At 69.7% G+C, this 53,355-nt stretch carries 56 protein-coding genes, 2 tRNA genes and 4 pseudogenes (1 of these 62 running past the window's edge); 41 read left to right on the forward strand and 21 right to left on the reverse strand.

From position 1 onward, the window contains the following. Window positions 1-259 precede the first annotated feature (259 nt). Entirely contained in the window at window positions 260-874 is a 615-nt protein-coding gene (locus RUTHE_RS02585) for a 50S ribosomal protein L25/general stress protein Ctc (protein WP_021096695.1), read from the reverse strand. A gap of 205 nt (window positions 875-1,079) precedes the next feature. Here RUTHE_RS02585 and RUTHE_RS02590 point away from each other — a divergent pair, with 205 nt between their 5' ends. Continuing rightward, a complete protein-coding gene (locus RUTHE_RS02590) occupies window positions 1,080-2,375 on the forward strand; it encodes an MFS transporter (protein WP_021096696.1) in 1,296 nt (431 codons plus the stop codon). A gap of 107 nt (window positions 2,376-2,482) precedes the next feature. Here RUTHE_RS02590 and uvrB read toward each other — a convergent pair whose 3' ends face one another. Beyond that, window positions 2,483-4,678, reverse strand: a complete 2,196-nt coding sequence (uvrB, locus tag RUTHE_RS02595; protein WP_021096697.1) for an excinuclease ABC subunit UvrB — start codon at window positions 4,676-4,678, stop codon at window positions 2,483-2,485. Between the two features lie 112 nt (window positions 4,679-4,790). Between uvrB and RUTHE_RS02600 the strand changes: the two genes are divergently transcribed. From RUTHE_RS02600 to der, 6 genes and pseudogenes are all read left to right on the forward strand, one after another. Further along, a complete protein-coding gene (locus RUTHE_RS02600) occupies window positions 4,791-5,102 on the forward strand; it encodes an ETC complex I subunit (RefSeq protein WP_021096698.1) in 312 nt (103 codons plus the stop codon). A gap of 101 nt (window positions 5,103-5,203) precedes the next feature. After that, window positions 5,204-5,280, forward strand: a tRNA-Arg gene (locus RUTHE_RS02605). 217 nt (window positions 5,281-5,497) lie between these two features. Then, window positions 5,498-6,709 (forward strand): multidrug effflux MFS transporter, encoded by a 1,212-nt coding sequence (locus tag RUTHE_RS02610; RefSeq protein ID WP_021096699.1) that lies wholly within the window; start codon window positions 5,498-5,500, stop codon window positions 6,707-6,709. A gap of 157 nt (window positions 6,710-6,866) precedes the next feature. Next, the gene (locus tag RUTHE_RS02615; RefSeq protein WP_021096700.1) at window positions 6,867-7,598 is read left to right on the forward strand and encodes a hypothetical protein; all 732 of its coding nucleotides are present in this window, start codon (window positions 6,867-6,869) and stop codon (window positions 7,596-7,598) included. Continuing rightward, complete coding sequence (locus RUTHE_RS02620) at window positions 7,595-8,890, forward strand: PQQ-binding-like beta-propeller repeat protein (protein ID WP_021096701.1); 1,296 nt, start codon at window positions 7,595-7,597, stop codon at window positions 8,888-8,890. Before RUTHE_RS02615 ends, RUTHE_RS02620 begins: the two co-directional genes overlap by 4 nt. Window positions 8,891-8,900: 10 nt before the next feature. Then, a pseudogene (gene der / locus RUTHE_RS02625) lies at window positions 8,901-10,396 on the forward strand (ribosome biogenesis GTPase Der). Here der and RUTHE_RS02630 read toward each other — a convergent pair. From RUTHE_RS02630 to serS, 3 genes are all read right to left on the reverse strand, one after another. Further along, window positions 10,368-10,913: a hypothetical protein gene (locus RUTHE_RS02630; protein WP_245542181.1), complete on the reverse strand. Its 546-nt coding sequence runs from the start codon at window positions 10,911-10,913 to the stop codon at window positions 10,368-10,370. The pseudogene der and the gene RUTHE_RS02630 overlap by 29 nt on opposite strands. Next, window positions 10,885-11,100, reverse strand: a complete 216-nt coding sequence (locus tag RUTHE_RS17320) for a hypothetical protein (RefSeq protein ID WP_245542182.1) — start codon at window positions 11,098-11,100, stop codon at window positions 10,885-10,887. The genes RUTHE_RS02630 and RUTHE_RS17320 overlap by 29 nt, the downstream gene beginning before the upstream one ends. Before the next feature lie 96 nt (window positions 11,101-11,196). Continuing rightward, complete coding sequence (serS, locus tag RUTHE_RS02635; protein WP_040645175.1) at window positions 11,197-12,492, reverse strand: serine--tRNA ligase; 1,296 nt, start codon at window positions 12,490-12,492, stop codon at window positions 11,197-11,199. Between the two features lie 218 nt (window positions 12,493-12,710). On the opposite strand from serS, the gene yajC reads away from it, so the two are divergent. The 10 genes and pseudogenes from yajC (at window position 12,711) to RUTHE_RS02680 (ending at window position 19,695) form a co-directional block, all read left to right on the forward strand. Continuing rightward, complete coding sequence (gene yajC, locus RUTHE_RS02640; protein ID WP_021096706.1) at window positions 12,711-12,995, forward strand: preprotein translocase subunit YajC; 285 nt, start codon at window positions 12,711-12,713, stop codon at window positions 12,993-12,995. A gap of 6 nt (window positions 12,996-13,001) precedes the next feature. After that, the gene (secD, locus tag RUTHE_RS02645) at window positions 13,002-14,663 is read left to right on the forward strand and encodes a protein translocase subunit SecD (protein ID WP_021096707.1); all 1,662 of its coding nucleotides are present in this window, start codon (window positions 13,002-13,004) and stop codon (window positions 14,661-14,663) included. A gap of 7 nt (window positions 14,664-14,670) precedes the next feature. Continuing rightward, entirely contained in the window at window positions 14,671-15,645 is a 975-nt protein-coding gene (secF, locus tag RUTHE_RS02650; protein WP_021096708.1) for a protein translocase subunit SecF, read from the forward strand. 26 nt (window positions 15,646-15,671) lie between these two features. Further along, window positions 15,672-16,025 carry an Mth938-like domain-containing protein gene (locus RUTHE_RS16920; RefSeq protein WP_021096709.1) on the forward strand — a complete coding sequence of 118 codons (354 nt, stop codon included), beginning with the start codon at window positions 15,672-15,674 and terminating at the stop codon, window positions 16,023-16,025. Then, window positions 16,022-16,642: a heme ABC exporter ATP-binding protein CcmA gene (gene ccmA / locus RUTHE_RS16925; protein WP_021096710.1), complete on the forward strand. Its 621-nt coding sequence runs from the start codon at window positions 16,022-16,024 to the stop codon at window positions 16,640-16,642. Before RUTHE_RS16920 ends, ccmA begins: the two co-directional genes overlap by 4 nt. Window positions 16,643-16,661: 19 nt before the next feature. Then, window positions 16,662-17,316 (forward strand): annotated as a pseudogene (gene ccmB / locus RUTHE_RS02665) (heme exporter protein CcmB). A gap of 42 nt (window positions 17,317-17,358) precedes the next feature. Beyond that, window positions 17,359-18,093 carry a heme ABC transporter permease gene (locus RUTHE_RS02670; RefSeq protein WP_021096713.1) on the forward strand — a complete coding sequence of 245 codons (735 nt, stop codon included), beginning with the start codon at window positions 17,359-17,361 and terminating at the stop codon, window positions 18,091-18,093. Window positions 18,094-18,099: 6 nt separating this feature from the next. After that, the gene (gene ccmD / locus RUTHE_RS15850) at window positions 18,100-18,255 is read left to right on the forward strand and encodes a heme exporter protein CcmD (protein ID WP_084464982.1); all 156 of its coding nucleotides are present in this window, start codon (window positions 18,100-18,102) and stop codon (window positions 18,253-18,255) included. Next, a complete protein-coding gene (locus RUTHE_RS02675; protein WP_021096714.1) occupies window positions 18,242-18,784 on the forward strand; it encodes a DsbE family thiol:disulfide interchange protein in 543 nt (180 codons plus the stop codon). The genes ccmD and RUTHE_RS02675 overlap by 14 nt, the downstream gene beginning before the upstream one ends. Before the next feature lie 74 nt (window positions 18,785-18,858). Continuing rightward, entirely contained in the window at window positions 18,859-19,695 is an 837-nt protein-coding gene (locus RUTHE_RS02680; RefSeq protein WP_021096715.1) for a c-type cytochrome, read from the forward strand. An 80-nt stretch (window positions 19,696-19,775) separates the two neighbouring features. Here the strand turns inward: RUTHE_RS02680 and acnA are convergent. Further along, window positions 19,776-22,466, reverse strand: a pseudogene (gene acnA, locus RUTHE_RS02685) (aconitate hydratase AcnA). 202 nt (window positions 22,467-22,668) lie between these two features. On the opposite strand from acnA, the gene RUTHE_RS02690 reads away from it, so the two are divergent. Then, window positions 22,669-23,385: a DUF1223 domain-containing protein gene (locus RUTHE_RS02690; RefSeq protein ID WP_021096718.1), complete on the forward strand. Its 717-nt coding sequence runs from the start codon at window positions 22,669-22,671 to the stop codon at window positions 23,383-23,385. Here RUTHE_RS02690 and RUTHE_RS02695 read toward each other — a convergent pair. The 5 genes from RUTHE_RS02695 to RUTHE_RS02705 form a co-directional block, all read right to left on the reverse strand. After that, window positions 23,345-24,088, reverse strand: a complete 744-nt coding sequence (locus RUTHE_RS02695; RefSeq protein WP_021096719.1) for a lysophospholipid acyltransferase family protein — start codon at window positions 24,086-24,088, stop codon at window positions 23,345-23,347. The genes RUTHE_RS02690 and RUTHE_RS02695 overlap by 41 nt on opposite strands. Further along, window positions 24,075-24,296 carry a hypothetical protein gene (locus RUTHE_RS17325; RefSeq protein WP_021096720.1) on the reverse strand — a complete coding sequence of 74 codons (222 nt, stop codon included), beginning with the start codon at window positions 24,294-24,296 and terminating at the stop codon, window positions 24,075-24,077. The genes RUTHE_RS02695 and RUTHE_RS17325 overlap by 14 nt, the downstream gene beginning before the upstream one ends. Before the next feature lie 123 nt (window positions 24,297-24,419). After that, window positions 24,420-25,442, reverse strand: a complete 1,023-nt coding sequence (locus RUTHE_RS02700; protein WP_021096721.1) for a FliG C-terminal domain-containing protein — start codon at window positions 25,440-25,442, stop codon at window positions 24,420-24,422. 88 nt (window positions 25,443-25,530) lie between these two features. After that, window positions 25,531-25,683 carry a chitin-binding domain-containing protein gene (locus tag RUTHE_RS16355; RefSeq protein WP_021096722.1) on the reverse strand — a complete coding sequence of 51 codons (153 nt, stop codon included), beginning with the start codon at window positions 25,681-25,683 and terminating at the stop codon, window positions 25,531-25,533. Window positions 25,684-25,744: 61 nt separating this feature from the next. Then, window positions 25,745-26,230, reverse strand: coding sequence for an autoinducer binding domain-containing protein (locus tag RUTHE_RS02705; protein WP_021096723.1), 486 nt, complete (start codon window positions 26,228-26,230; stop codon window positions 25,745-25,747). A gap of 80 nt (window positions 26,231-26,310) precedes the next feature. On the opposite strand from RUTHE_RS02705, the gene RUTHE_RS02710 reads away from it, so the two are divergent. Both RUTHE_RS02710 and RUTHE_RS02715 read left to right on the forward strand, forming a co-directional pair. Continuing rightward, window positions 26,311-26,952, forward strand: coding sequence for a helix-turn-helix transcriptional regulator (locus RUTHE_RS02710; protein WP_021096724.1), 642 nt, complete (start codon window positions 26,311-26,313; stop codon window positions 26,950-26,952). 99 nt (window positions 26,953-27,051) lie between these two features. Then, the gene (locus RUTHE_RS02715) at window positions 27,052-27,729 is read left to right on the forward strand and encodes an acyl-homoserine-lactone synthase (RefSeq protein WP_021096725.1); all 678 of its coding nucleotides are present in this window, start codon (window positions 27,052-27,054) and stop codon (window positions 27,727-27,729) included. Here the strand turns inward: RUTHE_RS02715 and purB are convergent. Further along, window positions 27,717-29,030, reverse strand: coding sequence for an adenylosuccinate lyase (gene purB / locus RUTHE_RS02720; protein WP_021096726.1), 1,314 nt, complete (start codon window positions 29,028-29,030; stop codon window positions 27,717-27,719). The two genes, RUTHE_RS02715 and purB, sit on opposite strands and share 13 nt — an antisense overlap. 99 nt (window positions 29,031-29,129) lie before the next feature. On the opposite strand from purB, the gene RUTHE_RS02725 reads away from it, so the two are divergent. Beyond that, window positions 29,130-29,543: a DUF6314 family protein gene (locus RUTHE_RS02725; protein ID WP_021096727.1), complete on the forward strand. Its 414-nt coding sequence runs from the start codon at window positions 29,130-29,132 to the stop codon at window positions 29,541-29,543. A gap of 75 nt (window positions 29,544-29,618) precedes the next feature. Next, complete coding sequence (locus tag RUTHE_RS02730; protein WP_040645182.1) at window positions 29,619-30,209, forward strand: biotin transporter BioY; 591 nt, start codon at window positions 29,619-29,621, stop codon at window positions 30,207-30,209. Window positions 30,210-30,278: 69 nt separating this feature from the next. Here RUTHE_RS02730 and dddP read toward each other — a convergent pair whose 3' ends face one another. From dddP to RUTHE_RS02750, 4 genes are all read right to left on the reverse strand, one after another. Further along, the gene (dddP, locus tag RUTHE_RS02735; RefSeq protein ID WP_021096729.1) at window positions 30,279-31,616 is read right to left on the reverse strand and encodes a dimethylsulfonioproprionate lyase DddP; all 1,338 of its coding nucleotides are present in this window, start codon (window positions 31,614-31,616) and stop codon (window positions 30,279-30,281) included. Between the two features lie 119 nt (window positions 31,617-31,735). Then, window positions 31,736-32,671, reverse strand: a complete 936-nt coding sequence (locus RUTHE_RS02740; RefSeq protein WP_021096730.1) for a hypothetical protein — start codon at window positions 32,669-32,671, stop codon at window positions 31,736-31,738. A gap of 248 nt (window positions 32,672-32,919) precedes the next feature. Further along, window positions 32,920-34,323, reverse strand: coding sequence for a type I glutamate--ammonia ligase (gene glnA / locus RUTHE_RS02745; protein ID WP_021096731.1), 1,404 nt, complete (start codon window positions 34,321-34,323; stop codon window positions 32,920-32,922). Window positions 34,324-34,376: 53 nt separating this feature from the next. Further along, window positions 34,377-34,715, reverse strand: coding sequence for a P-II family nitrogen regulator (locus RUTHE_RS02750; protein WP_021096732.1), 339 nt, complete (start codon window positions 34,713-34,715; stop codon window positions 34,377-34,379). Between the two features lie 167 nt (window positions 34,716-34,882). Here RUTHE_RS02750 and RUTHE_RS18145 point away from each other — a divergent pair, with 167 nt between their 5' ends. Then, window positions 34,883-35,368: an NAD(P)H-hydrate epimerase gene (locus tag RUTHE_RS18145; RefSeq protein ID WP_021096733.1), complete on the forward strand. Its 486-nt coding sequence runs from the start codon at window positions 34,883-34,885 to the stop codon at window positions 35,366-35,368. Next, the gene (locus RUTHE_RS02755; RefSeq protein WP_342662215.1) at window positions 35,338-36,492 is read left to right on the forward strand and encodes an NAD(P)H-hydrate dehydratase; all 1,155 of its coding nucleotides are present in this window, start codon (window positions 35,338-35,340) and stop codon (window positions 36,490-36,492) included. Before RUTHE_RS18145 ends, RUTHE_RS02755 begins: the two co-directional genes overlap by 31 nt. Window positions 36,493-36,534: 42 nt before the next feature. On the opposite strand, the gene RUTHE_RS02760 is transcribed toward RUTHE_RS02755, so the two are convergent. Continuing rightward, window positions 36,535-36,984: a Hint domain-containing protein gene (locus RUTHE_RS02760; RefSeq protein WP_021096735.1), complete on the reverse strand. Its 450-nt coding sequence runs from the start codon at window positions 36,982-36,984 to the stop codon at window positions 36,535-36,537. Between the two features lie 175 nt (window positions 36,985-37,159). Between RUTHE_RS02760 and RUTHE_RS02765 the strand changes: the two genes are divergently transcribed. After that, a tRNA-Leu gene (locus RUTHE_RS02765) sits at window positions 37,160-37,244 on the forward strand. 115 nt (window positions 37,245-37,359) lie between these two features. After that, window positions 37,360-38,691, forward strand: coding sequence for a trigger factor (gene tig / locus RUTHE_RS02770; protein ID WP_021096736.1), 1,332 nt, complete (start codon window positions 37,360-37,362; stop codon window positions 38,689-38,691). Window positions 38,692-39,002: 311 nt separating this feature from the next. On the opposite strand, the gene rplI is transcribed toward tig, so the two are convergent. The 3 genes from rplI to rpsF are packed head-to-tail and all read right to left on the reverse strand — an operon-like array spanning window position 39,003 to window position 40,214. Next, the gene (gene rplI / locus RUTHE_RS02775) at window positions 39,003-39,572 is read right to left on the reverse strand and encodes a 50S ribosomal protein L9 (RefSeq protein WP_021096737.1); all 570 of its coding nucleotides are present in this window, start codon (window positions 39,570-39,572) and stop codon (window positions 39,003-39,005) included. 10 nt (window positions 39,573-39,582) lie between these two features. Further along, window positions 39,583-39,810 carry a 30S ribosomal protein S18 gene (gene rpsR / locus RUTHE_RS02780; RefSeq protein ID WP_021096738.1) on the reverse strand — a complete coding sequence of 76 codons (228 nt, stop codon included), beginning with the start codon at window positions 39,808-39,810 and terminating at the stop codon, window positions 39,583-39,585. Between the two features lie 20 nt (window positions 39,811-39,830). Continuing rightward, window positions 39,831-40,214, reverse strand: coding sequence for a 30S ribosomal protein S6 (rpsF, locus tag RUTHE_RS02785; RefSeq protein ID WP_021096739.1), 384 nt, complete (start codon window positions 40,212-40,214; stop codon window positions 39,831-39,833). Between the two features lie 311 nt (window positions 40,215-40,525). Here rpsF and RUTHE_RS15265 point away from each other — a divergent pair, with 311 nt between their 5' ends. The 3 genes from RUTHE_RS15265 to fabG all read left to right on the forward strand — a co-directional run bounded on the left by RUTHE_RS15265 (window position 40,526) and on the right by fabG (window position 42,888). Then, on the forward strand, window positions 40,526-41,107 hold the full coding sequence (locus RUTHE_RS15265) for a hypothetical protein (protein ID WP_051150363.1): 582 nt from the start codon (window positions 40,526-40,528) through the stop codon (window positions 41,105-41,107). 90 nt (window positions 41,108-41,197) lie between these two features. Beyond that, on the forward strand, window positions 41,198-42,139 hold the full coding sequence (gene fabD / locus RUTHE_RS02795; RefSeq protein WP_021096741.1) for an ACP S-malonyltransferase: 942 nt from the start codon (window positions 41,198-41,200) through the stop codon (window positions 42,137-42,139). 11 nt (window positions 42,140-42,150) lie between these two features. Continuing rightward, window positions 42,151-42,888 (forward strand): 3-oxoacyl-[acyl-carrier-protein] reductase, encoded by a 738-nt coding sequence (gene fabG / locus RUTHE_RS02800; protein ID WP_021096742.1) that lies wholly within the window; start codon window positions 42,151-42,153, stop codon window positions 42,886-42,888. A 288-nt stretch (window positions 42,889-43,176) separates the two neighbouring features. On the opposite strand, the gene RUTHE_RS02805 is transcribed toward fabG, so the two are convergent. Then, on the reverse strand, window positions 43,177-43,359 hold the full coding sequence (locus tag RUTHE_RS02805) for a hypothetical protein (RefSeq protein ID WP_040644958.1): 183 nt from the start codon (window positions 43,357-43,359) through the stop codon (window positions 43,177-43,179). A 315-nt stretch (window positions 43,360-43,674) separates the two neighbouring features. On the opposite strand from RUTHE_RS02805, the gene RUTHE_RS02810 reads away from it, so the two are divergent. From RUTHE_RS02810 to RUTHE_RS02860, 12 genes and pseudogenes are all read left to right on the forward strand, one after another. Beyond that, entirely contained in the window at window positions 43,675-43,908 is a 234-nt protein-coding gene (locus RUTHE_RS02810; protein WP_021096744.1) for an acyl carrier protein, read from the forward strand. 132 nt (window positions 43,909-44,040) lie between these two features. Then, the gene (locus RUTHE_RS02815; RefSeq protein WP_051150364.1) at window positions 44,041-44,838 is read left to right on the forward strand and encodes an EamA family transporter; all 798 of its coding nucleotides are present in this window, start codon (window positions 44,041-44,043) and stop codon (window positions 44,836-44,838) included. After that, window positions 44,748-45,020, forward strand: coding sequence for a hypothetical protein (locus tag RUTHE_RS17330; RefSeq protein WP_483826385.1), 273 nt, complete (start codon window positions 44,748-44,750; stop codon window positions 45,018-45,020). The genes RUTHE_RS02815 and RUTHE_RS17330 overlap by 91 nt, the downstream gene beginning before the upstream one ends. Continuing rightward, on the forward strand, window positions 45,017-45,919 hold the full coding sequence (locus RUTHE_RS02820) for an arginase family protein (RefSeq protein WP_021096746.1): 903 nt from the start codon (window positions 45,017-45,019) through the stop codon (window positions 45,917-45,919). Before RUTHE_RS17330 ends, RUTHE_RS02820 begins: the two co-directional genes overlap by 4 nt. A 138-nt stretch (window positions 45,920-46,057) precedes the next feature. Continuing rightward, entirely contained in the window at window positions 46,058-47,317 is a 1,260-nt protein-coding gene (gene fabF / locus RUTHE_RS02825; RefSeq protein WP_021096747.1) for a beta-ketoacyl-ACP synthase II, read from the forward strand. Then, on the forward strand, window positions 47,317-48,543 hold the full coding sequence (gene mltG / locus RUTHE_RS02830) for an endolytic transglycosylase MltG (RefSeq protein WP_021096748.1): 1,227 nt from the start codon (window positions 47,317-47,319) through the stop codon (window positions 48,541-48,543). Before fabF ends, mltG begins: the two co-directional genes overlap by 1 nt. Window positions 48,544-48,885: 342 nt before the next feature. Beyond that, window positions 48,886-49,221: a hypothetical protein gene (locus RUTHE_RS02835; RefSeq protein WP_021096749.1), complete on the forward strand. Its 336-nt coding sequence runs from the start codon at window positions 48,886-48,888 to the stop codon at window positions 49,219-49,221. Between the two features lie 3 nt (window positions 49,222-49,224). Next, complete coding sequence (locus tag RUTHE_RS02840; RefSeq protein WP_021096750.1) at window positions 49,225-50,559, forward strand: DNA-packaging protein; 1,335 nt, start codon at window positions 49,225-49,227, stop codon at window positions 50,557-50,559. Between the two features lie 150 nt (window positions 50,560-50,709). After that, window positions 50,710-51,932 (forward strand): annotated as a pseudogene (locus tag RUTHE_RS02845) (phage portal protein). Next, entirely contained in the window at window positions 51,922-52,140 is a 219-nt protein-coding gene (locus RUTHE_RS02850; protein WP_021096752.1) for a GTA head formation protein, RCAP_rcc01685 family, read from the forward strand. The pseudogene RUTHE_RS02845 and the gene RUTHE_RS02850 overlap by 11 nt, the downstream one beginning before the upstream one ends. A 58-nt stretch (window positions 52,141-52,198) precedes the next feature. Continuing rightward, window positions 52,199-52,672, forward strand: a complete 474-nt coding sequence (locus tag RUTHE_RS02855; RefSeq protein WP_051150366.1) for an HK97 family phage prohead protease — start codon at window positions 52,199-52,201, stop codon at window positions 52,670-52,672. Between the two features lie 60 nt (window positions 52,673-52,732). Continuing rightward, window positions 52,733-53,355, forward strand: partial view of a phage major capsid protein gene (locus tag RUTHE_RS02860; protein ID WP_021096754.1) — the 5' portion only. The gene runs 559 nt beyond the window's last position; 623 of the gene's 1,182 nt are visible here — the first part of the coding sequence; its start codon is at window positions 52,733-52,735; its stop codon lies beyond the right edge, outside the window.

Consider the following 53,355-nt stretch of genomic DNA (forward strand, 5'->3'; position numbering starts at 1 on the left):
CGCGGCCCAGCGCCCCCAGGCCAGCGCCAGCAGCCCCGCCCCTGCAAGGCCCGCCGCGATCCCCCATCGCCCCGGCGCCGCCTGCGCGGCCAGAAGCCCCGCGCCCGCCAGAGCGGCGAGTTCGGCCAGAAAGGCGAGGGCCTGTCCAAGAAAGGCCGCCATGATTTCTCCCGATGCGGAACGGGGCCCCGAAGGGCCCCGCAAGGATCGTCGCCGGATCGCCGGATCGCCGGATCGTCGTCGCGGTGCCGGGCGGCGCTCAGCTCGCGGCGGGTTCGTCGTCGATGGCATCGGCCGCCCGCAGACCCGAGGGCGCCGAGATGTTGGCGATGACGAAGTTGCGCTCGATGGTCGGCCTGGCGCCGGCCGGCAGGGGGATGTCCTGGATGTGGATGACGTCGCCGATCTCGCGGCCCGTCAGGTCCACCTCGATGTGATCGGGGATGTCCCCGGCCGTCACCTCCAGCTCGACCTGCGGACGCACGACGACCAGCGTGCCGCCGCGCTTCAGCCCGGGGCTGGCGGCGTGGTTGGTGAACTCCACATCGATCCGCAGGTTGATGCGCGTGTTGGGCGAGATGCGCAGGAAGTCCACATGGGTGGGCAGGTCCTTGACCACATGGCGCTGGACGCCGCGGCAGACCACGCGCTGATCGGGCATGCCCTCGATCTTGAGGTTCCACATCGTGGACAGGAAATGCCCTGCCCGCAGCCGGGTCAGAAGCTGGTCGAAATTGATGCTGATGGGCAGCGGGGCTTCGCCGCCCCCGTAGACGATGCCAGGCACGTCGCCATTGCGGCGGGTCTGACGGGCGGCCCCCTTGCCTGTCCCCGTCCGCACCTTGGCGACGAGATCGTGGATCTCACCGGCCATGTGGAATCTCCCTTGCGCGAGGGACCGCCCTCCAAGGGTGTGCGGTCCCGGTTGAGGCGGCCCCCTTAGCGGAAGCCGGCGCGAAAGAAAAGCCGTGCGAGATCTGTTTCTGCCTGAAACAGGATGGGCGCGGTCTTTCTTGCCCCTGCGTCGCAATGCTGCGATGGAAAGGCTTCATGCCGCCTCCTGTCGCAGGTCCTTCACCATGTCCGTGCTGTCTGCTCTTCGCCTTTCGGCCCGTCCCTCGGCAGCCTTCGCGGCCCTTGGGGGATTCTGGGGCTGCTTTGCGGCCTATGTGCCGGTGATCAAGGACGGGTTGAACGTCTCGGACGGCACCTTCGGTCTGCTGCTTCTGGGCTCGGCCACGGGGCTTGTCTCGGCGATGTGGATCGCGCCGGCGGTGGACCGCAGGCTCGGGGGGCGGGCGATGCAGGTGCTGGCCTGCGCCTTTGCGGCGGTCTGGCTGCTGCCCGGCCTGATGGGCGCCCCGCTGCTGTTCTTCGCCGCGCTTTATGCGGTGGGGCTTTGCTCGGGCCTGCTGGATGTGACGATGAATGCCCGCGTCTCCGAGCTCGAGGCCGTGCATCGTCGCTCGCTGATGAATGCGGCGCACGGGATGTTCTCGGTCGGCTACACGCTGGGGGCTGTCTGGGCAGGTCTCGCGCGCGAGGCCGGACTGTCCCCGACCATGGCGCTGGCCTGTGTCGGCGCGCTGGTGGTCCTGCTGCTTGTGCCGCGCATGTATCAGGAGCCGGTCCGCGCCGAGGTGCCCCCGGCGGGTCGCGGCGCCTGGCCTCTGGTGCCCGTCCTGCTCTGCGGCGGCGTGGTCCTCTCGGCCTTCATGACCGAGGCTGCGACCGAATCCTGGTCCGCCCTGCATATCGAACGCACCCTGGGCGGGCGTGCCGCCGAAGGAGCGCTGGGGCCGGCGATGCTGGGCATCACGATGGCGCTGGGCCGCTTCGGCGGGCAGGCGGTGGCCGAAAGGCTGCGCGAGGTGCAGGTGATCGTGGCGGCGGCGGTGCTGGCCGGCGCGGGGCTGCTGGTGGCGGCCCTTGCGGTCGCCCCCTGGATGGCGCAGGCCGGATTCGGGCTGTTCGGCCTCGGCGTGTCGGTGATCGGGCCGATGGGACTGGCGCTTGTGGGGCAGATGGTCGCCCCCCACTGGCGGACCGAGGCGATCAGCCGCGCCGCCGTGATGGGCTTTTCGGGCTTCTTCTTCGCCCCCGTCCTGATGGGCCTGATCAGCGAGGCCGCAGGCCTGCGCGCAGCCTTTGCCGCGATGGCGCTGCTGGTGGCGATGGCGGCACCGCTGGCCCTTGTCCTCGCGCGGCGCCCCATGCCGGGCGGTCTAGGATGCGGACTCGGGATGCCGCCTCTCCCGAGGCGTGACGAGGCGATCAGGTCGCGCAGGGCAGATGCGTCCGAGCCGCCCGGTTGCAGACGGTCGTGCAGGGGCCATGATGCCCGGTCCGGTCGCGTCAGGGCAAGCCGGTCCTGAGCCCCCGGAAGATCCCGTCGAGCCCCCGCCATCATCCACCCGCGCCAGCGGACGGGAATCACACCGCCACGCCAACCGGAATCCCGGTCATCGGTTCAGACCTGGGTTCAGACCTGGCGCCGCCCCTTGCGCCGGGTGCCGCCGCGCATCCCCGCCCGCCCCGCCGTGCTGCGCCCCCTGGCGGCCTCGGCCTCCTCGACGGCCTTTTCCACGGCCTGCTGGCGGGCGAGGGGGTCGTCATGGAGCACAAGATCGACCGTCTCCAGCCGCCTGATCTCGTCGCGCAGGCGCGCGGCCTCCTCGAATTCGAGGTTCTCGGCCGCCCGGCGCATGTCGGCGCGCAGACCCTCCAGCACCGCGGCGAGATTGGCGCCCGCGGTCACGCGGTCGATCCGGGCCGTCACGCGCGCCATGTCGGTGTCGCCCTTGTAGAGGCCGGCGAGCACATCCTCGACATTCTTCTTCACCGTCTGCGGGGTGATGCCATGCGCCTCGTTGTAGGCGATCTGCTTCTGCCGCCGCCTTTCGGTCTCGCGCAAGGCGCGTTCCATGCTGCCGGTCACATGGTCGGCATACATGATGACGCGGCCTTCGGCATTGCGGGCGGCCCGGCCGATGGTCTGGATGAGGGAGGTTTCCGAGCGCAGGAACCCCTCCTTGTCGGCGTCGAGGATGGCGACCAGCCCGCATTCGGGGATGTCGAGCCCCTCGCGCAACAGGTTGATCCCCACCAGCACGTCGAAGGCCCCGAGGCGCAGGTCGCGCAGGATCTCGATCCGTTCGATCGTGTCGATGTCGGAGTGCATGTAGCGCACGCGGATGCCCTGTTCGTGCAGATAGTCGGTCAGATCCTCGGCCATGCGCTTGGTCAGGGTCGTCACCAGCGTCCGGTAGCCCCTGGCCGAGACCTTGCGGATCTCGTCCATCAGGTCGTCCACCTGCATGGCGACGGGGCGCACCTCCACTTCGGGGTCGAGAAGGCCGGTAGGGCGGATGACCTGTTCGACGAAGACGCCGCCGGTCTGTTCCAGCTCCCACGGGCCGGGCGTGGCGGAGACGAAGATCGACTGCGGGCGCATCGCGTCCCATTCCTCGAACTTCAGGGGCCGGTTGTCCATGCAGGAGGGCAGGCGGAAGCCGTGTTCGGCCAGGGTGAACTTGCGCCGGTAGTCGCCCCGATACATGGCCCCGATCTGGGGCACGGTGACATGGCTTTCGTCGGCAAAGACGATGGCGTGATCGGGGATGAACTCGAAGAGGGTGGGGGGCGGCTCGCCGGGGGCGCGGCCTGTCAGGTAGCGGGAGTAGTTCTCGATCCCGTTGCAGCTGCCGGTCGCCTCGAGCATCTCGAGGTCAAAGCTGGTGCGCTGCTCGAGGCGCTGGGCCTCCAGCAGCCGGCCTTCGTTGACAAGCTGGTCGAGCCGCTGGCGCAGCTCGCGCCGGATGCCCTCGATCGCCTGCTTCAGGGTCGGGCGGGGGGTCACGTAATGGGAATTGGCATAGACGCGGATGCGCTCGAAGCTGTCGGTCCTTTGGCCGGTCAGGGGGTCGAATTCGGTGATCGCCTCAAGCTCCTCGCCGAAGAAGGACAGCCGCCAGGCGCGATCCTCCAGATGCGCGGGCCAGATCTCGAGATTGTCGCCGCGCAGGCGAAAGCTGCCGCGCTGGAAGGCCTGGTCGTTGCGCCGATACTGCTGGGCCACGAGATCGGCCAGGATCTGGCGCAGATCGTAGCTCTGCCCGCGGAAGAAATCCTGCGTCATGGCGGAATAGGTCTCGACCGAGCCGATGCCGTAGATGCAGGAGACGGAGGCCACGATGATCACGTCGTCGCGTTCCAGAAGCGCCCTGGTGGCCGAATGGCGCATCCGGTCGATCTGTTCGTTGATCTGGGATTCCTTCTCGATATAGGTGTCGGTCCGGGGGACATAGGCCTCCGGCTGGTAGTAGTCGTAGTAGCTGACGAAGTATTCCACCGCATTGTCGGGGAAGAAGGCCTTGAACTCGCCATAGAGCTGGGCGGCGAGGGTCTTGTTGTGGGCCAGGATGATCGCCGGGCGCTGGGTCGCCTCGATCACCTTGGCCATCGTGAAGGTCTTGCCCGTGCCGGTGGCCCCCAGCAGGACCTGATTGCGTTCGCCCTTCACGATCCCCTCGGCCAGTTGTTCGATGGCCTGCGGCTGATCGCCGGCGGGTTCGAAATCGGTCTTCATGACAAAGCGCCGCCCGCCCTCGAGCTTCTCGCGCAGGGGTTTGCGGGGGCCGAACAGCATCGGCATCTGATCGGGCGCGTTGTTGTGCATGGGCGTGCTCCGCGGGGTGAGGCATATTTGTGCCTCTTTCGTTCCGGTGCAAGGCGGCTTGCGAGAGGCGCCCCTCTGGGGCAGAAGGCAGCACAGGCGAGGAGGGTTGCCCATGCGTGCACGCATCATGCGGATGCCCCGCAACAACACCCAGATCGGATCGGCCACCACGGCCGACTGGGTGCTGGATTTCGAGCCGTCGCAGGCGCGCGTGCTCGATCCGCTGATGGGCTGGACCGGCAGCAGCGATACCCAGACCCAGGTGCGCATGACCTTTCCCACGCGCGAGGAGGCGCTGGCCTATGCGATGCGCCATGGCATCGAGGCCGTGGTCGTGCCCGACAATCCGCGCCGGCCGAACATCCGCCCCGCCGGCTATGGCGAGAATTTCGCGACCAGCCGGCGCGAGCCCTGGTCGCACTGACGGCGCCCCGGCGCGGCAGCGGGACCTTCCGGATGACGCGAGTGGCGCGGTGGTTCCAGTGCTTCCCCTTTGCCGCGGTCCGGGCTAGGGAAAGGGCGCGCGGCCCCGTAGCTCAACCGGATAGAGCAGGGACCTTCTAAGTCCAAGGCTGGGGGTTCGAGTCCTCCCGGGGTCGCCAGAAGGGCCATCATGGGCTGGCCGGACCCTGCCGATGGGGCCCCCTCTGCGGGGGGCAGGGCGGTCGGCGCCCGCGCAGCATGCGGAGATCGGATTGCCCGTCGTCTGCCATGGGCGCAGGGCTGCCATGCCATCGTCGGGCTTGAAGCGGCCGGCAGGGGGGGCTACGAATCACGGGCTGACCGTCTTCCTCCCCCCCCTTCCGGGTCATTCGTTCCATGAATCGTTCCATCTTCCGCACGGCGCTCGTGCTCGGGCTGCTGTCGGCGATCGGTCCCTTCTCGATCGACATGTATCTGCCTGCCCTGCCGGAGATCGCGCGCGATCTCGGGGCGGCGGAAACGACCGTCCAACAGACGATCACCTTCTATTTCCTGGCCTTCGGCCTCTCGCAGTTCCTGTGGGGGCCGATGGCCGATGCCTGGGGGCGCAAGCCGCCGCTCATCCTGGGCATCCTGCTGTTTGCCCTGGGCAGCATCGGCTGTGCCTTCGCGCCGTCGGCCGGATGGCTGATGGCGGCGCGATTCGTGCAGGGCATCGGCGGGGCGGCGGTGGGCGTGGTTCCCCGCGCCGTGGTGCGCGACCGCTTTCGCGGTGTCGATGCAACGCGGCTGATGGCGATGGTGATGCTCGTCATCTCGGTCTCGCCGATGCTGGCGCCGCTGGCCGGATCGGCGGTGCTGGCCTTCGGGGGCTGGCGCCTGATCTTCGGTGCCCTGGTCATCGTGGCTGCGATGAGCCTGGCCGTCACGCTGTTCGCCCTGCCCGAGACGCTGGCCAGGGGGCAGCGGGTTCCGGTCAATCTCCGCTCCATGGGGCGGGGATGCCGGATGCTGCTGTCCGATCCGCTGTTCATGGGGCTGACCCTGGTGGCGGCCTTCGGCTTCGGCAGCTTCTTCGTGTTCATCGCCTCGGCTTCCTTCGTCTATACCGAGAGCTATGGCCTGTCGCCGACCGGTTTTTCGATCGCCTTTGCAGTCAATGCGCTGGGCTTTTTCGCCGCGTCGCAGGCGGCGGCGCCGCTGGGCGCCCGGTTCGGTCTGACGCGGGTGATGCGCCTGGGCCTGGTGGGCTTTGGGGGGACGGCGGGAACGCTTGTGCTGCTCGTGCTCGCGGGGGCGGACAGGCTGCCGGTGGTCGCCGGCTTCCTGTTCGCAGGCAATGCCTTCATGGGCCTCGTGATGCCCGCGACCTTCGTCCTCGCTCTCGAGGAGCACGGAGATATCGCCGGGCTGGCCTCCTCGCTGGGGGGCACGTTACAGATGCTCACGGGGGCGGTGCTGGTGACGGCCCTGGCGCCGTTCTTCGACGGCACGGTCCTGCCGATGGTCGCGGCGATCGCCCTCTGCGCCGGGATGGCGCTGGCCATCGGCCTGTGGGTTCTGGCGCGCCTGCCGCAGGGATACGGCGCCTCGGCTCCGGCCGGCTGACCTCGCGCTGTCCCCGGCGACAGGCGGCAGACGCCGATCCCGCGCCGGGGCGGGTCTTGCCCGCCTGTCGCGGCGTGGTCTATGACGGGCGGGACCTCGGCTCCGCCCCGCGCGGCCGACAGGGGCAAGCGGCCGACAGGGGCAAGGGGGCAGGGAGATGGCCAGCAGCAACGACAGCTTCATCGACGAGGTGTCCGAGGCTCTTCGGCGCGACCGGATGGCCCGGTGGCTCCGCCGCTGGGGCTGGCTTGTGGCGCTGCTGATCCTGGCCATCGTCGGCGGCGCCGGCTGGTGGGAATGGCACAAGGCGCGCCAGCAGGCGCTGGCAGAACTGCGCGGCGACACGCTGCTGGCCGCGCTCGGGATGTCGGACGGGGCCGGGCGCCTGGCCGCGCTGGAGGCGATCGCGGATCAAGGCGTGGTGGCGGCGCTGCTGCTGGCCGCCGAACGCCAGCAGCAGGGGGATGCGGCCGGCGCCGCGGCCGCCTATCGCAGCCTGGCCGAGGCGGCGGAGACCCCGCCCCTCTACCGTGACATGGCCGCTCTCAAGGCCCTGATGATCGAGGGAACCGCCGCCGATCGCTCTGCCCTGGAGGCGCTGGCCGCGCCGGGGGCGCCGTTCCGCCTTCTTGCGCTCGAACAGCTCGCCCTGGTCGAGATCGCCACGGGCGAGACCGAGGCCGGAACGGCACGGCTGGAGGCGATCCTTTCGGATGCCGAGGCCCCGGCGACGCAGCAGCAGCGCGTGGATGCGCTGCTGACGGCCCTGCGGCCGGCAGCGCCTTCCCCGGATGCGACGCAGGCGGAGGCGGACAGCGCAGGGGAAGACGCCGTCGGCGAGGCCGCAGGACCGGCAGCGGAGCCCGGAACCGGAGGAGAGGGCGAATGACAGGCAGGAGGCTGGGTATCGCCGTGCTGGGGCTGGCTGCGCTGGCCGCCTGTGGACAGCAGGAGGTCATCCTGCCGGGAGAGCGGCTGCCCCTGCGCGAGGGGACCTTTGCCAACACGACCCCGCTGGCCCAGCCCCGCGGCATCGCCCTGCCTGCGCAGACAGCCAATGCCGACTGGACCCATCGCAATGGCGGCCCGTCCCATGCGGCCGGCCATCCGGCCCTGCCGGGGAATCTGGCGCTGGCCTTCTCGGTGCCCATCGGCGAGGGGAATTCGCGCCGCGCGCGGATCACCGCAGAACCGGTGATCGCCGGCGGGCGGGTGTTCACGCTCGATGCGCGGGCGACGGTTTCGGCCTTCTCCACGGGCGGGGGGCTTCTGTGGTCGCGCGAGGTGGTCCCGGCCGGGGTCGCGCGTGCCGATGCCTCGGGCGGGGGACTGGCGACGGACGGGGATGTCCTCATCGTCACCACGGGCCATGGGCAGGTGACGGCGCTGGACGCCGCCACGGGCGAGACGCGCTGGACCCAGGATCTCGATGCGCCGGGCACCGCGGCGCCGACCATCCTCGGCGATCTGGTGATCGTCATGGCCCGGGACGGGCAGGCCTGGGCGCTGGAGCGCGGCAACGGGCGCGTGCGATGGACGCAGCGGGCGATCCCCTCGGAGGCGGGCTATGCCGGTGGGGCGGGGGCCGCGGCGCGACCGGGGCTCGTCATCCTGCCCTATGCCTCGGGCGAGGTCGCGGCCGTGTTCCCCGAAGGCGGCCTGCGGCGCTGGAGCACGGTCATCGCCGGGCGCCGGCTGGGCGCGGCGGCGGCCCATGCCGCAACGGATATCGGAGCCGATCCCGTGATCGACGGGGGACGGGTCTATGTCGGCAATGTCTCGGGCACGGTCGCCGCGCTCGATATCGAAACCGGCCGGACGCTGTGGACCCTGCGCGAGGGGGCTGTATCCCCCGTCTGGCCGGCGGGGGATTCCATCTTCCTCGTCAATGACCTGAACGAACTTCTGCGGATCGAGGCGGCAACCGGTGCCGTGATCTGGCGCCAGCCCCTGCCGCGCGCCGAACGTCGCCGCGGGGTCAGCACCCATCTTGGCCCCGTGCTGGCGGGGGGGCGGCTCATCCTCGCCGCCACGGACGGGGCGCTGCGGCAATACGACCCGGCAAGCGGCACCCCCCTGGGCGATATCCCCCTTCCGGCCGAAGCGGTCTCGGCCCCCGTGGTGGCAGGGCAGACGCTCTATGTCGTCACCGGGGACGGGCGTCTGAACGCCTTCCGCTGAGGAGGGGGCGATGTCCTTCACCCTGGCCATCGTCGGGCGGCCGAATGTCGGCAAGTCCACGCTGTTCAACCGCCTTGTCGGCAAGCGGCTGGCCCTGGTCGATGATCAGCCCGGGGTCACCCGCGACCTGCGCGAGGGGCAGGGGCGCCTCGGCCCGCTGCGTTTCACGGTGCTCGACAGCGCCGGGCTCGAGGAGGCGACGGATGATTCGCTTCAGGGCCGGATGCGACGCCTGACCGAGCGGGCCATCGAGGCGGCCGATGTCTGCCTGTTCCTTGTCGATGCCCGCACCGGCCTGACGCCCACCGACCATGCGCTGGCCGATCTGCTGCGCCGCCGGGCAAAGGCCGTGATCCTGGCCGCCAACAAGGCCGAAGGCCGGGCGGGCGAGGCCGGCTGGCTCGAGGCCTTCGGGCTCGGCCTCGGCGAACCCCTGCGTCTGTCCGGCGAGCATGGCGAGGGGATGGAGGATCTTCTGGCCGCGCTGACGCCCCTGGCCCGGCTCGCCGAGGCCTCTGCGGAGATGCAGGAGGCGCAGGAGGCGCCCGCGGTGGATGTGGATCTCGGCTGGACCGGCGAGGAGACCGAGGAGGAGGAGACCGGAGAGGATACCGGCGGACCAGCAGAGGACTGGCGCCCGTCCGCACAGCGGCCCTTGCAGATCGCCGTGGTCGGGCGGCCGAATGCCGGCAAGAGCACCCTCGTCAACCGCATCCTGGGGGAGGAGCGTCTTCTGACCGGACCCGAGGCCGGCATCACGCGCGATGCCATCTCGGTCCGGACCGACTGGGACGGCACGCCGGTGCGGCTCTTCGATACGGCGGGGATGCGCAAGCGCGCGCGGGTGCAGGACAAGCTCGAGAAGCTGTCGGTCGGCGATGCCTTGCGCGCGGTGCGCTTTGCCGAAGTGGTCGTGGTGCTGCTCGATGCCGAGATTCCCTTAGAGACGCAGGATCTGCGCATCGCCAGCCTGGCCGAGCGCGAGGGGCGTGCCGTCGTCGTCGCCGTCAACAAATGGGACGTGGTGGAGGACCGCGAGGCCCGGCTTGCAGCCCTGAAGACGGCCTTCGAACGGCTCCTGCCGCAGCTTCGCGGGGCGCCGCTGGTGACGCTCAGCGCGCGGACGGGACGGGGGGCTGGATCGGCTCCACGCCGCGATCCTGGCGCGCGCATGAGGGCTGGAACCGCCGCGTGCCGACGGCACGCCTCAACCGCTGGCTCCAGGGCATGACCGAGGCGCATCCGCCGCCTGCGCCGCAGGGCCGGCGCATCCGCATGCGCTACATGACGCAGGTCAAGGCCCGCCCTCCGGCCTTTGTCGTCATGACATCGCATCCGGAGGATGTGCCGGACAGCTATGTGCGCTATCTGATCGGCGGCCTGCGCGAGGCCTTCGATCTGCCGGGGACGCCGATCCGCCTGATCCTGCGCGATTCGGGGCAGAAGAACCCCTATGCCGGACGCAAACCCCCGAAGGTCACCGCCCTGACCAAGCATCTGAAGTGACCCGAGGACCCCGGCGCCAGCCGATCCAGGCCACGATGCCGACTGCCGCCGCCCCGGCCGCGGCCAGCAGCGCCAGGCCGGTCTGCTCGCCGGCATTCTTCGCGGCGATGGCCGAGAGTGCCCAGCCCGCCGCCATCGCATAGGCCGGCGCCCGTCCGGCCGCTGCCTGCACCAGAAGTGCCGTCCCCGCGGCAAGCGCGATGCAGAGCCAGGCCGCCGCAACCGGCCCCATGATCCCGAAGCCGGCGAGTGTGGCCCCAAGGGAGACGAAGCTTGCCGCTGTCAGCCAGCCGGCCAGCAGCGAGACGGGCGCCCGCAGGATCCAGCGATCCCGCTCCCGCGCGCGGAGCATCGCGGCAATGGCCAGGGCAGCCATGACGAAGATGACCGCGGTCGCCCCGATCGCCGAGCGCTGTGCAATGGCCAGCCAGGGCGTGCCGATGGCCAGCGACAGCAGCAGGGGCAGGCGCACGCGATCCCAGAGCGGGTCATCGGCGCGCCTCCACAGGCCGATCACGGCCGACAGCAGCAGGCCGAGATAGATCAGCGTCCAGATGGAGAAGGCCCATCCGGGGGGGCTGGACCGGCGGATCGGGCTGGGGGATCGGCACCTGCCCGCCGTCATAGCCCCGGAAGGGAAAGAGGAAGGCCGATCCGATGAAGGTCAGCGTGGCCAGAAGCGTCAGAAGGGGCAGCGGTCTCATGCCGTCATTACGCGCCGAAAACCGGGCGGGTTCAACCTGTCCGGGCGTATGCGTCATGACCGGGTCGGGCGGCGCTGTCCGCCCGTCCGGGGCGGCTCAGGCCGTCAGCCGCCCTTCGGCCGTGACGCGGCGCGCCCCGCCCAGATAGGGGGCCAGGACCTCGGGCAGGGTGACCGAGCCGTCTTCCTCCTGCCCGTTCTCCAGCACGGCGATGAGCGTTCGGCCCACGGCCAGGCCGGAACCGTTCAGGGTATGGAGGAATTCGGGCTTGCCGCCTGTGGCGCGGCGCAGGCGGGCATTCATACGCCGCGCCTGATAGTCCCCGCAGGTGGAGACGCTGCTGATCTCCCGGTATCGGCCTTGTCCGGGCAGCCACACCTCCAGATCATGGGTGCGCCGCGCTCCGGCCCCCATGTCGCCGGCACAGAGAATCACGGTCCGGTAGGGCAGGCCGAGCCGTTCGAGCACGACCTCTGCACAGCGGGTCATGCGGGCATGTTCGGCATCCGAATCCTCGGGGCGGGTGATGCTGACCATCTCCACCTTCTCGAACTGATGCTGGCGCAGCATTCCGGCCGTGTCCCGCCCGGCGCTGCCCGCCTCGGAGCGGAAGCACTGGATATGGGCGACATAACGGCGGGGCAGGCTGGCTTCCTCGACGATCAGGCCGGCGACGAGATTGGTCAGCGTCACCTCGGCCGTGGGCACGAGCCAGCGGCCATCGGTGGTCTGGAAACTGTCCTCGGCGAATTTGGGGAGTTGGCCGGTGCCGACCATCGTCTCGGCCTTCACAAGGACAGGAGTCCATGTCTCTTCAAGGCCATGCTCGGCGATGTGAAGATCGAGCATGAACTGTGCGAGGGCCCGCTGAAGCCGGGCCATGGCCCCCGAGAGGACCACGAAGCGGCTTCCCGAGAGGCGGGCGGCGGCTTCGAAATCCATCCCGGCGCGGGCGGCGGGGATCTCGAAATGCTCGCGCGGGGGGAAGGCGAAGTCGCGCGGGCGGCCCCAGCGGCGCAGCTCGACATTGCCGCTCTCGTCGGCGCCGTCGGGCACGTCCGGGGCAGGCAGGTTGGGGATGCGCAGCAGCAGATCCTCGAGCGCGCGGTCCTTCTGGCGGGCTTCCTCGGTCAGGCGGGCGATCTCGGCCTTCTTCTCGGCGACGAGGCTGCGCAGACGCTCGAACTCGGCTTCGTCGCCGCGGGCCTTGGCGGCGCCGGCCTCGCGGCTTGCGCGGTTCTGATCGGCCGTGGCCTGTTCGGCTGCGGTGATGCAGGCGCGCCGTTCGGCATCGAGGGCAAGGATCGCGGGGCTCTGGGGGGGCAGACCGCGACGGGCGAGGGCGGCATCGAAGGCGGCCGGATTGTCGCGGATGGCGCGGATGTCGTGCATGGATGGGCTCCGGTCGGTCGCGGCCTGACGGGTCGAGGCCTCATAGGACGAAAGCGCGGCCGGGGGAAAGATGGAGCGGCGCCCCAGCCGTTCCGGGCGCGGCATCGCGGCGCGAAGATCACGCGGCCGGGGGCCTGCGATGGACAAGCCGGGGGGGTGCTCCTATGTTGCCCCGACCTTTTCAGGGGCCAAGCCCCGTCACGCGCCGAAGGACCGCCATGGAAGGCATCGCCTCTCTCGTCCCGCTCATCCTCGTCTTCCTGATCATGTATTTCCTGCTGATCCGCCCGCAGCAGCGCAAGCTGAAGGAGCATCAGGCGATGGTCGCGGCCTTGCGACGCGGGGATCAGATCGTCACCTCCGGCGGGATCGTCGGCAAGGTGACCAAGGTGAAGGAGGGGGAGAACGAGATCGAGGTCGAGATTGCCCCCGGCGTCCATGTCCGCGTGGTGCGCAACACCGTGTCCTCGGTCATCTCCAAGACCGAGCCTGCGAAGGCCTGATCCACCGTGCTGTTCATTCCCCTCTGGCAGCGCATCCTTGTCGTCCTGGCGATCGTGCTGGGCGTGCTCTTCGCGCTGCCCAACCTGTTCTATGAGCGCGTCGAGCGAGCCAATGACGCCCGCGCGCAGATCGCCGAGGGAATCACCTCGCCGGAGATCGAGGCGGAGGCCGCGCTCTGGCCGTCCTGGCTGCCCTCGGGCCTCGTCCCGCTGGGGCTGGACCTGCGGGGCGGGGCGCATCTTCTGGCCGAAGTGCAGGTCGCCGATGTCTATGCCAAGCGGCTCGATGCCCTCTGGCCGGATCTGCGTGACGCCCTGGCGGCCGAACGGGCGACGCTGGGCTTTGTCCAGCGCGAGGAGGGCCCGTCTGATCGCCTCCTGATCCGCATCGGCGAGCCGGCCGGCGTGCAGCGCGCGGTGGAGATCGTGCGCGGCCTGGCCCGACCCGTGGCGAGCCTGACAGGCTCCGGCGCTTCGGACATCGAGGTGCGGGCGGACGGCACCCTGTTGACCGTCACCCTGTCCGAGGCCGAGCGCGCGGCCACCGACGACCGCACGATGCAGGCGGCGCTCGAGGTCGTGCGCAACCGCATCGACGAGGCCGGCACGCGCGAGCCGACGATCATCCGGCAGGGCAGCGACCGCATCCTGGTGCAGGTGCCTGGCGTCGGCTCGGCGCAGGAGGTGAAGGACCTGATCGGCGCGACGGCCCAGCTCACCTTCCATCAGGTCCTGCGCACGACGACGGACGCCACGGCCGATCCGGGGGCGGGGCATATCCTGCTGCCCGATGCGGAACAGCCGGGGCTTTACTACGTGCTCGACCGTGTGCCGGTGGTGACGGGCGAACAGCTTGTGGATGCCCAGCCGTCCTTCGACCAGAACGGCCGGCCCGCCGTCACCTTCCGCTTCGATCCCCAGGGGGCGCGGGCCTTCGGCGACTACACGGCGGCCCATATCGGCGAACCCTTTGCCATCGTGCTCGACAACGAGGTTCTCTCGGCGCCGGTGATCCAGTCCGCCATTCCCGGCGGATCGGGCATCATCACCGGCAGCTTCACGATCGAGCAGGCAACCGCGCTGGCCATCCAGCTCCGGGCAGGGGCCCTGCCGGCGGATCTGGTCTTCCTCGAGGAGCGGACCATCGGCCCGGAACTGGGACGCGATTCGATCGAGGCCGGCCAGAACGCGGCGCTGGTCGCCGGGCTCCTGGTGATCCTGTTCATGATCGCCTCCTACGGCAGTTTCGGCGTGGTGGCGGTCATCGCCCTGCTCATCAACATCGTGCTGATCTTTGCCAGCCTTTCGATCCTGGGGGCGACGCTGACCCTGCCGGGCATCGCCGGGATCGTCCTGACCATGGGGCAGGCGGTGGACGCCAATGTGCTGATCTACGAACGCATGCGCGAGGAGCTGCGCCGCGGCGCAACCCCCTTCAAGGCGGTGCAGGAGGGCTTCTCCAAGGCGCTGTCGGCCATCGTGGACGCCAATGTGACGACCTTCCTGATCGCCGGAATCATGTATTTCGTGGGCGCCGGTCCGGTGCGCGGCTTTGCCGTCACCCTTGCCATCGGCGTCATCACGACGATGATCACCGGGGTCTTCGTCACCCGCTTCCTGATCGCGCTCTGGTTCTCGCGGACCAGGCCCAAGACCATCGTCGTGTGAGGACATCATGGCCTGGACGTGGAGACTGCGGCTCGTCCCCGAGCAGACCCGGATCGATTTCTTCCGGCTGCAATGGATCACTTTCGGCCTCTCGGCCGCGATGGTCCTGATCTCCTTCGTCAGCTTCCTGACGCTGGGGTTCAATTTCGGGATCGACTTCCGGGGCGGGACCACCATCCGCACCGAGACGACCACCCCGATCGATGTGGGCGAATACCGCAATGCCCTGCAGGGGCTGGGGCTGGGCGATGTGACGATCACCGAGGTCTTCGACCCGACCTTTGCCGAGGATCAGCATGTGGCCGAGCTCCGCATCGCTGCCCAGGATGATGCCGAGGCCGTCAGCCAGGAGACCTTGCAGCAGGTCGAGGCGGCACTGAAGGCCGTGGACCCGGAGGTGCGCTTCACGCAGGTCGAATCGGTCGGCCCCAAGGTCTCGGGCGAGCTGGTGCGCAAGGCGCTGCTGGCCATCGCCGCTGCCTCGGTCGGGATCGGCATCTACATCTGGATGCGCTTCGAGTGGCAGTATTCGGTCGGCACCATCGCGGCGCTCCTCCATGACGTGATCGTGGTGGCAGGGATCTTCTCGCTGTTCCAGCTCAAGTTCGACCTGACCATCGTCGCGGCGCTGCTGACGATCCTCGGCTATTCGGTCAACGACACCGTTGTCATCTTCGACCGCGTGCGCGAGAATCTCCAGAAATACAAGACGATGCCCCTGCGCGACATCATGAACCTGTCAGCCAACGAGACGCTGTCGCGGACCCTCGTGACGGCGGGGACGACGCTGCTTGCGCTCATTCCGCTGCTGATCTTCGGCGGCGACGTGATCCGCGGCTTCATCTTCGCGATGACGCTGGGCGTGTTCATCGGCACCTATTCCACGATCTATGTGGCCAAGAACATCGTCCTGTGGATCGGTCTGCCGCGCGGAGAGGCGGCAAGGAAGACGCGCAGCCCCTTCGCCGACATCGACGCCTGACCGGGACCCGAGGAGGACCGCTGCCGATGCGCCTGAGCGAGATGGAGTTCCCCGAGGGCACACCGGTGGACGGTTATGGCCCCGGTTTCGTCCGCGTGGGGGGGCAGGTGCATCGGGGCCGGGTCCTGGTCCTGCCTTCGGGCGTCCAGCCCTGGGGCGGCTGGGACGATCGGGATGCGCTGCTGGCCGCGGCCGCCTCGGTGGATGTGCTGCTTGTCGGCACGGGGGCGGCGATGACCGTCCTGCCCGTTGCCTTCCGCGCCGCGCTCGAGGCGGCGGGGATCGCCCTGGAGCCGATGTCCACGCCATCGGCCTGCCGGACCTACAACGTGCTGCTGGCCGAGGGGCGGCGCGTCGGCCTTGCGCTGATTCCGGTGTGACGGCGCTCTGCGTCGAGGGGCTGTCGGTCGCACGCGGCGGGGTGCCGCTGCTCGAGGGGCTGTCCTTCGCGCTCGCGGCCGGCGGGGCGCTGGTGCTGCGGGGGCCGAACGGGATCGGCAAGACGACGCTGCTGCGCGTCTTGGCGGGGCTGGCCCCCCCTCTTGCCGGGCGGATCGCGATGCCCCCCGACAGCGCCGCCTATGCCGGCCATGCCGATGGCATCAAGGCCACGCTGACCGTGGAGGAGAATCTGCGCTTCTGGGCGGCCCTCTACGAACAGCGCTGGAACGGGGAGGTTCTCGAGGCCTTCGGCCTGCAGGGCCTGCGCGGCCGGCCCGCGGCGACGCTCTCGGCCGGGCAGGCGCGGCGTCTCGGACTGGCGCGGTTGGCGGTCATCGGGCGGCCGATCCTGCTGCTCGACGAACCGACCGTGTCGCTCGATGCCGCATCGGTGAAGCGTTTCGGAGATTGGCTGCGCGAACGGCATCTGGATCGGGGCGGCATCGCCGTGCTGGCCACGCATGTGGAACTGGGGATCGAGGCGCCGCAGCTCGACCTGGCTGCCTTCCGCGCCCGTCCCGCGGCCGCCGGCGCATCGGACGCGCCCTTCCTGTGACCGCCGACGGGGGGCAGCGATGAGGGCCCTGATCCTGCGCGATCTGCGTCTGGCCGTGCGGGCGGGCGGAGGGTTCGGTCTCTCGCTCGCCTTCTTCCTGATCGTCGTGCTGCTCGTGCCCTTTGCGGTCGGGCCGGATGCAGCGGTGCTGTCGCGGATCGGACCGGGCGTCCTGTGGGTGGGCGCATTGCTTGCCACGCTGCTGTCGCTCGACCGGATCTTCGCCCTGGATCATGAGGACGGGGCGCTGCCGCTGATCGCCACCTCCCCCCTGCCGCCCGAGGGAATCGCCCTGGCCAAGGCCATCGCGCACTGGCTGACCACGGGACTGCCGCTGACGCTGGCCGCGGCGCCGCTGGGTGTGCTGCTCCAGATCGGGGGGCGGCCCATGGCTGGCTGCTGCTGACGCTGCTGATCGGCACGCCGGCGCTTCGATGATCGGCTGTTTCGGCGCCGCGGTGACGGTGGGTGTGCGACGGGGCGGGTTGCTGCTGTCGCTTCTTGTCCTGCCGCTCTATGTGCCGACCCTGATCTTCGGGGCCGAGGCGGCTCGGCGCGGGGCCGAGGGGCTCGACAATCTCGGTGCGCTGCTGATGCTGGGGGGAATCACGACCGGGGCTCTGGGCCTGTTGCCCTTTGCCGCAGGGGCCGTGCTGCGGATCAATCTGCGCTGAGCCCGCCTTGAGAGGCGGGCCCGCTGTCACTAGAGAAGATCCATGTCGGTCTGGGAATACGCCAACCCCAAGAAGTTCATCGCCACCACCACCCCGCTGATTCCCTGGATCTTCGGGCTGGCCCTGCTTTGCCTGGGTGTGGGTCTGTTCTGGGGCTTCTTTCTGACGCCCGACGATGCCCGCCAGGGATCGACCGTTCGGATCATCTATCTGCATGTCCCCTCGGCGATGATGGCGATCAATGTCTGGATCATGATGCTGCTGGCCTCGCTCGTCTGGCTGGTGCGGCGGCATCATGTCTCGGCCCTGGCGGCGAAGGCGGCGGCCCCGGTGGGGATCGTCTTCACCCTGATCGCGCTGTGGACCGGGGCGGTCTGGGGCCAGCCCATGTGGGGAACATGGTGGGCCTGGGATCCGCGGCTGACCAGCTTCCTGATCCTGTTCCTGTTCTATCTCGGCTATGTCGCCCTGTGGGAGGCGATCCCCGATCCCGATCAGGCCGCGGATCTGACCTCGATCCTGTGTCTGGTCGGGTCGGTCTTTGCGGTGCTGTCCCGCTATGCCGTCCATTTCTGGAGTCAGGGCCTGCATCAGGGGGCGACGCTCTCGCTCGACCGGAAGGAGAACATCGCCGACGTCTTCTGGTTTCCGCTGTTGGTCTGCATCGCGGGTTTCGTGCTGTTCTTCGTGGCGCTGGTCTTCATGCGCACCGGCACAGAGATCCGCCTGCGCCGCATCGCCGCGATCGAGCGGCGGGCGCAACGACAGGAGGCCTGATGCCCGATCTGGGGGAAATATGCGGTCGAGGTCCTGTCGGCCTATGCGGTGTCGCTGCTGCTTCTGGTCCTGATCGCCGGCTGGTCCTGGCGACGCTGGCGGCGCATCCGCGACAAGATGGACCACATCGACCGCGCGGAGAACCGCGATGGCCAGACCTAGACTCCTCATCCTCATCCCGCCGGTCGTCTTTGCCGCCATGGCCGGGCTGTTCGTTGCCGGCATGATGAACGACCGCGGGCAGGAACTGCCCTCGGCGCTGGTCGGGCAGGCCGCGCCGGCGCTCGCCGTGGTGCCGTTGCCCGGTCATCCGCCGATCGACCCCGCCATCCTGACGGATGGAGAGGTCAAGCTCGTCAATTTCTGGGCCTCCTGGTGCGCGCCCTGCCGGCTCGAACACCCGATCCTGGTGGAGCTGGCCGCCGAAGGCGTGCCGATCTACGGCATCGCCGTGCGTGACCGCGAGGCTGATTCGCTCGCCTTTCTGGGCGAGCTGGGCAACCCCTATCGCGGCGTGGGCCGCGACAGCACCAACCGCGTCAGCCTGGACTGGGGCACCTATGGCGTGCCCGAGACCTTTGTCCTGACGGGCGATGGCATCGTCGTGGACCGCTTGCCCTTTCCCCTGACGCCCCAACTGGTCGAGACGCGCCTGCGGCCGGCGCTGGAACGCGCCGCCCCCGAAGGGTGACCCTGCGTAAAGATACAGGCAGACAGAAGGCCGGGTCTGTGCGAGACTGCGATCATCCCTGATGGGAGATGATCATGGTCCCCCGCCTTTTTTCCTTCTGCCGCCGGGCGCTCCTGCTGGCTGGCCTGATGGCCTCGCCGGCTGCGGGGGAACCCTCGCTCGAACGGGGCGCCTATCTGGTCGAAGGCCCGGCCGCCTGCGGCAACTGTCACAGCCCGCAGGACATGAACGGCCCCATTGCGGGCCTCGAATATGGCGGGATGCTGGTCGAGCGGAACGATCTGTTCACCGCCGTGGCGCCCAACATCTCTCCCGGCGGGCGTGTGGCGCAGTGGACGGATGTCGAATTCGTCCGGGCGATCCGCGAAGGCATCCGCCCCGATGGCAGCGTGATCGGCCCGCCGATGCCGATCCGGCTCTACCGGGGGCTGTCGGATGACGATGTGCAGAGCATCGTCCTGTATCTGCGCAGCGTGCCGGCGGTGGAGAACGATCCGGGACAGAGCGTCTATGGCATGCCGATTCCTCCGGCCTATGGTCCGCCCGTGAACAGCGTGCCTTCGGTGCCGGAAGGGGTGACAGTGGAATACGGGGCCTATCTGGCCGGCCCCGTGGCGCATTGCATTGAATGCCATTCGCCGATGGGTCCGCAGGGGCCGATGATCGACACCCATGCCGGTCAGGGTGGGATGGAGTTTCACGGCCCCTGGGGTGTTTCCGTCGCTCCCCCCATCACGGGTGCGGCTCTGACCGGTTACAGCGATGAGGAGATGGCCGCCATGATTCGGCAGGGGATCCGGCCCGACGGATCGCGGATGATGCCGCCGATGCCCTATCGCTGGCTGGCGCGGATGACCGATGCCGATCTGGCGGCAATCCTGCTCTATCTGCGATCCCTGCCCCCTGCCTGACAGGACCGGGCGGCACCCCGGAGGATGTCCGGGGTGCCGGGGCGTTCGGCACCCTTCTGCCGGGGCCCTGTCCGGCTGTGTCAGGCCGCCCGCGCGAGGTTGCGCAGCACCGTATGGAGGACGCCGCCGTTCTCCATGTACTCGACCTCGACCGCCGTATCGACGCGACAGCGCAGCGGCACCTCCTCCACGCGGCCATCGGCATAGGCGATGGTGGCGACCGTCTCCATCCGCGGGCGCAGATCGGTCAGGCCGCGGATCGTGATGCGTTCGTCTCCCTTCAGGCCCAGCGTCTTGCGCGTCGTGCCGGGCAGGAACTCGAAGGGTGCGACACCCATCCCCACCAGATTGGAGCGGTGGATGCGCTCGAAGCTTTCGGCGATCACGGCCCGCACGCCGAGCAGGGCCCGTCCCCTTGGCCGCCCAATCGCGCGAGGAGCCGGCCCCGTATTCCTTGCCTGCGATCACCACCAGCGGCACGCCCAGCGCCTTCCAGGCCATCGCCGCATCGTAGATGGAGGTCTGCTGCCCGTCGGGGCCGATCGTGTAGCCCCCTTCGACGCCATCCAGCATCTCGTTGCGGATGCGGATATTGGCGAAGGTGCCGCGCATCATCACCTCGTGATTGCCGCGGCGCGCGCCGTAGGAGTTGAACTCGCGCACGGGCACCTGCCGTTCGATGAGATAGCGCCCGGCGGGTGTCGTCTCGCGGAAGGAGCCGGCGGGGCTGATATGGTCGGTCGTGACCATGTCGCCGAGGATGGCGAGGATCCGGGCCTCCACGATGTCCTCGACGCGGCCCTTCTCGCGCGGCATGTTGCGGAAATAGGGCGGGTTCTGGATATAGGTGGAAGAGGGGGGCCAGTCATAGGTCTCGCCGCCCTTGACCTCGACCGCCTGCCAGCGGTGATCGCCCTTGAAGACATCGGCATATTTGGCCTGGAAGGCCTCGCGCGTGACGGTCTTCTCGACCAGTTCGGCGATCTCGGCCTGGCTGGGCCAGATGTCCTTCAAGAACACGTCGCGCCCGTCCGGCGTCTGCCCGATCGGCTCGCGCGTGATGTCGATGGTCATGTCGCCGGTCAGCGCATAGACCACCACCAGCGGCGGCGAGGCGAGATAGTTCGCCCGCACATCGGGGCTGATACGCCCCTCGAAGTTGCGGTTGCCCGACAGGACGGAGACGGCCACGAGATCGTTGGCCTGGATCGCCTCGCTGATCTCGGGCTGGAGGGGACCGGAATTGCCGATGCAGGTGGTGCAGCCATAGCCCACGAGGTTGAAGCCGATGGCGTCGAGATCCGCCTGCAGCCCCGCGGCCTCGAGATAGGCCGAGACGACCTGCGAACCGGGGGCGAGCGAGGTCTTGACCCAGGGCTTGCGGTTCAGCCCGAGGGCGCGGGCCTTGCGGGCCACCAGTCCGGCCCCGATCATGACATAGGGGTTGGAGGTGTTGGTGCAGGAGGTGATCGAGGCGATGACGATGGAGCCGTCCTTCAGACGGTAGGATTCGCCGGCGACCGGAACCTCCTTCGGCGGGGCGCCCTTGCGATAGTCCGCCACCACGGCGGCGAAGGAACGGGCCGCCTGATCGAGCGGGGTATGGTCCTGCGGCCGCTTCGGGCCGGAGACCGCGGGCACCACATCGCCCATGTCGAGATGCAGCGTGGAGGAATAGACCGGTTCGTAATCCGGCCCCCGCCACATGCCCTGGGCCTTGGCATAGGCTTCGACCAGGGCGATGCGCGCCTCGTCCCGGCCGGTCTGGCGCAGATAGCGCAGAGTCTCCTGATCGATGGGAAGAAGCCGCAGGTGGCGCCGTATTCGGGGGCCATGTTGCCGATGGTGGCCCGGTCGGCGAGCGGCAGATGATCGAGCCCCTCGCCATAGAATTCCACGAACTTGCCCACCACCCCGTGCTGGCGCAGCATCTGGACGACCTTGAGCACCAGATCGGTGGCCGTGGTCCCCTCGCGCAGGCGGCCCGTCAGGCGGAAGCCCACGACCTCGGGGATCGGCATGGAGACGGGCTGGCCCAGCATCGCGGCCTCGGCCTCGATCCCGCCGACACCCCATCCCAGAACCGCCATGCCGTTGACCATGGTGGTATGACTGTCGGTGCCCACCAGCGTGTCGGGATAGGCCACCTGTGCGCCGGTCTGGTCCGTATCCGTCCAGACGCATTGCGCCAGATATTCGAGATTGACCTGATGGCAGATGCCCGTGCCCGGCGGCACGACACGGAAGTTGCGGAACGCCGTCTGTCCCCATTTCAGGAACTGGTAGCGTTCGATGTTGCGTTCGTATTCGCGGTCCACATTGACCTGGAAGGCGCGCGGATTGCCGAACTCGTCGATCATCACGCTGTGATCGATGACCAGATCCACGGGGTTGAGCGGGTTGATCTTCTGCGGGTCGCCCCCGAGCCCGATGATCCCGTCGCGCATCGCCGCCAGATCGACGACGGCGGGCACGCCGGTGAAGTCCTGCATCAGCACCCGCGCCGGGCGATAGTTGATCTCACGTTCGGCCCGTCCGCCATTGGCCGCCCATTCGCCGAAGGCGCGGATGTCGTCGAGGCTGACCGAGAACCCGCCATCCTCGAAGCGCAGCAGGTTCTCCAGCACGACCTTGAGCGAGGCGGGCAGGCGCGAGAAGGCGCCCAGGCCGGCTTCCTCGGCGGCGGGGATGGAATAATAGGCGTAGCTGTGCCCGCCGACATCGAGCGTGCGGCGAACGCCCGCGCGATCCTGGCCGGTGATGATGGGCATGGCGGCATCCTTTCGGTCTGGAAGGCTTCCGGATGGGGTAGGCGCGGTATACCATTGCACACCGAAAAGGGAAGGGGGCGTGGCTCATCCGCCGCAGCCCGGCCCGCCTTGCGGCGTTTGCCGCGGCTCTCTCGATACATTGATTGGCTGTTGCAGGATACGGGGGATAGGTCAGCTCCAACCCCCCTCAGGCAGGACCGTCATGCGACTCCTTCCCGCCATGGGCCTCGCGGCCGTCGCGACACTGACACCGGCAGGGCTGCGCGCCGAAGAGCCGATGCCGGTCGTGGTGGAGCTCTATACCTCGCAGGGCTGTTCCTCCTGTCCGCCGGCCGATGCGATGCTGGAGGAGCTGGCGCGCATGGACGGGGTGATCGCCCTGGCGCTGCATGTGGACTACTGGGACTATATCGGCTGGCCGGACAGCTTTGCCTCGCCCCTGTTCTCGGCCCGGCAGGAGGCCTATGCCAAGGCCGCCGGCGAGCGGATGGTCTACACGCCCCAGGTCATCGTCAACGGGCAGGATCGCGTGGTCGGCAGCGATGCGATGGCCGTGATGGCGCGGCTGCATGCCCATGCCGGTGCGACCACGCCGATTGCGCTGCGCCTTGCGCGGGAGGGGGGGATGCTGCGCATCGAGGCGGAGAGTTCAGCCCCCCTCCCGCCGCTTGCCGTTCAGCTGGTCCGTTATCGCCCGTCCGAGTCGGTGACCATCGACGGGGGCGAGAATGCCGGCCTGACGATGACCTATGCCAATATCGTCACCGCCTGGGAGCATGTCGGCGACTGGGACGGAAACGCGCCGCTGTCGCTTCTGCTGCCGCTGTCGGGCGAGGATCCCGTGGTCGTCCTGTTGCAGGAGCACGGGCCGGGCCGGATCAGGGCGGCGGCACGGATGGCACCGCCGTCGGGAGGGTGACGCCGCCGCCGCGCGGGGCCTTCCACCGCCGGTGGATCCAGAACCACTGTTCGGGATGGGCCCGGATGCGCGCCTCGAGCCGCTGGGTGAGCGCGACCATCATGGCCAGGGGATCGCCATGGGGGATCGGTGCTTCGAACTGGATGTCGAAGGACAACCCGTCCTCGCGCCGGATGCCGAAACAGGGCAGCAGCAGCGCCCCGGTGCGAAGGGCGAGATCGGCGGGTGTCGTCGCGGTCATGGCAGGCCGACCCAGGAAGGGGATCGGCACCCCTTCCTGCACATGCAGGTCGAACAGCATCGCCGCTACCCCCCCGCGCGCGAGATGGCGCACAAAGCCAAGCGTCCCCCTGCCTTGCGCGAAGGCTGGGCCGGGGATGGCCTCGATCGTGCGGACATAATGGGCATTGACATAGGGATTGGTCATGTCGCGGTAGAGGCCCGCCGCCACATGTCCGCGCGCCGCCAGCGCATGCCGCGGGACCTGGAAATTGCCGAAATGCCCGCTGACGAGAAGGACGGGGCGCCCCGACGCCCGGGCTTCCTCGAAGGCGGCCAGCCCATCGCCCCGGATGGGTTCGCGGGCGATGCGGGCGGCCAGTTCGGGGGTGGAATAGTTTTCGATCAGGCTGCGCCCGATATTGTCGAGCACCGCCGCCGCCACGGCGCGCCGGCGTGCGGCGGGCCAGTCAGGATGGATCATGGCCAGATTGGGCGAGGGCCCGTCTCCGCCATCCGGCCAGAGGCCCGGCCGCATGCCGCGCGACCGCACCGAAGAAGGGCACCCGCCGTTCGTAGGGAAGCCGTCGGGCAAAGCCGAGAAGCGCGCGCAGCGCCAGATCGGTCGCCCGGTCGGAGAGCGTTCCGGCGGCGGGGGCGGGACCGGATGGCGGGGTGGAAGAGGGCGTCATCGGGCGGGCCTGCGGTCGCGTGAGAGGACCGGATAGGCCGGACAGGCCCGCTTGCCAAGGCCGGACGACGGGGCCGGACGACGGGACCGGACGACGGGGCCGGGATGGCCGGCAGCGGGCGGCTCAGGCGGTCTCCTCGGGCTGGAGCAGTTCGATCTCTCCGGCGGCGGCGCGTTCGCGGGCGGCGGCGACGATGGCGGCCTGGGCGGCCTCGCCATCGGCGGGGCGGACGCGCTCGATCCCCTCCATCTCTTCGCGCAGCGAATCGGCCAGCCGCTGGGGCAGGGCGGCGAGCAGGAAATCCGCCGCGGCCGTCTCCTCGGCGCTGCCGGCGCGGGCGGCGACAAGCGCGGTGGCGATGACCCGCGGCTCCACCCCCCGCAGCAGGCGGGGCACATCGGCGGGGCGCAGACGGCGCGGCAGATGGGCAAAGGTGAAGATGGCCCGGCGCACCTCGGCCGCGAAGGCGGGATCCTCGCCCTCGAGGCCTTCGAGCAGCGCCTCGCGCGCGGTCTGCGGGGCGGTGTTGAGGACTGCGCCCAGACGATCCCCCGGCTTGTCGGCAAAGGCCGCCTCGGGCGTCTGTCCGTAGGTGGCCGCAAGGGCACGGCCGATTTCCTGCACCATGGCCGGAGAGACCCCGGCCGTGCGCGAGACGGCATGGGCGACGCGACGCGCCCTCTCCCCCGGCAGCCGGGTGAGTGCCTCGGCCGCGCGGGCGACAGGGATCTTGGACAGGGCGATGGCGGCGATCTCGGGGCTTTCCGCGCTCAGCAGCTCGGCCAGGCGGGGCACCGGCAGGGCGGCGAGGACGGCCCAGGGATCCTTGGCCGTTTCGGGATTCTCCAGAAGGCGGCGGGCGGCCGCGGGGGAGAGGATCCCCTGGAGCGCGGCCAGCGCCTCCTGCGCGGTGGCCGGGGCCGCGAGGCCGAGCGATTCGAGCTTGTCGGCGAATTCGGTCAGGACGGCATCGAGCGTCGCGCGATCCACGACGCCGATGGCCGCCATTTCCCTTGCAAGGGCGATTTGCGTCTCCTCCGGCAGGGTGTCGATGGGCAGACGCACCCCGTCCGAGAGAAGGAATTGCACGACGATGGCGGCCTTGCGGCGCGCATCAAGCGCAGCGGCCGGTGCAGGGGATGGCATCAGACGGTCTCCGGCGGATCACGCCGCCATCGGATCGTCAAAAGGTTGAGATCCGGTTGACGACATCGGGTTGCCGGACGGTTCTGCCTCAACCCGTGACGATGGGAACACAGGTGCCGGTTGCCGGATCCCAGATCGTTCCTTCCGCGCAGGACATTGCCTGATCATGGCTGTCGCGGCAGGCAGCCCAGGCAGAGAGTGGGGCCGCAAGCAGGGCTGCGGCAAGCAGACAGGCCTTCATGACGGACCTCCCCTTTCTGACGCAGGGGAAAGGATACGCCTCCTTCGCCGCAAGTCCAGCGTCAGGGATGGGTGAAGGCGATGGACAGGCGGCGGATCGCCTCTCGCGTGCTGCGGTCCAGAGGCCTGGCCGAGGCGGTGGCCTCGTGCAGGGCGGTCATCCGCTGTTCGATCTCCTCCGCTTCCGCCTCGGTGAAGGGGCGTTCGGGATGCACGAAACTGGCGATGGAACGGCTCCCCCCCCGTTCGATGCTGATGGTCACGCCATGGCGCAGACCATGGGCCGCCGCCCGCGCCATGACACCCCCGGGATCGTCCGAGGCGAAGAGGGACCAGTCCCTCCGGCCGGTATGGGCCAGGGCCCAGGCGACGGTGGGATCGCGCATCACGAGGCCATCGCGGGTATATTCGGCCAGCCAGGCATCCGGATAAGTCTGGAAGAGGTAGAGGGCGCTGGCAAAGCGGACATGCAGCGCGATGGCAAAGCCGGCCGGGGCAAGCTCCATCAGCGAGGCGAGCTGCTCTGCGACATTCACCGTTTCGCGCATGGCGGGGTTGAGTCCTTATGGCTGTTGCTCACCCACGGGGTGAAGGCCTATGGTCAGGCATCGGCGTGGAAACAGGTCGTATGTATCGTTACCCGGCAACCCGTGACAAGGAATCCCCGCCCGCCGCCCCTGCGCCGGATCTGGGGCGGCTTGCGGTTTCGGGCCATTACATCGCCTTGCGGGTGGGCTTTGCCTATCCGCTGGAGGAAGACAATGCCCTCCCCGCATCATGGGTCGAACATTACACCCGGGCCGGCCTGCTGATGGCCGATCCGGTGCTGCACTGGGTTCATGGCTCCACCGGATCGATCCGCTGGAGCGCGCTGGCCGATCGTGATTCGCGGGGGGTTCTGGCCCAGGCCGCCGAATACGGTCTGCGCTTCGGCCTTGCCGTCAGCATCCTCGATCCGGGCCCGAAGGGACATCGCAGCTGGGGCAGCTTTGCCCGCCCGGATCGCGAATTCACCGATGAGGAGGTCGCCTTGCTCGAGGCCTATCTGCGCCAGCGGCATGAATCCCTCGCACCGCCCACCAACATCACCCGCGCCGAGCTCGAGGCGCTGCGCCTGGTCAAGGACGGGCAGCGGCTCAAGCAGATCGCCTGGCAGCTCGGGGTGACGGAAGGGGCCGTCAAGCAGCGGCTCAAGAGCGCCCGTCTCAAGCTCGAGGCCAAGACGGGGGCCGAGGCGATCTCGCGCGCGACGTCCTTCGGGCTGATCTGATTGCGCCGCATTCCTGCCCTGATTCCGACACGATCAGAAGAGAACTGACAGCTCAAGGTTGTGTGACCTATCGTGGATTCTCCCAGGGAGGGAATCCACATGGAAAACGTGACCTTCAATATGGCCGGGCTGCACCGCCACGGCTCGGCTTTCTATGACTATCTGCGCCTGCGGAAGGCCTTCTTCGTCGACCGGCTTGGCTGGGACATTCCCCATGACGACGAGGCGGAGATGGACCAGTACGACAATCCGCGCGCCTGGTATTCGCTCGTGCTCGACGATGCAGGATGCGTGGTGGGCGGCGCACGCTGCATGCCGACGACGGCCCGCTGGGGCGTGCATACCTACATGCTGCGCGACGCGGTGGAGGGACGGCTCGGCTCCATCCCGCCCACCGTCATGCATCAGGTGATCGAGACGCCGGCCGTCTGGGAATGCACGCGCCTCGTGATCTCCGATGCGCTGAGCCGCGCGGCCGATCGCTCGCTCTGCCTGTCGCTGATCTGCGAAGGGCTGGTGGAGATCGCCGCGTCACAGGGCGCAAGAGAGCTCATCTCGCTCTCGCCGGTGACGCTGATGCGCACGCTGCGCCAGCTCGGCTTTGCGGCCGAGCGGCGGGGCGACAGCTATTTCAACGATGGCGACGGGCGGCATTATGCGGTGCTGTCGATGCCAGCCTGTCCTGCCTCGCCCCATCATGCGATCCCTGCCGGGATGCTGGTGGCGGCCGCGCATCGCGCCCGGCCGAGGGCCCTGCACGCGCCTCAGACGGTCTGATCCGCCCCGAAGACACGGGCAAAGATCGCGTCCACATGGCGCAAGTGATGGGCCAGGTCGAACAGCCTTCGATCTTCCGGGGGCAGGGCAGCCGTGACCTCCGGATCGGCCATCAGCAGCGCCTTGAAGTCCGCCTCCTGTTCCCAGGCACGCATCGCGTTGCGCTGGACGGCGGCATAGGCGGCCTCGCGCGTCATCCCCGCCTGCGTAAGCGCCAGAAGCACGCGCTGGCTGTGCACGAGGCCGCGGAAGCGGTCGAGATTCGCGCGCATCCGTTCGGGATAGACGACCAGCTTCTCGATCACGCCGGCCAGGCGGTGCAGCGCGAAGTCGAGATGGATCGTGGCATCGGGGGCGATGCCGCGCTCGACCGAGGAATGGCTGATGTCGCGTTCGTGCCAGAGCGCGACATTCTCCAGCGCCGGCACCACGGCCGATCGGACCAGACGCGCCAGGCCGGTCAGGTTCTCGGTCAGCACGGGATTGCGCTTGTGCGGCATCGCCGAGGATCCCTTCTGCCCCGGCGAGAAATATTCCTCCGCCTCCATCACCTCGCTGCGCTGCATGTGGCGGATCTCGATGGCGATGTTCTCGATCGAGGAGGCGATGACCCCCAGCGTGGCGAAGAACATGGCGTGCCGGTCGCGGGGGATGATCTGGGTGCTGATCGGTTCGGGCCGCAGGCCCATCTTCGCGCAGACATGGGCCTCCACGGCGGGGTCGATGCTGGCGAAGGTGCCCACGGGGCCGGAGATGGCCCCGGTCGCCACCTCCTCGCGCGCGGCGCGCAGGCGGGCGCGGTTGCGGTCCATCTCGGCGAAGAAGCGCGCGAAGGTCAGGCCCAGCGTGGTCGGCTCGGCATGGATGCCGTGGCTGCGGCCGATGCGGGGGGTCAGGCGGTGCTCGAAGGCGCGGGCCTTCAGCGCCGCGCAGACCCGGTCCAGCCCGGCCATCAGCAGATCGGCCGCCCGGCACAGCTGGATGTTGAAGGCGGTATCCAGAACATCCGAGGAGGTCATCCCCTGATGGACGAACCGCGCTTCCTCGGCTCCCACGATCTCGCCCAGATGGGTCAGGAAGGCGATGACATCATGCTTCGTGACCGCCTCGATGGCATCGATTCGCGCGATATCGAATTCGGCATCCTTCGCCTTCCAGACGGCTGCGGCCGCCTCCTTCGGGATGACGCCGAGGGCGGCCTGCGCGTCGCAGGCATGGGCCTCGATCTCGAACCAGATCCGGAACCGGGTCTGCGGGTCCCAGATCGCGACCATCTCGGGGCGGGCATAGCGGGGGATCATGGGCGGGTCTCCTCTGCGGCGGTCCCCTAGGCCGGGACAGGCACGGGGGGCAAGTCCCTCCGCCTTGCCCGGCGTGCGACAGGGGGCTAGGGCAGGGCCATGCTGCGCCCCGAAGACTTCCTTGGCCTCTGGCGGCTGGAGCGGATCATCGACGACCGTCTGTCCGGCATGGCGGGGCGATTCGAAGGGACGGCCCGCCTTGTCCCGCAGGGCGATGGCCTGCTCTACCGCGAGGAGGGGATGCTCCGGCTCGGAGAGGGGACGCCGCTGGTCGCCCATCGCAGCTATCTGTGGCGCTGGGAAGGGGACGCGGTGGCCGTGTCCTTCACGGATGGCCGCCCCTTTCACCGCTTCCGCCCCGCCGGGATCGCCGCCGGCACCGATCATCCCTGCGGGGCCGATCTCTATCGCGTTCTCTACGATTTCGCGGCCTTTCCCCGCTGGACGGCGCAATGGGATGTCGCTGGCCCGCGCAAGGCCTATCGCATGGTTTCGGTCTATGGGCCGCCCTGATGCTTGCATGCCTTTTGCAGCTGCGGCAAGAACGGGCCACTTGCACGGAGGGGAGGTGCCAAGATGGCCCAAGGCATGACGACGGACCGCCCGGTTCTCGCAGAGATCGGGATGTCGGGCGAGGGGGCGATGCGGCTGGCGCGGCGGGCGATGCTGGTGGCAGCGGGCGTGGCCCTGCTGACCGTATCGGCCAAGATCCAGGTTCCGATGTGGCCGGTGCCGATCACGATGGGCACCTTTGCGGTTCTGGGGCTCGGGGCGGCCTACGGGCCGGGTCTCGGCCTCGTGACGATCTTGACCTATATGGGCCTTGGCGCGCTGGGGGCCGATGTCTTTGCCGGCTCGTCCGAGGTGTCGGGGATCACCTACATGCTGGGTGGAACGGGCGGCTATCTGCTCGGCTATGTGCTGGCCACCGTCGCGCTGGGGCTCTTTGCCCGCGCCGGATGGGACCGGTCGATGGGGCGGATGGCGCTGGCCATGCTGATCGGCAATGCGATCATCTATGTTCCCGGCCTGCTGTGGCTGGGGGTGCTGCATGGCTGGGACAAGCCGATCCTGCAATGGGGCCTCTGGCCCTTCCTGATCGGGGACGCGATCAAGCTGGCCCTGGCGGCGCTGCTCTTCCCCTTTGCCTGGCGGATGGTGGCCCGGGCAAAGGGCTGAGCGGCGACCTCCTTGCAGCATGAAACGGCCGGGCCCCGCGCCCGGCCGTTTCCGTCTGACGGGACCGGATCACAGGAAGCGCTCGTCCCAGGGATAGCGGGTCAGCGTCTCGCAGCCCGTCTCGGTGATCAGCACCTGATCCTCGAGCTTGATCGAGAAATCGCCCCCCTCGGGGCTGACCAGCGCCTCGACGCAAAGCGTCATGCCCGGCTCCAGCACGGCTTCCCAGGCGCCTTCGGACCATCCGTCGGGATAGGGGACAAGAGGCCATTCGTCGCACAGGCCGACGCCGTGCATCTTGCAGGAATATTTCTGCCGCTGGAATTCCGGCCGCAGGACATGGCCGCCGAAGGTCAGCTCCCGGATGGAGATACCCGGGCGCAGGCGGGCCTTGTGGTCGGCGATGTGCTCGAGCGCATGGGCATGGGCGTCGCGCATGGGCTGCGGCGCGCGCTCCTCGCCGATCCACCAGGTCCGGCTGATATCCACGCAGAAGCCGTAGCAGCCGATCAGATCGGTATCGAAGGCCAGGATCTCGCGGGGAGAGATCACGCGCGGGCCGCATTCCTGGAACCAGGGATTCGTCCGCGGCCCCGAGGCCAGAACCCGCGTCTCGATCCATTCGCCGCCGCGGCGGATGTTGCCGGCATGCAGCTCGGCCCAGACATCGTCCTCGGTCACGCCGCCGCGTGGGATCGCCTCGCGCGCAAAGCGTTCCATTTCGGCCACCGCCGCCTCGCAGGCCAGAGAGGCGCAGCGCATCGCGGCGATCTCGTCGGGGCCCTTGATGGCGCGCACGCGTTCGGTGACGGCCTCGCCTTCGGTCACCTCGAAGCCCGCGCGCTCCAGCGCGCGCAGCCCGTGGACCATGATCTTGTCCACCGCGATTCGGCGCGATCCGCCGCCATGGTCGCGCATCAGCTCTGCGATCTGTCCGGCGAAGGCGGCTGCATCGCGCGCCGTTCCCTCGCCGCTGACATTGTAGAAGAAGGACGCGCCGGACCGCACCTCGCGCACGAGGGGGTTGAAGCCGGACAGGAAGGGGGCCTGCCGGTAGTCGAACAGGACCATGTGGCCGTCGCAGCCCAGGAACACGGCCCGGAAGGGATTGTGACTGTTCCAGAGCTGCATGTTGGTCGAATCGGTCGCGTAGCGGATGTTCAGCGGATCGAACAGCAGCAGGCCGCCGATTCCGCGCGCCGCGATCGCTTCGGTCAGGCGGCGCCAGCGCCATTCGCGCATCCGCGCCAGATCCGGCGGAGAGAGGCCCGCCGCGGCCCATTCGGCAAAGGCCAGCGGCGTGGGGCCGATCTCCACGCGGTCGTTGTCGTCGGGAGTGCCGTCGGGGCGGGCCGGGCGGCGGCCAGGGTCGATCTTGCGTCGGTCGCGGAAGGGCGGAGGGGGCATGGGCATTCCCGCTGCTGCCGGTGGGGGCAGCCGCCAGCCTGCCCCCAGCCGGTGCCGCCGTCCGGCCGGGCTGCGACATGGCGCGTCGCGGAGGGCGCGCCGGAAACCCGCCGGGGTTCTCAGGCGAGCCCGATCAGGACGCCCAGTCCGTCCAGCCCGCCGGCCATGCTCAGCGCACCGGTCCAGATCCCGCCCAGGGCCAGCATGCGCGCGCTGCGCTTCAGATCCGCTCCGCGGGCAAGACCATAGGCCATCACCGCCGCCCCCACCGGCAGGAAGACCACCATCAGCGTCGCATCCATGGCATGGGCGGCCAGCCGCAGCTTGGCCGAGGGGCGCTGGTCCTCGGCGGGATCGTCCGGCGCATAGAGGGCGGCGCGCACGGCATGGAGGCTCGAACGGTCGGCCCGGGGCAGGTCGGGCTCGCGGTTGGCGGGCTCGCCGGGCCGGGCCACGGGGATGGCGTCCGGTCCGGGGTCCGGCAGGCCGGCCTGCCGGGCCGCGATCGTGGCATCGATCCGTGCCAGGATCCGGCTCACATCCTGCTGTTCGGGCAGGCGCCGGCGCCGCTCGACCTTGAGGCGCCGGGCCGTCACGCGCTTCTTTGCATCGGCCTCGGCATTGATCTGCAGCGCAAGACAGTCGTTGAGGCGGTCGAACAGGTCCGGCCCTGCGGTCTCCTCGCTTTCGGTCCAGACAGTCCGGGAGGGCGGGAAACGGTTGGAGATGCGCTCGGCGATCAGCCCGGCCAGGCGGCGCTGCTGCCGTGCGAGGCGATCATCGCCGGGCACGGGGGCAAAGCCGACCGCCACCGTGACGGCCGTCGCCTTCTCGCGGCCCAGATCCTCGGCCAGGCAGAGCCCGATTCGCGCCCCGCCGATATCCAGGATGGCGACATCGTCATGGTCCCAGGTCAGCCTGCGTTCGGTCACGCCGCAGCCCGACAGGGCCGAATCGAGATCGGCGACAAGCCGGGCGAAGGAAAATCGCGGCGACGCGGTATAGACGAGCTGCCCGATCGTCGTGCGTGGGATGGTGTCGGCCCTGTCGGTCATGGCGGATCTCCTGGTCAGCGGACGGCCTTCGGCTGGCCTGCAACCAAGGGATGACCCCGCAATCGGGCGAGTCTCGGAAGGGTTTATGGAATGTTAATGGTGCCCGGTGCCCCGGCCGCCCTGATTCTGTCGCAATGCGGGGCGCAGCCGGACCTTTTTCTCGGGGCAGCGGGGCGGGATCCGGGTCGAATCGCAAGGGGGGCGCCCTGTGGCGCCCCCCATCCGGTGCTGTCCGCCGACGGTGGCGGTCAGCAGGAATAGTACATCTTGTATTCGACAGGATGCGGGGTGTGCTCGAAGGCGTAGACCTCTTCCCACTTGAGCGCCATGTAGCCCTCGAGCTGGTCGCGGGTGAACACGTCGCCCTGCAGCAGGAATTCGTGGTCCTTCTCCAGCTCCTGGAGCGCCTCGCGCAGGGAACCGCAGACCGTCGGGATCTGGGCCAGTTCCTCGGGCGGCAGATCGTAGAGATCCTTGTCCGAGCTGGGGCCGGGGTCGATCCGGTTCCGGATCCCGTCGAGACCGGCCATCAGCAGCGCGGCGAAGGCCAGATAGGGGTTGGCCGAGGGATCCGGGAAACGGGCTTCGATGCGCTTGGCCTTGGGCGATTCGGCCCACGGGATGCGGATGCAGCCGGAGCGGTTGCGCGCCGAATAGGCCCGCAGGACCGGTGCCTCGAAGCCCGGGATCAGCCGCTTGTAGCTGTTGGTGCCGGGATTGGTGAGGGCGTTGAGCGCCTTGGCATGCTTGAGGATGCCGCCGATATACCACAGCGCCTCCTGGCTCAGGTCGGCATATTTGTCGCCGGCGAAGAGCGGCTTGCCGTCCTTCCAGATCGACATGTTGACATGCATGCCGCTGCCGTTGTCGCCGGCGATGGGCTTGGGCATGAAGGTCGCGGTCTTGCCGTAGGCCTGCGCCACGTTGTGGATGACATATTTGTACTTCTGGATCTCGTCGGCCTGCTTGGTGAGCGTGCCGAAGATGATCCCCAGTTCGTGCTGGGTGGAGGCCACCTCGTGATGGTGCTTGTCCACCTTCATGCCCATCCGCTTCATGGTGGACAGCATCTCGGAGCGCAGGTCCTGCCCGTCATCGATGGGGGGCACGGGGAAATAGCCGCCCTTGACGCCGGGCCGGTGCCCCATGTTGCCGACCTCGAACTCCTTGTCCGTGTTCCAGGCCGCATCCACCCCGTCCACCTCGAAGGACACCTTGTTCATGGCGACCTGGAAGCGGACATTGTCGAAGATGAAGAATTCGGCTTCGGGGCCGAAATAGGCCACATCGCCGATGCCGGTGGATTTGAGATACTGCTCGGCCTTCACGGCGGTTCCGCGCGGGTCGCGCGAATAGGGTTCGCCCGTGTCCGGCTCCACGACATTGCAGTGCACGCAGACCGTCTTCTCGGCGAAGAAGGGATCGACATAGGCCGATTCGACATCGGGCAACAGCTTCATGTCGGACTGGTCGATGCTCTTCCATCCGGCGATGGACGAGCCGTCGAACATGAAGCCGTCCTCGACGAAGTCCGCATCCACCAGATCAGCCAGCACCGTGACATGCTGAAGCTTGCCGCGCGGATCGGTGAAACGGATATCGACATAGGCCGCCTCTTCCGAGGCGATGAGGTCGAGTAGCTTGTTGGCCATGGTCCTTCCCTTGTGCCGGAAATCCTCGGGGCCCGTGGGGCCCGTGTCTGTGCTCAGATGGCGTCCTCGCCGGTCTCGCCGGTGCGGATGCGGATCGCCTGCTCGACCGGGGTGACAAAGATCTTGCCATCCCCGATCTTGTTGGTCCGCGCGGCCGCCACGATGGCGTCGATGGCGCGATCCACCTGTTCGTCGGGCAGGACAACCTCGATCTTCACCTTGGGCAGGAAGTCCACGACATATTCCGCCCCGCGGTAGAGCTCCGTATGGCCCTTCTGGCGTCCGAACCCCTTCACCTCCACGACCGACAGGCCCTGGACGCCCGCCTCCTGCAGGGCCTCCTTCACCTCGTCGAGCTTGAACGGCTTGATGATCGCTTCGATCTTCTTCAAGGGCCTGCCCTCCTGTCTCGGACGCGGTATGAAGAGAGGGCGGGGCAGGGGGAAGGGCGCCCCCCCGCCGGATGGCCCGAATCGCCCGCAAATGCAGCAGAGATGCCCATGATGCAGGCAGGATGCCCAGAAAATGGGCAAATCCAGAATCGGCAGAGGGCCACGCGATGAAGCCCGTCCTGACCGCAGCCGCCATGCGCGCCCTCGAGAGGGAGGCCATCGACAGCGGCCTTGTCACCGGCGCCGAGCTGATGAAGCGCGCCGGCAAGGGGGTCGTGGCCGCCCTGCTGGCCCGCTGGCCGGAGGCTGCCCGGATGCCCCAGCGGGCGCTGGTCCTCTGCGGGCCGGGCAACAATGGCGGAGACGGCTTCGTCGTCGCCCGCCAGCTCCGCCGGCGCGGCTGGGATGTGCGGGTGGCCCTGATGGGCGATCCGGCCAGGGCGCCGGCCGATGCCGCCGCGATGCGCCAGCGCTTCACGGGGGGGATGACCCCCTGCCGCCGCTGCCGGATCGGGGGGATCCCGCCGCTCTCGAGGCCCTTCTCGGATGGCTGGCGGCGGCCCGGAAGGGACGGCCCTGCTACATCATCGATGCGCTGTTCGGCACCGGCCTGTCGCGCGGGATCGCCGGGCCGGGCGGGCCGGATGACCTGATGGCGGGAATCGCCGCCCTGACCGCTGCCGGGGCGGTCGAGGTGCGAATCGTAGCCGTTGACATCCCCTCGGGTCTGTGCGCCGACAGCGGCCGGGTGCTGGGCCGCGAGGGCCGCCCCGCGCCCGAAGGCCGGGGTGTCATCCCGGCGGATCTCACCGTGACCTTCCACAGCCTCAAGCCGGGGCATCTGCTGGCCGACGGCCCCCGCCTCTGCGGCGCGGTGGAGGTGGTTCCGATCGGCCTGCCCGCGGCCGATTCACCGCTCGCCCTCCTGGAGGCGCCCGATCCTGCCCTGCTGGCCAAGGCCGGCTTCGGGCACAAGTATTCCCACGGCCATGCGCTGGTCCTCGGGGGCGGGCGCGGCCGCGGGGGGGCGGCGCGGCTTGCGGCGCGCGGCGCGCTGCGCATGGGGGCGGGCCTGGTCACCCTCGGCGTGCCCCCCGCCGCCCTGCCGGAAAATGCCGCGCGTCTCGATGCGGTCATGCTCCGCGTCCTGGCCGATGCCGATGCCCTGACCGCGATGCTGGGGGATGGGCGGCTCAATGCGCTCTGCGCCGGTCCCGGTCTGGGCCTGGGCGAGCGCGAGAAGGCGCTGCTTGCCGCGGTGCTGGAGGCGGGCCGTCCCGCCCTGCTCGATGCCGATGCGATCACGCTTCTGGCCGGGGACGAGGGGTTGCGCGCCCGCCTGCATGCCGGGGTGGTCCTGACGCCGCACGAAGGCGAATTCGCGCGGCTCTGCCCGGGGATCGCGTCCCGCTGGCGCGCGCCGGCCATCGCCGGGCCGGCCTTCTCCAAGCTCGATGCGGCGCGGCAGGCGGCCGCAGAGCTGGGCTGCATCGTCCTGCTCAAGGGGCCGGATACCGTCATCGCCGATCCCGGCGGGCGGGCCGCGATCCATGCTGCCGTCCGGGATCGCGCGGTGCCCTGGCTGGCCACCGCCGGGGCGGGAGATGTGCTGGCGGGGATGATCGCGGGGCTTCTGGCGCGCGGCCTTCCGCCCTTCGAGGCAGCCTCCGGCGCCGTCTGGCTTCATGCCGAGGCCGCCCGGCGCTTCGGCCCCGGCCTGATCGCCGAGGATCTGCCAGAGGCCCTGCCGGGGGTGTTCCGGGCCCTGGGGCTGTAGAAGGGGCTTCCGGGGCCGCAGAGGGGGCCGCACAGGCCGCGTTCAGACCCCGACTTCCACCCCGTCGGCATAGACGATCTGCGGCCTGTCGAAGGTCAGCGTGTAGAGCGTGAGACCCCGCGGGCGCTCCTCGGTGACGAATTCGCCGTCGATCAGGTGATGCACCTCCAGCAGGGCGCGGGGCGTCCCGCAGAAGGCGCGGGCCCGCCAGTCGCGCAGATGGAGGCGCGTGCCCGGACCCATCAGCAGGTCCCGGTCGGGCCGGTTGCGGCCAAGGCCCCCTGCCGCGATCCGGATCGGGGCCAGGCGCGCCGCCACCGCCTCCAGCGCGCGCAGCGGCTGGGCACCGTGATCGCGGGTGATCACGCGGTCCCCCGGCCGCAGATCCTCGACCGCGACGGCGCCCCGCAGCGTCAGGATGGCGGTCCCCGTCGCCAGCCCGGACAGGAGCGTGAGGCAGCTTCGGGCGCTGATCAGGGTGGCGGCGGTCATCGGCGGATCCTTGTTGCGGCGGGTTTCGTCCCCATTGACACCCCAATGTGTCAACAAGAGGTAAACGCCGGCCGCATTTCTGCCGTATTTACCCCCTCGCGCCCCGGTCCGCCCTCTGCTAAGGGGCGGCGAAGTCGAGGGGGGGAGGGGTTTGCCCGTCCCTCCCCGCGGTCATGCGGGTGTGGCGGAACTGGCAGACGCACCGGATTTAGGTTCCGGCGCCGCGAGGCGTGGGGGTTCGAGTCCCTTCACCCGCACCAGGGCCGCATCGGGGGCCGGGACGGGGCTGCATCGGGGACCGGCCGGGCAGGCCGGACCGGCGGCCGAACAGGGGAAGGACGCGGAGCCACCTCCGCGAGCACGAGAGGATCAAGGATGGAAGTCACCGAGACGCTGAACGAAGGCCTCAAGCGCGGCTATCGCGTCACCGTCACCGCGGCCGAGCTCGACGGCAGGGTTCAGGCCAAGCTCGCCGAGGTGCAGCCCCAGATCGCCATGAAGGGCTTCCGCAAGGGCAAGGTGCCGATGTCGCTGCTGCGCCGCCAGCATGGTCCCCGTCTTCTGGGCGAAGCCATGCAGGAGACGATCGACGGGGCCGTGGCGGCGCATCTGGAGAAGACGGGCGACCGCCCGGCGATGCAGCCTTCGGTGAAGCTGGCCAATCAGGACTGGAAGGAAGGCGACGATCTGATCGTCGATGTCACCTACGAGACCCTGCCCCAGGTCCCCGAAGTGGATCTGACGGCGCTCTCTCTCACCCGGCTCAAGGCCGTGGCCGATGACGCCGCCGTGGAAGAGGCCCTGAACCGCCTTGCCGAATCGGCCCGCAGCTGGGAGGAGCGCCGCAAGGGCAGCAAGGCGCGCGAAGGGGATCAGGTCGTCATCGACTTCACCGGCCGCATCGACGGCGAGGCCTTCGAGGGCGGCGCGGCCACCGACTATCCGCTGGTGCTCGGCTCGGGATCCTTCATCCCCGGCTTCGAGGACCAGCTCGCCGGCGTCAAGGCCGGCGAGGAGAAGGAAGTGACCGTCACCTTCCCCGAGAACTACGGGGCCCGGCATCTTGCCGGGAAGACGGCAGTGTTCTCCGTCACGGTCAAGGCCGTGAAGGAGCCCAAGCCCGCCTCCGTGGATGACGAGCTGGCCAAGCGGTTCGGCGCCGACGATCTGGAGGCCCTCAAGGCCCGGATCCGCGAACAGGTGGAGCGCGAATATGCCGCCGCCTCGCGCGCAGTGGCCAAGCGCGCGCTGCTCGACCTTCTCGATGGTCAGGTGGATTTCGAGCTGCCCGAAGGCCTCGTGAAGGCCGAGGCCGAGCAGATCGCCCATCAGCTCTGGCATGAGGAACATCCCGAGGAGCACGGCCACGGCCATGGCCATATCGAGCCGACCGAGGATCACATCCGGCTGGCCCGGCGCCGCGTGAAGCTGGGGCTGCTTCTGGCCGATATCGGCACGAAGGCCGAAGTGAAGGTGACCGATCAGGAGCTGACCCAGGCCGTCCTGAACGAGGCGCGCCGCTATCGCGGTCAGGAACGGCAGTTCTTCGAATATATCCAGAACAATGCCGCTGCGCGCCAGCAGCTCCAGGCGCCGATCTTCGAGGACAAGGTCATCGACCACATCTTCGCGACCGCCCGGGTCGAGGAGAAGGAAGTCGGCAAGGACGAGCTCAAGGCCGCGGTGGACGCCCTCGACCAGGAATGAGGGCCGCAGGGCCGGATGCCCCGGACCGGGGCGTCCGCCAGCGCCAGGCAGGCCGGACAGCAGCCCGGACAGACGGACGGCCGGTCCCCGAGGCGGGACCGGCCGTTTCCCTGTGACGATTCCTGTCCGGCGGTCTGTCCGCTGTCCGATGGTCTGCCGTGCCCCCGTGCCTGTGGCTTCCGGCGTGGCGGGCTGGTCTCCGTCCTCTCTGTTTCGGCGCGGCGGGGGGGGACAGAAAGGCCGAGATGCGAACGGGCCGCCCGGAAGGGGGCGGCCCGCCAGGGCATCCGTGCTGCGGGAGGGACGGGGCCTCAGGCCTCCTGGGCCGCGGTGCCGATCTCGTCGAAGAGCTGCGAGACCTCGAATTCGGCCTGCGCCTCGGCCTCGGCCGCGAGCTCAGCGACCGACTTGCCCTGCGCCTGCAGCTCCGCTTCCTCGGGCGAACGGGCGACATTGACATGGATCGTCGCATCCACCTCGGGATGCAGACGCAGCGTCACGGCATGCAGGCCCAGCTCCTTGATGGGCGCGTTCAGGATCACCTGCCGGCGCTCCACCGTGAAGCCGGCTGCCGCGGCTGCCTCGGCCACGTCGCGGGGGGTCACCGAACCGTAGAGCGCCCCGCCGTCCGAGGCCGAGCGGATGACCACGAAGGTCTGTCCGTCGATCTGTTCGGCCAGGCGCTGGGCTTCGGCCCGGGTCTCGCGGTTGCGGGCCTCGAGCTCGGCCTTCTGCGCCTCGAAGCGGCGGATGTTGTCTTCGGAGGCGCGCAGGGCCTTGCCCTGAGGCAGCAGGTAGTTGCGGGCGTAACCGGGCCTGACGGTCACGACATCGCCCATCTGGCCGAGCTTGGCCACCCGTTCGAGAAGGATCACTTGCATCGCGGGGTCCTCACTTCACGACATAGGGCAGCAGCGCGAGGAAGCGGGCCCGCTTGATCGCCTGCGCCAGGCGCCGCTGGTTCTTGGCGCTGACAGCGGTGATGCGCGAGGGGACGATCTTGCCCCGCTCGCTGATATAGCGCTGGAGCAGGCGCGTGTCCTTGTAGTCGATCTTGGGCGCGTCCTTGCCCTCGAAGGGGTCGGACTTGCGGCGGCGGAAGAAGGGTCGGGTCGCCATGGGTCATGTCCTCCTGAAGATCACTGCCGGTCGCGCGATGCGCTGCCGCGCTCCTCGCGCGAGCCGCGGCCTTCGCGGTCGTCGCGCTTCTGCATCTGGACCGAGGGGCCGTCCTCATGGGCGTCCACCTTGACGGTCAGCACGCGCATCACGTCCTCGTGCAGCCGCATCAGGCGCTCCATCTCCTGCACCGCGGCCGGCGGGGCGTCGGAACGCAGGAAGGCGTAATGGCCCTTGCGGTTCTTGTTGATCTTGTAGGACATCGTCTTGATGCCCCAGTATTCCTGCCCGACGACCTTGCCGCCGTTCTCGGTCAGGACATTGCCGAAATGTTCGATCAGTGCTTCGACCTGCGCGCCGGACAGGTCCTGACGCGCGATGAACACATGCTCGTAGAGAGCCATGGTCGCTCCTTGCTCGGGCGCGCTTCATAGGGAGGGGGTTCTGCCTTCCGCGCCCCCACCCACGAGAGGCAGCGCCGATCCGATGGGCCCCGCGGAAGGAATGCGGCCTTATAGCGGGCGCCGCTCCGGACGCAAGGGGATCGGCGGGATCGGCAGGATCGGCGGGCAGGACGATGGGCGCGGTCCGGGGCGCGGTCCGGGGCGACCGGCCGCCCGCATCGCCGCTGCCCATTTCCTGCCGCATTCCTGCCGTGCTGTCGGACCGCCCTGCTGACAGGATCGGGCCATCCGCCGTCTGCCCCGCAGCAAGGATGACGATGCACCCGATCGCCGCCTCCGCCTCCTTCCAGATCGAGACCCGCCCCCGGGGCTATGTCATCCGCTCTGTCGGTGGGGCTCCGCTGCCGTTCCTGATCCTTCAGGGGCTTGCGCTGGCCGCCGGCGCGGCGCTGACGGCGGCGGCGCTGCGGCTGGCGATGCTGATCCCCGGGCAGGAGGAGGGAGTTGCCGTCTTCCATGGCGGTCTCGCCCTGCTGGCCGCGGCCGCGGCCGTCCTGCTGCTGCATTTCGCTACGCGCGGCCTCATGGTGGAGGTGGAGGTCGATCTGATGCGCGGCGAACTGCGCGAGGTGATCCGCCACCGCTTCGGCCGTCCGGCCGTGCTGGCCTGTTACGGGCTCGATTCGGGGACGCTGGTCTCGATCCGGCACGGCGGGGGCGAGGCGAGCCTGATCCTGAGGCTGGGGGGCGATGGGCCGGGCCTATGCATCGCCCGCGGCCCTGAAGCCGCCCTTGCCCCCCTGCGTGCCCGGCTGGAGGCGGATCTGCTGCCGGGCCCGGGATCGCCGCCGCCCTCCCGGGCGCTCTCCCGGGCGCTCTCCCGGGCGGCCTGATCGCCGCGCCTGATTCCCTCGCCCCCCCTTTATCCGCCGCGCCCCAGCCGCTAAGCCTCCCGCCACGATCAGACAGGGGGGGGCAGGGCCATGCGAGCATTCGTCTTTCCGGGGCAGGGCGCCCAGGCCATCGGTATGGGTCGCGCGCTGGCCGAATCCTGTCCCGCTGCCCGCGCCGTCTTCGAGGAGGTGGACGAGGCGCTGTCCGAGCCCCTCTCCCGTCTCATCTGGGAGGGGGATGCCGAGAGTCTCCAGCTCACCCGCAATGCCCAGCCGGCCCTGATGGCCACCTCCATCGCTGCCCTCCGCGCGCTCGAGGCCGAAGGGGCGGGCCTCGGCGCGGCGTCCTTCGTGGCGGGGCATTCGCTGGGGGAATATTCCGCTCTATGCGCTGCCGGGGCGCTGACGCTGGCCGATGCCGCGCGCCTGCTGCGCCTGCGGGGCGAGGCGATGCAAGCAGCCGTGCCGGTGGGGCAGGGGGCGATGGCCGCCCTGCTCGGCCTCGATCTGGAGGGCGCCACTGCCGTCGCGGCCGAGGCTGCCGCCGAAGGCGGGGTGTGCCAGGCTGCCAATGACAACGATCCGGCACAGGTCGTCGTCTCCGGCACGCGCGAGGCGGTGGAACGCGCCGTGGCCCTGGCCCGGGGGCGGGGGGCGAAGCGGGCGGTGATGCTGCCTGTCTCTGCGCCCTTCCATTGCGTGCTGATGCAGCCCGCGGCCGAGGCGATGCGCGAGGCCCTTGCCACCACGGCCCTGAGGGCGCCCGCCGTTCCCCTGATCGCGAATGTCACGGCCGAACCCGTCTCGGATCCGGAGACGATCCGCGACCTCCTCGTGCGGCAGGTCACCGGTTCGGTCCGCTGGCGCGAATCCGTCCTGCGCATGGCGGCGCTGGGCGTCACCGAGGCGTGGGAGATCGGGCAGGGCAAGGCGCTGTCCGGCATGATCCGCCGCACCGCGCCGACCATCGCCACCCGTGCCATCGGCACGCCCGAGGAGGCGCGCGAGGCCGCGGCCTCCCTCGCTGTCTGAGGAGACCACCCATGTTCGATCTGACCGGCAAGACCGCCCTTGTCACCGGGGCTTCCGGGGGGCTGGGCCAGGCGATCGCGCGCCTGCTTCACACTCAGGGGGCGGCTGTCGCGCTGACCGGAACCCGTGCCGAGGCCCTCGAATCCCTGGCTGCCGAGCTGGGCGAGCGCTCCCATGTCCTGCCGGCCGATCTGTCGGATCCCGCCGCAGGAGCGGAGCTCGTGAAACGGGCCGAGGCGGCGATGGGCGGGGTGGACATCCTCGTGAACAATGCCGGACTGACGCGCGATGCGCTGCTTCTGCGCATGACGGATGCGGACTGGGATCTGGTGCTCGCGGTCAATCTCACGGCGGCGGCGCGGCTGTCCCGGGCGGTCCTGCGCGGCATGATGAAGGCGCGCTGGGGGCGGATCGTCAACATCGCCTCCGTGGTGGGCGCCACGGGCAATGCCGGCCAGACAAACTATGCCGCCGCCAAGGCGGGGATGGTGGGCTTTTCCAAGGCCCTGGCCCAGGAGGTGGCCGGGCGCGGCATCACCGTGAACTGCGTGGCGCCGGGCTTCATCACCACCGCGATGACCGACAAGCTCACCGAGGCGCAGAAGGCGGCGATCCTCGGGCAGGTCCCCGTCGGCCGCATGGGCACGCCCGAGGAGATCGCCGCCGCCGTGCTCTATCTCGCCTCGCCCGAGGCGGGCTATGTCACCGGGACGACGCTGCACGTCAACGGCGGGATGGCCATGCTCTGACGGCCGGGCCCGATCCGGTGTGGCGCCCCCCCCGGTTGCGGCGGGGCGCCATCGGGCAGCGGCAGCGGGCCTGCGGGGGGCGCCCGGGGATCCGGGCCCTGGTTCCGGGGTCCGGACGGTTCCGTCCGGGGAGAATCGTCGGGCGGGACCGTGCCGCGGCGATTCCCCGGGGGAGAGACCGGGGCGACCGCCGGGCCTGCACGGCCCCGCCCTGAGGGCGCTCGGACGGCAGCGGCCGCCATTTCCGCCGCGTGCCGGGCCCTTGCAGATCAGTCCGATCCCCCTCCCTCAGCCGGCCTCGAAGAAGGGCGGCCGCAGCGGTTGCCGAGTCCGCCGTCGCCGGTCTGGCCGCATCGGCAGGGCCGACAGGATCAGGCTCGCCTCCAGAAGAAGCGCTGCCGCCACCAGCGCCTGCTGCCCGGGGGGCAGGAGAGCGAAACGATCCGCGAAAAGAGAGACCAGATTGTCCATGCCGTGGAAACTGCGCCCCGATTGCGGCGGGATTGCGGCTCCGGCGCGGCGGAATTCGGCAGGCTTTCCTGCCGTTCGGGCGCCTGTGGCCTTGGGGCCACGCTGCTGTCTGTCCGCTCGACCTCGCGCCGCCGGGGAAAGCGTTTGCCACGCTTCAAATCTCTGCTATGACCCCGCTGAACCGGCCGGGCGCCCCGGGCGTTCGGCCCGAGAACGGCCCTTTCGGGCCTGGGCTTGGGGGGGCGGGCGTCCGCAGGCGCCGCGCCGGGGGAAAGACAGGCGGGCCGCGGCCCCGAAACGTTGCGAGGAAGACCGATGAGCGATGTCGCCGAACGCGTGCGCAAGATCGTGGTGGAGCATCTGGGCGTCGAAGAGGAGAAGGTGACCGAGAACGCCTCCTTCATCGACGATCTGGGGGCGGATTCGCTCGATACCGTCGAGCTCGTCATGGCCTTCGAGGAGGAATTCGGCATCGAGATTCCCGATGACGCGGCCGAGACGATCCAGACCTTCGGCGATGCCGTGAAATACATCCAGGAGGCCCAGTAAGGGCCAGCCGGGATCGGCCGGGGCCAGTCGGTCCCGCCTGACCGATCGCAGGGGCGCGATTCCCGGCCGGGCGCCGCCCCTTGTGCTGTCTGCACCTGCCGCATGGCCGGGGCGGGGCAAACGGGTTGCCGGATGTCGCTGCCGGAACAGCGGGCCGGCGGCGTCGGCGCCAGGCTCGGAGCGGGCAGGGGGGATGAGCATGCGTCACCGACCGGGATCGGCCTGATCCTTGCGGCAGGGGTGCTGTGGTCGCTCCAGGGTCTGTTCATCCGCCAGATCGGGACGGCGGGGCCCTGGGCGATCCTGTTCTGGCGCTCGCTGGGGATGATCCCGGTGCTGGCGGGGTTTCTCGTCTGGCGGGCGGGCGGCGGATCGCCGCTGCCGGCGCTGCGGCGCGCCGGTCTTGCGGGGGTGATGGGGGGGCTCGCCCTCGTGGCGGCCTTTGCCGGCGCCATCGTCGCGCTTCAGTCCACGACCGTCGCGAATGCCGTCTTCCTGTTCGCCGCCTCGCCGATCCTGGCGGCGCTGCTGGGCCTTCTGGTCCTGGGCGAACGGGTCGCGGCGGCGACCGGGGCGGCCATTGCCGCAGCCCTGGCCGGCATCTTCCTCATGATGCGCGAAGGGCTGGCGGCAGGGGCGGCGCTCGGCAACGGGGCGGCGCTGCTGTCGGCGCTGGGCTTTGCCGCCTTCACTGTCGCGCTGCGTCTGGGGCGTCTGCATGACACGCTGCCCACGGTGCTGCTGGGCGCGGTCTTTGCGATGCTGGCGGGGCGCTGGCGGCCCTGCTGTCGGATCAGCCGCTGCGCGTGCCGCTGCCGGATGTGCTGTGGGCTCTCGGGATGGGGGCGGTCACGCTGTCGGGCGGCATGGTCCTCTACACGCTGGGCAGCCGCACGCTTCCCGCGGCCGAGGCGACGCTCCTGTCCCTGACCGAGGTGCTGCTTGCCCCGCTCTGGGTCTGGCTCCTGCTGGGCGAGGGGGGCCGTGCGACCACCTTTGCGGGCGGGGCGATCCTGCTCGGTGCAGTGGTCCTTCACGCGCTCGCCGCGGCGCGGCGCGGTCCGGTGCGGCTCGGCTCCGGCCAGGCCGGACAGGAGAGGACTGCTCCATGACGCGGCTTGGCACCCTGTTCGGCCGTTCTGCCACCGGCACCGCGATGGGCCTGCCCCGCTGGGACGGGGGGGTGGCTTCGGCGGTGGTGATCGGGGCGGATGGCTGCACGCCCTATCCGTCGGTCGGCCATTACTGCGCGGGCGGCCCGGCGGCCATCCGCGCCGCGACCGCGCCCTTCGACGGCAGCAAATGGAATTTCGACATCGGCGCCCCGGCGATCGGCCCGCATCCGCCGGCCGATGGCGGGGATCTGCCCATCGGCGAGGATGCGGCGGCCAACCGGCGGACCGTGCGCGAGGCCGTGGCCCGAATCGCCGCCGCCGGGGCCGTCCCGGTCCTTCTGGGCGGGGACGATTCGCTGCCCATCCCCATGCTGGAGGCGCTGGAAGGCCCCCTCGTCGTGCTCCAGATCGACGCCCATATCGACTGGAGGGACGAAGTCGAGGGCACGCGCTGGGGGCTGTCCTCGGGGATGCGCCGCGCCTCGGAGATGGCGCATGTCACGCGCATCGTCCAGGTCGGGCAGCGGGGAATCGGCTCCGCCCGGCCCGAGGACGTGGCCGAGGCGCTGGCCCGCGGCGCCCGGCTGGTGCCGGCCTCGGCCCCCGATCCGGTGCGAGAGGCGCTCGAGGGGATTCCCGAAGGGGCCCGCGTGGCGATCTGCCTTGATTGCGATGCGCTCGATCCCGCGATCATGCCGGCCGCCATCGGCCGCACGGCAGGGGGGCTGTCCTTCCGGCAGGTGCTGGCCCTGATCCGCGGCGTGCAGGACCGGGGGCGGATCGCCGCGGTCTCCATGACCGAATACATGCCGGAACGGGATGTGGACGGGATCGGGGCAATGACGGTGGCGCAGCTCCTCGTCGCGTTGCTGGGGCTGCTGTCCGCTGCCCGCTGAGGCTGCGGCACGGGCCGGCCGGGGGCGCGGCCCGGTCCTCCTCCGGGGCTCCTTCTGCGCCCCCGGCGCCCGTCGAGGTTGCGTGCCCGCCGCCCCCCCGCTATGCAGCGCGGGTCGAAGGCGGTGAAAGGAGCAGGGATGCGTCGTGTCGTCGTGACGGGCCTCGGCCTTGTGACCCCGTTGGCCGACGGCGTGGAGGAGACTTGGTCCCGCCTGCTTGCGGGCCGTTCGGGGGCGCGTCGGATCCAGTCCTTCGATGCCTCGCATCTGGCCACCGACTATGCCTGCGAGATCCGTCATGGCGACGGCAGCGACGGCACCTTCGATGCCTCCCGCTACATGGAGCCGAAGGAGCGTCGCAAGGTCGATGACTTCATCCTCTACGGCATGGCGGCGGCCCAGCAGGCGGTGGAGGATGCGGGCTGGTCCGCTCCGCCCCCGGAGGAATGCCTGCGCACCGGGGTGCTGATCGGATCGGGCATCGGCGGTCTCAAGGCCATCCAGGAGACGACCCTGCTCATCCGGGACAAGGGGCCGCGCCGCGTCTCGCCCTTCTTCATTCCCGGGGCGCTGATCAATCTCATCGCCGGGCAGGTCAGCATCCGCTACGGGTTCAAGGGGCCGAACCATTCGGTTGTCACGGCCTGTTCCACCGGGGCCCATGCCATCGGTGATGCGGCCACGATGATCCGTCTGGGCCGGGCCGATGTCATGATCGCCGGCGGCGCCGAGGCCGCGATCTGCGAGATCGGCATCGCCGGCTTCAACGCATGCAAGGCGCTGTCCACCGCCTTCCGCGATGCGCCGGAACGGGCCTCGCGTCCCTATGATCGCGACCGCGACGGCTTCGTGATGGGCGAAGGGGCGGGCATCGTCGTGCTCGAGGAGCTGGAGCATGCCCGCGCCCGCGGGGCCCGCATCTATGCCGAATTCCTCGGCTACGGCCTGTCGGGCGATGCCCATCACATCACCGCGCCGCCCGAGGACGGCGAAGGGGCGGAACGCTCGATGCGCGCGGCGCTGGCCGATGCCGGGCTGGAGCCGGCGGCGATCGACTACATCAACGCCCATGGCACCAGCACCATGGCCGATGTGATCGAACTGGCCGCCGTGGAACGGATGATGGGCCCTGCCGCCTCGAAGGTCACCATGTCCTCGACCAAGTCGATGACGGGCCATCTGCTGGGGGCGGCCGGCGCCATCGAGGCGGTGTTCTCCATCCTGGCCATCCGCGACCAGATCTGCCCGCCGACCATCAATCTCGACAATCCGGCGGTGGATACGCCCGTGGATCTCGCGCCCAACGCGGCCCGCCCGCGCGAGGTGAAGGTGGCGCTCTCCAACTCCTTCGGCTTCGGCGGCACCAACGCCTCGCTGCTCTTCGGGGCGGCGCCCTGATGTGGCGCCATGTCGCCGCCAATGCGCTGACCCTCTTCGTCGTCCTGCTGTTCCTGGCGGCCGGGGCGGTGCTCTGGGGGGTCGAGCGGTGGTCGGCACCGGGCCCCCTGGCCCAGGCGATCTGCCTGCGGGTGGACAGCGGATCGACGATGCGCCGCGTGGCGGCGGATCTGAGCGACAAGGGGGCCATCTCCAGCCCCCTGCTGTTCCGCATCGGCACCGATTACGGCGGCTATGTGCCCCTGCTCAAGGCCGGCAGCTACCGCATCCCCGAAGGCGCCTCGATGGAGGAGATCGCCGCCATCATCACCCGCGGGGGCGCCAATACCTGCGGAACAGAGATCGTCTGGCGCATCGGCGTCACCCGCACCCAGGCCCAGATCCGCGATCTCGATCCCGTCTCGGGGCAGTATGTGGAACTCGCCGCCTTCGATCCCCTCTCCGGTGAGGCGCCTCCCCCCCTCTATGCCGAGATCCGCGACCGCCCCGACACCACCTTCCGCGTCGTCGTCGCCGAAGGCACGACGGCCTGGCAGGTCGTGCAGGCGCTCGATGCCATCGACGTGCTCGAGGGCGATGCGACGGCCGTGCCCCCCGAAGGCACCCTCGCCCCGCGCGACTATCCCATCGTTCCGGGGACGAGCGTGGATGCCCTTCTGGCCCGCATGGCCGAAATCCAGTCCGCCATCCTCGCCGAGGCCTGGGAAGGGCGCGCCCCCGATCTGCCCTTCGATACGCCGCAGGAGGCGCTGACCCTCGCCTCCATCGTCGAGAAGGAGACCGCCATCCCCGAGGAACGGCCCCTTGTCGCCTCGGTTCTGGTGAACCGGCTGCGGCGCGGGGACATGCGGCTGCAATTCGATCCCACGATCATCTACGGCATCACCCGGGGGCAGGGGGTGCTCGACCGGCCGATCCGCCAGTCCGATATCGCCGGCGAGACCGAGCGACGCCTGCATGGCGAGATCCTCTACAACACCTATCAGATCGACGGTCTGCCCGCCGGGCCCATCGCCAATCCCGGCCAGGATGCCATCGAAGCGGCCGTGAACCCCGCCGAGACGGACTATCTCTATTTCGTCGCCGACGGCAGCGGCGGCCATGCCTTCGCTGCCACGCTCGAGGAGCACAACCGCAATGTCGCCCGCCTGCGCGCCATCGAGGCCGCGCAGCAGGCCGGCGGAGGCGATGACGCCGAAGGGCAGGGCGGGGCCGACGCACCCTGACAGGGGCGCCGCTTTCCGGCGCCCTCGCCCGTCAGCCGGGTGATTCGCGGCCGATCGTTAACCGATCATGAACGCAACGCGCGTTGCCGGCGGGCCGGGACGATTCGCGCCGCTCGCGCAACACCCCAGAGCAACCCGCAGCCCCATACCTTCTTCCGCTCTCAGGAATGACGAGCAACCTTCTGATATGGAACAGTGAATCCAAAACACCCCGAGCGGGGGGAGCGTTAACCCCCTGTTAACCCCCACCGCGCGGTGCGCTTCCACACTGTTAACCTCTCTTCGGGATCCTGCCCCTGTCGCCCGGAACAGCCTCCGGGTCATCCATCCAGGGAGAATCCCATGCGCACCGTTTCGACCCTTGTCACCGCCGAGGATCACGAACGCCATTTCCGCGATGCCGTCACGCTGCTGCGCTCGGTCCGCGAGACGCTTGCCGCCCTGCTCGACCGCGCCGAGGCGGGCGAAGAGGGCCTCTTTGCCGATATCGCCAGGAAGCAGGCCGAGCTCGAATCCGCCCTCCGCCGCGCCTTCGAGGCCGAGGAACGCTGGAACGACTGGCAGGCCCGGCATGGCGGCGCTGTCCGCGCCGACGGCCCGCTCGACCTCGCCGCCCTGCGCGATCAGATCGCCTGCCGCCTCAACCGGCTGGCCGACTGCTGCGGGGAAGAGGGCTGAACCATGGCCGCCCTCCGCTCGCATCGGGCGCGCCTGCGGGCCCTTCTGCCCCATCTGACCGAGGCCGAAATCGCTGCCCTCCCCTGGCTGTGGGAGATCTGGGCCCTGCCGCATCAGCTTCCCCCGGCGGGGTCCTGGAGGACCTGGGTGATCCTCGGCGGGCGCGGGGCCGGCAAGACACGCGCCGGCGCCGAATGGGTGCGCAGCCTGGTCGAGGGGCCGCGCCCCACCGATCCGGGGCGCTGCCGCCGCGTCGCCCTCGTGGCCGAAACGCTCGATCAGGCGCGCGAGGTGATGGTCATGGGCGAATCGGGTCTGCTCGCCGTCTCGCCGCCGGATCGCCGCCCGCGCTGGGTGGCCACGCGCCGCCTGCTCGAATGGCCCAATGGCGCCATCGCGCAGGTCTTCTCCGCCTCCGATCCCGAATCGCTCCGCGGGCCCCAGTTCGATGCCGCCTGGGCCGACGAACTCGCCAAGTGGAAGAAGGGAGAGGAGGCCTGGTCCCAGCTTCAGCTCGGCCTGCGTCTGGGAGAGGATCCCCGTGCCTGCGTGACGACCACGCCGCGCAGCACGCCTTTCCTGCGGTCGCTGCTGGCAGCGCCCTCGACGGTCTCCACCCATGCCCGCACCGATGACAACCGCGCCCATCTGGCCCGCGGCTTCCTCGAGGAGGTCCGGCGGCTCTATGGCGGCACGCGCCTGGGCCGGCAGGAGCTGGAGGGCCTTCTGATCGAGGAGGCCGAGGATGCGCTCTGGCCCTCGTCCCTGATCGAATCGGCGCGCTGCGACAGCGTTCCGCCGCTCGACCGGGTGGTGGTTGCGGTGGACCCGGCAGCCTCTTCGGGGCGTGCCTCCGATGCCACGGGCATCGTCGCGCTGGGGGCGGTGCTGCGCGGCACGCCGCGGGACTGGCAGGCCTATGTGCTCGAGGATGCGACGATCCGCGGCGTCAGCCCGGATTCCTGGGGGCGTGCGGTCGTCGCCTGTGCCCGCCGCCACGAGGCAGACCGCGTCCTGGTCGAGGCGAATCAGGGCGGAGAGATGGCGACGGCGATCCTGAAGGGGATCGATCCGCTGCTGCCCGTCTCGGCCGTGCATGCGCGTGCCACCAAGGCGATTCGCGCCGAACCGGCCGCCGCCCTCTATGAACAGGGGCGGGTGCATCATCCGCGGGGGGTCGATCTCGGTCTGCTCGAGGAGGAGATGCGGAAGATGACGCGCAGCGGCTGGCGCGGGGCGGGTTCGCCGGACCGGCTCGATGCGCTGGTCTGGGCCCTGCGCGAGACTCTGATCGAACCCGCAAAAGGCTTTGCCGAACCGCGGCTTCGTAGCCTCTGACCGATTCCGGGGGGGTGATTCGGACCCCCTGCGGGGCCGTTGCGCGAATCGGGGGCCGGGCGCGCGGTGCTGTAGGAAACAATTAACCTTTTCCTTCCAGATTGGCCCCCGGACGCCGCGACAAAGGCCCTTCAGACAACGAGACCCGCCATGTTCGACTTTCTCAAGCGCAAGACCCGCGCGCCGCGGCCACAGGCGACCGCCGCTCCCGCTCCGGTTCCGGCGGCCGTGCCCGAAGCCAAGGCCTCCGCCGCCGGTCCCCTGACCGTTCCCCCCGGCGCAGCCTGCCTGTCCCGGCCGGGACGCTGTCCCTCGCCCAGGCGGGTTTCGCGCGCAATCCCGTGGGCTTCCGGGCCGTGCGCCTGATCGCCGAGGCGGCGGCGGCGCTCCCCCTCGTGCTGCAGGACCGCGAACGCCGCTATACCGATCATCCCGTGCTCGATCTGCTGGCCCGTCCCAATCCCGCCCAGGGCCGGGCCGAGCTGCTCGAGGCGCTCTATGGTCATCTCCTGCTGACCGGCAATGCCTATCTCGAGGCGGTCGGCGATCTGGCACCGGCCGGCGGCCTGCCTGCGGAACTGCATGTCCTGCGCTCGGACCGCATGGTCGTCGTGCCGGGGGACGACGGCTGGCCGGCGGCCTACGACTATGTCGTGGCGGGGCGTCGCCACCGCTTTCCGGCCGGGCCCTGCTCGCCCGTCTGCCATATCCGCAGCTTCCATCCCCATGACGATCATTACGGCTTCTCCGCGCTGCAGGCCGCAGCCCAGGCGATCGAGGTGCATAACGGCGCCTCGCGCTGGTCGGCGGCGCTGCTGGAGAACGCCGCCCGCCCCTCCGGGGCCCTCGTCTATCGCGGGCCGGACGGCCATGGGCATCTCTCGCCCGAACAGTTCGACCGCCTTTCGCGCGAGATCGAGGCCCAGCATGCCGGGGCGCGCAATGCCGGCCGGCCGATGCTCCTCGAAGGGGGGCTGGACTGGAAGCCGATGGGCTTCTCGCCCTCGGACATGGAATTCCACCAGACCAAGGAGGCCGCCGCGCGCGAGATCGCCATCGCCTTCGGCGTGCCGCCGATGATCCTCGGCATTCCGGGCGACGCCACCTATGCCAATTATCAGGAGGCCAACCGTGCCTTCTATCGTCTGACAGTGCTGCCGCTGGCCGCACGCGTGACCCAGGCCGTCGCCGACTGGCTCTCGGACTTCACGGGAGAGTCGCTCACGCTGGCCCCGGATCTCGACCGGGTGCCCGCCCTTGCCGCCGAACGCGATGCCCAGTGGCGTCGCGTGGCCGAGGCGGACTTCCTGACCCAGGCCGAGAAGCGCGCCCTTCTGGGCCTGCCGCCGCTGGAGGTCGCCGATGGCCGCTGAGACACCCCGCTTCCTCTGCGCCCCCGGCCTCAAGATCGAGCATCAGGAGCGCATGGCCGAACTCCGCTTTGCCCAGCTCAACCAGGCGCTGGGCAAGATCGAGGCGACGATGGAACGCCTCGAGAAGCGCCTCTGGCTCACCGTCTATGGCGTCGTGGCGGTGATCCTCGCCACCGCTGTGCAATCCCTCGTCACCTTCGCCCCCTGAGGTTGGCCATGGAAACGAAGTTTCTCGACCCCCGTCCCTCCGTGCCCAAGGCTGCACGATCGAAGGGCATGCCTCGCTCTGGGGCATCGCCGACCGCTCCGGCGACATCGTAGAGCGCGGGGCCTTCGCGGCGTCGCTGGCGCGGCTGCGGGCGCAGGGCGAATCCGTGCGGATGCTCTGGCAGCACGACCCCAGGGAGGTCATCGGCGTCTGGGACGAGGTGACCGAGGACGCCCGCGGCCTGCATGTGCGCGGCCGCATCCTGCCCGAGGTGGCCCGCGGTCGCGAGGCGCTGGCGCTGCTGGCCGCCGGGGCGCTCGACGGACTGTCGATCGGCTATCGCACGCTGCGCGCCACGAAGGATGCCCAGGGCCGCCGCCGCCTGCACGAGATCGAGCTGTGGGAGGTCTCCCTTGTGACCTTTCCCATGCTGCGCGAGGCGCGCATCGCCTCGGCCACAGGGCCTGCCGAGGCCCTTCAGGAGCTGACGGCGGAGATTGCCGCCGCCAGGGCCCGCCTCCGCCGGGCCTGACCGGGAACCGTCCCGCCGCGGGACGCTCCCATCCCCCCTCAACCCCGAAAGGATCAGCCCATGACCACCCCCGAGACCGGGGCCGGGACCGTCATGTCCCCGGACCTCGAGATCAAGACCGCCGTCCAGGCCCTCGCCACCGAATTCCGCGGCTTTGCCGAGGATGTCGCCCATCGCCTTGCCCAGCAGGAGTCCCGCATGACCCGTCTTGACACCCGCGCGGCCTTTGCCGCCCGCCGTCCCGTCCTCTCCGCCGAGGCGCCCGCCGCTCCGCATCAGAAGGCCTTCGAGGCCTATGTGCGCCGCGGGGACGAGTCGGCCTTGCGCGAGCTGATGGCCCCGCCGGAAGGCAAGGCCCTGTCCACCGCCGTCGCCGCCGATGGCGGGGTTCTGGTGACCCCCCGCACCGCCGAGACGATCCGCACAATCCTCGCTTCGACGGCCTCGATCCGGTCGCTCGCCACGGTGGTGAAGGTGGAGGGCGGCTCCTATGACGTCCTGATCGACCGGGGCGAGATGGGGGCCGGATGGGCGACCGAGACGGGCCCGCAGGGCGAGACAGCGACCGGCACGCTCGAGAAGATCACCATTCCCCTGCATGAACTGGCGGCCCAGCCCAAGGCCTCGCAGCGGCTGCTCGACGATGCCGCCTTCGATGTGGAGGGCTGGCTGGCCGGGCGCAT

The organism is Rubellimicrobium thermophilum DSM 16684 (assembly GCF_000442315.1).
GTDB lineage: Bacteria > Pseudomonadota > Alphaproteobacteria > Rhodobacterales > Rhodobacteraceae > Rubellimicrobium > Rubellimicrobium thermophilum.

What these genes read in the sequence shown, in the direction of transcription:
- rpsR (WP_021096738.1), bottom strand. Translation starts at nt 39,810, where the DNA reads ATGGCGACCCGACCCTTCTTCCGCCGCCGCAAGTCCGACCCCTTCGAG.
- RUTHE_RS02730 (WP_040645182.1), top strand. Translation starts at nt 29,619, where the DNA reads ATGACGACGGACCGCCCGGTTCTCGCAGAGATCGGGATGTCGGGCGAG.
- RUTHE_RS02705 (WP_021096723.1), bottom strand. Translation starts at nt 26,230, where the DNA reads ATGCGCGAAACGGTGAATGTCGCAGAGCAGCTCGCCTCGCTGATGGAG.
- RUTHE_RS15265 (WP_051150363.1), top strand. Translation starts at nt 40,526, where the DNA reads ATGACGATGCACCCGATCGCCGCCTCCGCCTCCTTCCAGATCGAGACC.
- RUTHE_RS02670 (WP_021096713.1), top strand. Translation starts at nt 17,359, where the DNA reads ATGTCGGTCTGGGAATACGCCAACCCCAAGAAGTTCATCGCCACCACC.
- RUTHE_RS02815 (WP_051150364.1), top strand. Translation starts at nt 44,041, where the DNA reads ATGTCGCTGCCGGAACAGCGGGCCGGCGGCGTCGGCGCCAGGCTCGGA.
- dddP (WP_021096729.1), bottom strand. Translation starts at nt 31,616, where the DNA reads ATGCCCCCTCCGCCCTTCCGCGACCGACGCAAGATCGACCCTGGCCGC.
- RUTHE_RS17325 (WP_021096720.1), bottom strand. Translation starts at nt 24,296, where the DNA reads ATGACGCCCTCTTCCACCCCGCCATCCGGTCCCGCCCCCGCCGCCGGA.
- RUTHE_RS02680 (WP_021096715.1), top strand. Translation starts at nt 18,859, where the DNA reads ATGGTCCCCCGCCTTTTTTCCTTCTGCCGCCGGGCGCTCCTGCTGGCT.
- RUTHE_RS02700 (WP_021096721.1), bottom strand. Translation starts at nt 25,442, where the DNA reads ATGCCATCCCCTGCACCGGCCGCTGCGCTTGATGCGCGCCGCAAGGCC.
- serS (WP_040645175.1), bottom strand. Translation starts at nt 12,492, where the DNA reads ATGCACGACATCCGCGCCATCCGCGACAATCCGGCCGCCTTCGATGCC.
- uvrB (WP_021096697.1), bottom strand. Translation starts at nt 4,678, where the DNA reads ATGCACAACAACGCGCCCGATCAGATGCCGATGCTGTTCGGCCCCCGC.
- yajC (WP_021096706.1), top strand. Translation starts at nt 12,711, where the DNA reads ATGGAAGGCATCGCCTCTCTCGTCCCGCTCATCCTCGTCTTCCTGATC.
- RUTHE_RS02690 (WP_021096718.1), top strand. Translation starts at nt 22,669, where the DNA reads ATGCGACTCCTTCCCGCCATGGGCCTCGCGGCCGTCGCGACACTGACA.
- RUTHE_RS17330 (WP_483826385.1), top strand. Translation starts at nt 44,748, where the DNA reads ATGGGGGCGGTCACGCTGTCGGGCGGCATGGTCCTCTACACGCTGGGC.
- RUTHE_RS18145 (WP_021096733.1), top strand. Translation starts at nt 34,883, where the DNA reads ATGAAGCCCGTCCTGACCGCAGCCGCCATGCGCGCCCTCGAGAGGGAG.
- RUTHE_RS02820 (WP_021096746.1), top strand. Translation starts at nt 45,017, where the DNA reads ATGACGCGGCTTGGCACCCTGTTCGGCCGTTCTGCCACCGGCACCGCG.
- tig (WP_021096736.1), top strand. Translation starts at nt 37,360, where the DNA reads ATGGAAGTCACCGAGACGCTGAACGAAGGCCTCAAGCGCGGCTATCGC.
- RUTHE_RS02590 (WP_021096696.1), top strand. Translation starts at nt 1,080, where the DNA reads ATGTCCGTGCTGTCTGCTCTTCGCCTTTCGGCCCGTCCCTCGGCAGCC.
- RUTHE_RS02740 (WP_021096730.1), bottom strand. Translation starts at nt 32,671, where the DNA reads ATGACCGACAGGGCCGACACCATCCCACGCACGACGATCGGGCAGCTC.
- RUTHE_RS02585 (WP_021096695.1), bottom strand. Translation starts at nt 874, where the DNA reads ATGGCCGGTGAGATCCACGATCTCGTCGCCAAGGTGCGGACGGGGACA.
- RUTHE_RS02840 (WP_021096750.1), top strand. Translation starts at nt 49,225, where the DNA reads ATGGCCGCCCTCCGCTCGCATCGGGCGCGCCTGCGGGCCCTTCTGCCC.
- purB (WP_021096726.1), bottom strand. Translation starts at nt 29,030, where the DNA reads ATGATCCCCCGCTATGCCCGCCCCGAGATGGTCGCGATCTGGGACCCG.
- RUTHE_RS02610 (WP_021096699.1), top strand. Translation starts at nt 5,498, where the DNA reads ATGAATCGTTCCATCTTCCGCACGGCGCTCGTGCTCGGGCTGCTGTCG.
- RUTHE_RS16355 (WP_021096722.1), bottom strand. Translation starts at nt 25,683, where the DNA reads ATGAAGGCCTGTCTGCTTGCCGCAGCCCTGCTTGCGGCCCCACTCTCT.
- RUTHE_RS02835 (WP_021096749.1), top strand. Translation starts at nt 48,886, where the DNA reads ATGCGCACCGTTTCGACCCTTGTCACCGCCGAGGATCACGAACGCCAT.
- RUTHE_RS02600 (WP_021096698.1), top strand. Translation starts at nt 4,791, where the DNA reads ATGCGTGCACGCATCATGCGGATGCCCCGCAACAACACCCAGATCGGA.
- RUTHE_RS02810 (WP_021096744.1), top strand. Translation starts at nt 43,675, where the DNA reads ATGAGCGATGTCGCCGAACGCGTGCGCAAGATCGTGGTGGAGCATCTG.
- mltG (WP_021096748.1), top strand. Translation starts at nt 47,317, where the DNA reads ATGTGGCGCCATGTCGCCGCCAATGCGCTGACCCTCTTCGTCGTCCTG.
- RUTHE_RS02620 (WP_021096701.1), top strand. Translation starts at nt 7,595, where the DNA reads ATGACAGGCAGGAGGCTGGGTATCGCCGTGCTGGGGCTGGCTGCGCTG.
- RUTHE_RS02710 (WP_021096724.1), top strand. Translation starts at nt 26,311, where the DNA reads ATGTATCGTTACCCGGCAACCCGTGACAAGGAATCCCCGCCCGCCGCC.
- RUTHE_RS02675 (WP_021096714.1), top strand. Translation starts at nt 18,242, where the DNA reads ATGGCCAGACCTAGACTCCTCATCCTCATCCCGCCGGTCGTCTTTGCC.
- RUTHE_RS02615 (WP_021096700.1), top strand. Translation starts at nt 6,867, where the DNA reads ATGGCCAGCAGCAACGACAGCTTCATCGACGAGGTGTCCGAGGCTCTT.
- RUTHE_RS02805 (WP_040644958.1), bottom strand. Translation starts at nt 43,359, where the DNA reads ATGGACAATCTGGTCTCTCTTTTCGCGGATCGTTTCGCTCTCCTGCCC.
- rpsF (WP_021096739.1), bottom strand. Translation starts at nt 40,214, where the DNA reads ATGGCTCTCTACGAGCATGTGTTCATCGCGCGTCAGGACCTGTCCGGC.
- RUTHE_RS17320 (WP_245542182.1), bottom strand. Translation starts at nt 11,100, where the DNA reads ATGAGACCGCTGCCCCTTCTGACGCTTCTGGCCACGCTGACCTTCATC.
- RUTHE_RS02850 (WP_021096752.1), top strand. Translation starts at nt 51,922, where the DNA reads ATGGCCGCTGAGACACCCCGCTTCCTCTGCGCCCCCGGCCTCAAGATC.
- fabD (WP_021096741.1), top strand. Translation starts at nt 41,198, where the DNA reads ATGCGAGCATTCGTCTTTCCGGGGCAGGGCGCCCAGGCCATCGGTATG.
- RUTHE_RS02715 (WP_021096725.1), top strand. Translation starts at nt 27,052, where the DNA reads ATGGAAAACGTGACCTTCAATATGGCCGGGCTGCACCGCCACGGCTCG.
- rplI (WP_021096737.1), bottom strand. Translation starts at nt 39,572, where the DNA reads ATGCAAGTGATCCTTCTCGAACGGGTGGCCAAGCTCGGCCAGATGGGC.
- glnA (WP_021096731.1), bottom strand. Translation starts at nt 34,323, where the DNA reads ATGGCCAACAAGCTACTCGACCTCATCGCCTCGGAAGAGGCGGCCTAT.
- RUTHE_RS16920 (WP_021096709.1), top strand. Translation starts at nt 15,672, where the DNA reads ATGCGCCTGAGCGAGATGGAGTTCCCCGAGGGCACACCGGTGGACGGT.
- RUTHE_RS02725 (WP_021096727.1), top strand. Translation starts at nt 29,130, where the DNA reads ATGCTGCGCCCCGAAGACTTCCTTGGCCTCTGGCGGCTGGAGCGGATC.
- secF (WP_021096708.1), top strand. Translation starts at nt 14,671, where the DNA reads ATGGCCTGGACGTGGAGACTGCGGCTCGTCCCCGAGCAGACCCGGATC.
- fabF (WP_021096747.1), top strand. Translation starts at nt 46,058, where the DNA reads ATGCGTCGTGTCGTCGTGACGGGCCTCGGCCTTGTGACCCCGTTGGCC.
- RUTHE_RS02695 (WP_021096719.1), bottom strand. Translation starts at nt 24,088, where the DNA reads ATGATCCATCCTGACTGGCCCGCCGCACGCCGGCGCGCCGTGGCGGCG.
- RUTHE_RS02760 (WP_021096735.1), bottom strand. Translation starts at nt 36,984, where the DNA reads ATGACCGCCGCCACCCTGATCAGCGCCCGAAGCTGCCTCACGCTCCTG.
- fabG (WP_021096742.1), top strand. Translation starts at nt 42,151, where the DNA reads ATGTTCGATCTGACCGGCAAGACCGCCCTTGTCACCGGGGCTTCCGGG.